The organism is Roseovarius sp. B-10, assembly GCF_056859295.1.
The window spans coordinates 55,251-107,651 of sequence record NZ_JBSXOE010000017.1 but is presented as its reverse complement, the minus strand read 5'-3'; the positions used below and the strand labels follow the sequence as shown (position 1 = coordinate 107,651).

The window sequence follows — 52,401 nt, the reverse complement described above, 5'->3', positions numbered from 1 at the left end:
ATCCAGGGCACAAAGCGCCGGGTGGTCGAACAACTCCTGCGGAGCAAACAAGGCGGGCTGGGTCGAAAAACTCTGTCTCATGACAAAACATACCCCACCAAACCATCTCAGGGAATCCCAAGAGTTTCGCTGAGGTCTCTCAAAAGATTTCCGACCGCTTTCTTTTCAAGAAAGCAACCAGGCGTCATCCCCGGGCTTGACCCGAGGCTCTCCTCTTACCACGAGATCTTCGGGCCAAGCCGGAGGATGACAGCCGCGCCGCCGTCAGCCCGCGCCCTGATCTGCGCTCGTGCCGCTCATGTAATTGGCCATGAAGGCCGGCTCGCCCATCTTGCGCAACAGGTCGAGTTGCAGGTCGAGCCATTCCCAGTGGCCCTCCTCGTCCTGCACGATCCGCTCGAACTGTGCCCGCGTGCCGATATCGTCACTCTCGAACGCCTGCCGCGCGGCCTTGGTATAGAACTCGATGGCCCCGGCTTCCTCTGTCTTGTCGGCCTCGAACAACGCCTTGAGGCTCTCGGCCTTGTTGGGGGTCTTGGCGGCCTCCAGCTTGGGCACGCCGCCGAGGAACATGATCCGGTCGATGAACGCCCCGGCATGGCCCAGCTCTTCGTGCATCTCCTCGCGCATCTTCACGGCCAGCTTGTCGATGCCCCAATCCTCCAGCGTGTGGGCGTGCAGCAGATATTGATGCACCGCCGTCAATTCCATCGACAGCGCGGTCTGCAGGTTTTCGATACTTGTCGTCCGATCGGTCAAGAGGCTCTCCTTCGGCCTGTTTTCATATCCTCCGGTGACCTATTCACGAAACCGCGTTTTGCAACACCGCGCACCGGCGCGATACCGACAGGATACCGACAGGATACCGACGCGATACCGACACCGGTTTTCCGGTCCCCTCAATAGAAACTCTGCGGGTCGATATCCACCGCCAACCGCATCTGCGCGGGCAGCTTCACGGGCGCGAGCCAGCGCGCGATGGCCTCTTGAAGCGGCGCACCCTTGGGCGCCTTGACCAATAGCCGCACCCGGTGCCGCCCCCGGATGCGGGCAATGGGCGCAGGCGCGGGGCCGAACACCTCCGCCCCTGCCGCCCTGAGCGGCGCGGCATTGCGCGCGAGGCCCTGGCCTAGATCGAACGCCGCACGCGCATCCGGCGAGGACAGGATAATCCCCGCCATGCGCCCGTAGGGTGGAACGCCCGCCTGCCGCCGCGCTCCCGCCTCGGCGCGCCAGAATCCCTCCTCGTCACCGCCGAGGATCGCGCGGATCACCGGATGCTCCGGCTGGTGCGTCTGCAACAGGGCAACGCCTTCCCGCTCGGCGCGTCCCGCCCGCCCCGCCACCTGCCGCATGAGCTGAAAGGTGCGCTCGGCGGCGCGCAGGTCGCTGCCCTGAAGCCCAAGGTCGGCGTCGATCACCCCCACCAGCGTCAGCAACGGAAAGTTGTGCCCTTTTGCCACGAGTTGCGTGCCGATGACGATATCCGCCGCCCCCGCAGCGATCTCGGCGATCTGCTCCTTCAAGGCCCGGGCCGATCCGAAGAGGTCCGACGACAGCACCGCGATCCGCGCCTCGGGAAACAGCGCCGCCGCCTCCTCGGCCAGCCGCTCCACCCCCGGCCCCACGGCGGCGAGCCGCCCCTCGGCGCCGCAGGACGGGCAGGCCGCGGGGATGGGCGCGCTCTCGCCGCACTGGTGACAGACCAGCCGGTTCTGGAACCGGTGCTCGACCATGCGCGCGTCGCAGTGCTCGCAGCCGATCTGGTGCCCGCAGGCCCGGCACACGGTGACCGGCGCATAGCCGCGCCTGTTGAGAAACAGCATCGCCTGCTCCCCCGCTGCCAACCTTGCAGTCACCGCCGCGCGCAAGGTGGGTGACACCCATCGGCTCGCGGGTAACGCCTCGGCGCGCATGTCGATGGCGCGCATCTGTGGCAGCGCCGCCACCCCGAACCGCGCCGCGAGGTCCAGCCGGTCGTATTTCCCGGCCTCGGCATTGGCCCAGCTTTCCAGGGACGGCGTGGCCGAGGCCAGCACCACCCGCGCGTCCCCCATTGACGCCCGCAGCACGGCCATGTCGCGCGCGTGGTAGAGCACGCCATCCTCCTGCTTGTACGAGGGGTCGTGCTCTTCATCCACGACGATCAGCCCCAGGTCGCGGAACGGCAGAAACAGCGCCGAGCGCGCCCCCACCACAAGCTGCACGCCGCCCTCCCCGGCCATCTTCCAGATACGCCGCCGCTCGGCCTGCCCCGCGCCCGAATGCCACTCGGCGGGCTTGGCCCCGAACCGCGCCTCCACCCGGTCGATGAATTCCGTGGTCAGCGCGATCTCCGGCAGCAGCACCAGCGCCTGCCGCCCCTGCCGCAGGGTTTCGGCCACCGCGTCCAGGTAAACCTCGGTCTTGCCCGACCCGGTGACCCCGCGCAAAAGCGTGGTGCCATACCGGCCCGCGCGCACACCGTCGCACAGCGCCGCGGCGGCCGCCGCTTGATCCTTGTTCAACGCATGGCCGGGGCGGTCGGGATCGAGCCGTGGATAGGGCGCGTCGCGCGGGGCCTCCGCCTCGATCAGCGCGCCTTGCGCCACCAGCCCCTTTACCACGCCGCCCGAGACCCCCGCCAGATCGCACAGGTCGCCCAGACCGAATCCCATGCCGCCATGCTCGCGCAGCACTGCCAGCACGCGGGCGCGCGCATCGGTCATCCGGGCGGGCGTGGCATCGCCGGGGCGATAGACCTTTTGCGCGCCGGGCGGGTCCATCAGCCGCGGCGCGCGCGTGGCCAGCCGCAGCATCGCCGGCAAGGGTGTCAGCGTGTAGGCCGCCGCGCGCTCCAGGAACCCGCGCATCGCCGCATCCATCGGCGCGAGGTCGAGCACCCGGCTCACCGCCTTGGCCTTGGCCAGGTCAAAACCGCCCGCGCCCGACCCCCAGACCACGCCCAGCACGCGCCGCGGCCCCAGCGGCACCTCGACGAAATCGCCCGCGTCGCAGCCTCCCTCGGGCGCGCGATAGTCGAGCGTGCCGCCCAATGGCTGCGCGGTCAGCACCGCCACCAACGCCCCTCTCTCGAAATCGCAGCTCTGGCTCACGCGCGACAGGCTCCTCCGGGCCGGGTTTGCGGGGTTTCGGCCTCCCCGTCTATGCGGTAAAGCCGGGGGTGAAACAACCCAAGCCGCCAGAGAGGGCCGCCCCATGAAATTCTTCGTCGATACCGCAGACACCGCCCAGATCGCCGAGCTCAACGATCTCGGCATGGTCGATGGCGTCACCACCAACCCCTCGCTGATCCTCAAATCGGGGCGCGACATCCTCGAAGTGACCAAGGAGATCGCCGACATGGTCGATGGCCCGGTCAGCGCCGAGGTCGTGGCGCTCGAGGCCGACGCCATGATCGCCGAGGGCCGAAAGCTCGCCGCCATCGCCCCGAACATCGCCGTCAAGGTGCCGCTTACCTGGGACGGACTCCGCGCGTGCAAGGTGCTCTCGGGCGAGGGCAACATGGTCAACGTGACGCTGTGCTTTTCCGCCAACCAGGCGCTGTTGGCGGCCAAGGCGGGGGCGACCTTCATCTCGCCCTTCATCGGGCGGCTCGACGACATCAACCTCGACGGGATGCAGATCATCTCTGACATCCGCCAGATCTATGACAATTACGGGTTCGAGACGCAGATCCTCGCGGCCTCGATCCGCACGGTGAACCACGCCTTTCAGTCGGCAATGATCGGCGCCGACGTGATGACCGCCCCCCCCGCCGTCATCAAGGCGATGGCCGCCCATCCCCTCACCGACAAGGGCCTTGCCGCCTTCATGGCCGACTGGGAAAAGACCGGGCAAAAGATCCTCTGAACCGCCCCCGTCATCCTCGGGTGGGGTCCGAGGATGACACACACGCACAACCGAATACCGCATTTTCTTGCGGCATTCCGCGGCGGCTTCTGCTAGTCTGCCGCAAAACAAGCGAATGAGGCAGCGATGAGCAGCAAGCCCCGCATCGACGATACCCTGCGCGAGCGGATTATCTCCGAGCCGGACGTGATCCTCGATGACACCGAAATGATGCGCGCCCTCATCGCCGCCAACGAGCGCGAAATGGGCACCAACATCGTCGATATGCGCGGCATCGCCATGGACCGGCTCGAGGCGCGGCTCGACCGGCTCGAGGAAACCCACCGCGCGGTGATCGCCGCCGCCTACGAAAACCTCGCCGGCACCAACCAGGTGCACCGTGCCATCCTGCGGATGCTCGACCCGGTCGAGTTCGAGAGCTTCCTGCGCGACCTTGACGGCGAGGTGGCCCATATCCTGCGCGTGGACGCCATGCGGCTGGTGCTCGAATCGGTACAGAACGACGACGACCCGGCGGTGCGCCGCCTCGGCAACGTGCTGTCGGTGGCCGAGCCGGGCTTCATCCGCGGCTACCTCACCGGCGGGCGCGATGCGCCCACGCGGCAGGTCACGCTGCGCCAGCTCGACGAGGGCGACAGCCGCGTCTATGGCCGCACCGCGCAGCATATCCGCTCCGAGGCGTGCCTGCTTCTGGATTTCGGGGCCGACCGGCTGCCGGGGATGCTGGTGATGGGCGCCGAGGACCCGCACCAGTTCAGCCCGCAGCAGGGCAGCGATCTTCTGGCCTTCTTCGCCGGCGTGTTCGAGAGGGTGATGCGCCGCTGGCTGTCGTGATCTCCGCCGCCGCCCGGGCGGCGCTGGCCGATTGGCTGGCCGCCATCAAGGCGCTCGACGGCGCCGCCGAGCACACGATCGACGCCTACGCGCGTGACCTGCGCGCCTTCCTGACCTTCATGACCGGCCATCACGGGCAGACGCAGGGCCTCGGGGCGCTCGCGCGCATCACCACCGCCGATATGCGCGCCTTCATGGCGCATGAGCGCGCCGCCGGGCTTGGCCCCCGCTCGCTCGCCCGCCGCCTCTCGGCGATCAAGAGCTTTTACCGCTGGCTGTCCGAGCGCGAGGGATTCGAGCCCACCGCGGTGCTCTCGGCGCGCGCGCCCAAATACCTGCGCAAACTGCCCCGCCCGCTGTCGGTGGACGCCGCGCAGGATGTGCTCGACACGCTGGAGACGGACGCGCCAGAGCCGTGGATCGCGGCACGCGACACGGCCGTGGTGACGCTGCTCTACGGCTGCGGATTGCGCATTTCCGAGGCGCTGGGGCTCGATGGAGCCGCGCAGCCCCTCGGCGACACGCTGCGCATCACCGGCAAGGGCGGCAAGGAACGGCTGGTGCCGGTGATCGCGCCCGCGCGCGACGCCGTGGCCGCCTACGCGCGGCTTTGCCCGTTCCCGATCACCTATCGCGGCCCGCTCTTCCTTGGGGTGCGCGGGCGGCGTCTGGGCGCGCGCGCCGTGCAAAGGGCGATGGCGCAGACCCGTGCGCAACTGGGCCTGCCGGCCTCGGCCACACCCCACGCGATGCGCCACAGCTTTGCCACTCACCTGCTCAACGCCGGGGGCGATTTGCGCGCGATCCAGGAATTGCTGGGCCACGCGTCGCTATCGACCACAGAGGCCTATACCGGCGTCGACACCGCGCGCCTGATGGAGGTCTACGCCCGCGCCCACCCGCAGGGAGGCGGCTGACCCACGCCGGCCCTCACGCAAGTGTTAGGTTCAATTACAGCCGAGATATGCCACCCTCCGTCCCGGACGCATTGCAAGTCACGTCAGGAAACGGAGTACCACCCCAATGAAACGCCAGCTTTTTGCCGCAGCCACCCTCGCCATCAGCGTCATGCTGGGGCATTCGGCCGCCGCCAGCAACTGCAAGGCCGATGTCGAGGATCCGTTCGATCTCGACGCGGCGGCGATCAACGAGATCTACACCTGCCTCTCGGACAAGATGGCCGAGGGCTATGCCAAGGACGGCAACGAGGTCGCCACCGCCTACCGCGACTGGACGGTGACCGGCACCCGTCCGGCGGTCCAGGGCGCACACGGCAGCCGCCTGCTGCTGACCTTTGCCAATGACGTGGCCGCCGAGCAATACCTCAAGTTCGCCACCGAAGGCGTGGACATGCCTGCCGGCTCGGTGCTCGCCAAGGAAAGCATCACCATCTCGACCAAGAAGAAGACGGCCCGCCCCGGCCCGCTCTTCATCATGACCAAGGGCGAGGAGGGCGCGGCCCCCGACGCCGGAGACTGGATCTACTCGGCGCTGATGCCCAACGGCAAGCCGATGAAGATCAAGCAGAGCTTCTGCCACGATTGCCACGTCTCGTGGGAGGCGCAGGACATGCTGGCCTACCCGGTCGAAGAGGTCCGCGTCTCGAACTGAGCCATCGCGTATCTGCGCATCCGCGCGCCAGCGCACACTATTTCCGGCCCGGCCCCTGAAATGGGGCCGGGTTTCGCTTTGCAAAACGCCGGTGCTTGGGGCATGAAAAAGCCATGACACCTCATCACCGCGGCCTGCTCGTCCACTTGTTCACCGCCACCGGCGCGGTTTTCGCGATGCTCGCGATGCTCGCCGCGGTCGACCGCGAATGGGAATTGATGTTCCTGTGGCTCGTGGTGGCCTTTGCCGTCGATGGCATCGACGGGCCGCTGGCGCGCAAGTACCATGTGCAGACCACCGCACCGGAATTCGATGGCGTACTGCTCGATCTCATCATCGACTACCTTACCTACGTGTTCATTCCGGCCTTCGCGCTGTTCAAGTCCGATCTGCTGCCGGGCTGGACGGGATGGGTGGCGATCATCGTCATCACCTATGCCAGCGCCATGTATTTCGCCGATAGCCGGATGAAGACGCGGGACAATTCCTTTTCCGGCTTCCCTGGCTGCTGGAACATGCTGGTACTCGTGCTGTTCGCGGTCGAGCCCGCAACCTGGATCATCCTTGCGCTCGTGACGGTGCTGGCGGTGGCGATGTTCCTGCCGCTGAAATTCATCCACCCGGTTCGCACCGAACGCTGGCGCTGGCTGTCGCTGCCGATGGCGCTGGCGTGGACGTTTTTCGCGGGCTGGGCGGCCTGGGTGCATTTCGACCCTGAAAGCTGGGCACATTGGGGGCTGGTGGTCACCAGCGTCTACCTGGTTCTCGTGGGAATCGTGCAACAGATCATTCCGCTGCGCGACGAAATCTGAGGCATAGCGCAGCATCCGTTCGATATTGTAGATCCCCTCTGGCGTCTCCTTCCCCGCCTTGGTGCAGAGCGCGCAACACCACACTGGCCGATCTCGACCAGCTCCTGCCCACGCTCGACCCCGAGGCAGAGATCGTCGCCTATTGCCGGGGGCGCTATTGCATCTACGCCCATCAGACCGTGGCCCTGTTGCGCAACCGCGGCTTCAACGCGCGGCGCATGGACGGCGGCCTGCCGCAATGGCGCGAGGACGGGCGCGCGATCTTGACGGGCGGTCAGTCGCAGACAAAACGCTCCGGCAGGATGCGCGGGGGATCATGGCCAACCCGATCAGCAGATGCCTCAGGTCTGATGGATATACGTCCCCGGTGCGTCAGCGAGGGCGGGATAGCCCTGATGACTGCCTGGCGCGGGTACCGCGCCACTGCTGTGGCGCATCAGCCAACGCCCCCATTCCGGCCACCACGAGCCCGCTACCGGATCATGTGCCGCCAGCCATGTGTCGGGGTCGCGGTAATGCGCCCCGGCAGGCCTGTGGCCGATCCGGTAATGCCGTCTCCTGTGCCCCGGCTCAGACAGGATGCCACCGTTATGGCCGCCCTTGGTGAGCAGGAAATGCAGGTCGCAATCGGTGAATAGCGCGGTCTTGTAGACCGACCGCCACGGCGCGATGTGGTCGGTCTCGGTGCCCACGACAAAGACCGGCACGGAAATGTCCTTGAGCGCGATCACCCGCCCCTCGACTGCAAAGCGCCCCGCCGAGATGCGGTTCTCCAGAAAGATACCGCGAAGGTACTCCGAATGCATCCTTGCGGGCATCCGCGTCGTGTCGTTGACCCAGACGGTGACATCGGTGGGCAGGTCCGGCTCGCCCAGGAAATAGCGGCGCACGGCGCGCGACCAGATCAGGTCCTCCGACCGGATGGCGGCGAAGGCACCCGACATCTGCGGCCGGTCCAGATAGCCCTGCGACCACATCAAGTCCTCCAGAAAGGCCACCTGGCTCTCGTCGAGAAACAGCAGCAACTCGCCCGCCGCGACGAAGTCCACCTGCGCGGCCATCAGCGTGACAGAGGCGAGGCGGTCGTCACAATCGCGCGCCATCGCCGCCGCCGCGATGGCCAGTAGCGTGCCACCGAGGCAATAGCCGTTGGCATGCACCTTTTGGCCCGGCACGATGTCGTTGATCACGTCGAGCGCCTGCATGATCCCCTGCTTGCGGTAATCCTCCAGCGACAGCTCGGCGTGCTCGGCCCCCGGGTTGCGCCAAGAGATGCAGAACACTGTGTGCCCCTGCCCCACCAGCCAGCGAATAAAGGAATTCTCGGGCGAAAGATCGAGGATGTAGTATTTCATGATCCACGCCGGCACGATAAGCACCGGCTCGGCCTGCACCTCCTCGGTGGTGGGCGAATACTGGATCAGCTCCATCAGCTCGTTGCGCCACACCACCTTGCCCGGCGTCGCGGCCAGCACCTTGCCGAGCGCGAATTCCTCGGGCACGGCGCGATGCTCCTGCGCAAGAATGTGGCAGGCGTCATCGGCATAATGCGCGGCCCCCTCGAGCAGGTTGCGCCCGCCGGTGGCCTGCGTCTTCTCGATGATCTCGGGATTGCCAAGCGGGAAGTTCGACGGCGACACGCTGTCAAGAAGCTGCCGCATGGTGAAGCCGGTCCGGTCCGCGTTCTGCTTGCGCAATCCGCGCAGGTTCGAGGTGGCCGCCTCCCACCAGTCCTGCGTGGCGAGAAACCCCTGCTGCCAGAGCGCGAAGGGTGCCCTGTCCCAGCCCTCATGCGTCCAGCGCGTGTCGTAACGCCCCGGCGCAAAGGGCTTGTCCGGTGCCTTCCCGGTCATCTGCGCGGCGGCGTATTGCGCCAGCTTCGTCCCGTTTGCCTGCGCCCGCTCCGCCAGTTCCAGTTGCCGCCCCGGCGCACGGGCAAGGTGCATGGCCCAATCGCTCCAGGCGTCGATCATCGCGTGGGGCGACAGCCCGGCGGTAAACCGCGCGAGGCTGGCCATCGTGGCGCGGTCGAGCGCGGCGTGCGGGTGCGGCTCCACCCGGTCGGGGCGCGCGCCTTCGGCTGGCGCGGGCACCTGCGAAACCTCGGCAGGCGGGGTTAGAGCGTCCTGCGGCGCGTCCTCGCGGGTCTTGCGGCGGGCGGGCGTGCGGGTCATGCGGAACTCTCCTTTGCGGTCAGCGGGAAGGCAACGACAGGCCACACCCGCGCGTCCGAGTATCGCTGTCATGGGCGGGGATGACACTGACTTGTGTCAATTCCCTGCAAGGGCCAGGTCATGTATCGTCGCCGCGCGGACCGGCCCACCGGTCCGCCACCTAATCCGGGGATCACCATGCACGACAGGACAACCGAAAGCGCGCTCGACGCACTCGGCGGGACGCCCGCAGGGCTGAGCGGCGACGAGGCTGCCCGCCGTCTCGCCCGCCACGGCCCGAATCGCCTGCCAGATCCGCCCGGACGCGGTCCGCTGCTGCGCCTGCTCGCGCAGTTCCACAACGTGCTGATCTACGTGCTGATCGGCGCAGCGGCGGTCACGGCGGCGCTGGGACACTGGGTGGATACCGGGGTGATTCTCGCGGTCGTGGTCGTCAATGCGGTGATCGGCTTCGTGCAGGAGGGCCGCGCCGAACAGGCGATGGCCGCGATCCGCGAAATGCTCGCCCCGCGCGCGGCGGTGCTGCGCGACGGCCACCGCATCACCGTCGAGGCAAGCGATCTGGTGCCCGGCGACATCGTGCTCGTGGAGGCGGGCGATCTCGTTCCCGCCGACTTGCGCCTGATCCGCGCCAACGGGCTCAAGGCGGGCGAGGCGATCCTCACCGGCGAATCGATGCCGGTGGACAAGGGCTGCGCGCCGGTCGACACCGACGCCCCGCTCGGCGACCGCGCCTCGATGCTCTTTTCCGGCACGCTCGTCGCGGCGGGCACCGGGCACGGCGTGATCAGCGAGACGGGCGGCGACACGCAGATCGGACGCATCAGCGGCATGCTGGGCAAGGTCGAGGTGCTGACCACCCCGCTCGTGGAGCAGATAGACCGCTTCGCGCGCTGGCTCACCATGTTCATCCTAATCGTCGCGGGCACGCTGCTGGCCTATGGCTATTTCGTTGGCCACTTGGGTTTTGCCGATCTGTTCATGGCGGTGGTGGGCTTGTCTGTCGCGGCCATCCCCGAGGGCCTGCCGGCGGTGCTCACCATCACGCTCGCCGTCGGCGTGCAGGCCATGGCAAGGCGCAACGCCATCGTCCGCCGCCTGCCCGCGATCGAAACGCTTGGGGCGGTTTCGGTGATCTGCACAGACAAAACCGGCACACTCACCCGCAACGAGATGAAGGCCGCGACGCTCGCCACGACCGGGCGCGTTCACACGATGACCGGCGAGGGCTATGCCCCCGTGGGCACTCTCGACATCGACGGCGAGACGCGTGCCACCCTTGAGGAGGCCGCGCGCGTGGCGGGGCTGTGCAACGACGCGGTGCTGCACGGTCCAGAGGGGGGCTGGCGCGTGGAGGGCGATCCGATGGAGGGGGCACTGCGCGCGCTCGCGGGCAAGATCACCGGCGCAGGCGCGGCCCCCTTCCCCGGCTGGACACGGCGCGACGCGATCCCCTTCGACGCCGCCCACCGCTACATGGCCACGCTCGACGAGGACGGCGCGGGGCACACCCATATCCACGTCAAAGGCGCGCCCGAGGCGGTGCTCGCGCTCTGCAGCACCGAGCGCACGGACGATGGCGGCACCGCCCCGCTCGACACCGCGCGCTGGCACGAAACGGTCGAGACGCTCGCCGCCGACGGGCAGCGGGTGATCGCGGTGGCCACTCGCGCAGCCGAGGCGGGGCAGGACGCGCTCCGCCCCGGCGATCTCGACGGGCATCTCACCCTCGTCGCGCTCGTTGGCCTGATCGACCCGCCCCGCCTGGAGGCCATCGCGGCGGTGGCCGAATGCCGCGCCGCGGGCATCCGCGTGAAGATGATCACCGGCGACCACGCCGCCACCGCCCGCGCCATCGCCGCGCAGGTCGGGCTGCAAAATCACGACCGCGTACTCACCGGTGCCGATCTCGAGGCGATGGATGATGCCGCCCTCGCTGACGCGGCGACGCAGACCGACATCTTCGCGCGCACCTCTCCGGCGGACAAGCTGCGGCTGGTGACCGCGCTGCAATCGCGCGGTCTCACCGTGGCGATGACCGGCGACGGGGTCAACGACGCCCCCGCACTCAAGCGCGCGGACGCGGGCATCGCCATGGGGCTCAAGGGCAGCGCAGCGGCCAAGGAGGCGGCCGAACTGGTGCTGGCCGACGACAATTTCGCCTCGATCGCGGCGGCGGTGCGCGAGGGGCGTACCGTCTACGACAACATCAAGAAGGTCATAAGCTGGACCCTGCCCACCAACGCGGGCGAGGCGATGACCATCATCACCGCGCTCTTCGCTGGCATGGCGCTACCAATCACGGCGGTGCAAATCCTGTGGATCAACCTGGTCACCGCCGTCACGCTGGGTCTCGCGCTGGCCTTCGAGCCGTCCGAGCCGGGCACCATGCTCCGCCCGCCACGCCCGCGCGATGAGCCGCTCCTGACCGGCGGGCTGGTCTGGCACATCGTGCTAGTATCAGCGCTGTTCCTCGCGGCGGTGTTCGGGATGTATTTCCACGCCATCGACAAGGGCTACCCTTCGGCGCTGGCCCAAACCATGGCGATGAACACGCTGGTCGTGCTGGAGATTTTCCACCTGTTCTTCGTCCGCAACATCCACGGCACCTCGCTCACATGGGCGGCAGCACGGGGCACGAGAACGGTCTGGATCTGCGTCGTGGCGGTGACGGGCGCGCAATGCGCCATCACCTACCTGCCGCCCCTGCACCGGGTTTTCGGAACGGCGCCGGTGCCGCTAACCGAGGGGTTGCTGATCGTCGGTGTCGGCGTCGTGTTCTTTGTCCTCATCGAGACGGAGAAACAGATGCGCCTCGCCTTTCGCCAGCGCCCGCGTGTTGGCTGAGCCGCCGCCGAGACGCGCGCAGCCCCACTCAGCTCATGCCGAGCGCTTCCTTGTACATCTCCAGCACCGCCTCTTCCTCGGCGATATCGTCCCGATCGCGCTTGCGCAGCGCGATCACCTTGCGCATCACCTTGGTGTCGTAGCCGCGCGCCTTGGCTTCGGCCATCACCTCCTTCTGCTGGTCGGCGATGTCCTTCTTCTCGGCCTCCAGCCGCTCGAAACGCTCGATGAACTGGCGCAACTCGTCTGCGGTGACGCGATGGGCGGCGTCGGACGTCATGTCGTTCATGAATGCTCTCCGGTCTGGCGGTCTCTGGTCAGGCCGCCTGACTATCGCCGCCGCGCGCCCCGCGCAAGCGCGATCACGCCCGCGCCCCTTGCGCAGAGTGCCGCTTTGGCCTAACCGCGGGCGGCAACACGCGAAACCGACGGAGGGCGCACGATGGAAATGCTGGTCTGGGGCGGCGCGGCGGTCTCTCTCGCTGGGCTCGCGGGGCTCGTCTGGTGCATTCTCAAGGTTTGGCGGCTGCGCCGCGCGGGGCTGTCGGACGCCGAGATGCGCACCGCGGTGCAGGCGGTGCTGCCGATCAATCTCGCGGCGCTGTTCCTATCGGTCATCGGGCTGATGCTGGTGGTGGTGGGCATCATGCTCGGCTGATCGCGCTCGCGCCGGAACGCCGGAAATACCCCTGCCCCTCGCGCACCCGCGCCGCGATACCCGGCTGCGGCGTCCACAGCGCCTCCGACAGCGGCGCCAACGCCTTCATGTCGCGCAGCACCGCCAGCAACCCGCGATCATCGGCGGCAAAGAGCGGCCCGCCCCGGTCGCGCGCCATGCCCGGCGCAGCGGTAGCCAGCAGATCGACATCGCCAGGACGCCCCAGCACGCCGTCTGCCAGCATCCGCTCGGCCATGTTGACCAGCGCGGCGTGCAGCGCTTCTGCCGCGCCCACGCCCTGCGGCAACTCCGCGCCCCCATCGGCACGCCCCGGGCGCGGACCTTCGGGCGGATATTCGTAGAATCCGCGCCCGACAGCGCGCCCGTGCGCCCCGCGTGCAATCCGCGCGGCGAGCGGCCCCTCCGGTCCCGGCGGTGACATGTCCAACCTCGGTGCCAGCGCCGCCAGCCGCGCCTGCGCCGCGTCGAGCCCCTCGCGATCCATGGCGAGGCACGGCCCCTCTGCAAGGCCCAGCGCGACCGCGCCATGATCCACCTCGTCCGGCCCGAGACCCGCGCGCAAAAGCGCCAGCGCCGCGAAATCCAGCGCACCCGACAGCAACCGCCCGGCCCCCGGCCCCGCCGCTGGCAGCCGCGCGCGCACCACGCCCAGCCGCGCCCGCGCCAGCAGCCACGCCAGCGCCGCTACCGCCTCCGCCGCGGCACCCGGCCCGACACCGATCTCGGCAAGCGCCGCATCAGGCGAGAAGCGCAGCCACAACCCGTCGTCCCCGAAACCGGCGCCCGTGTCGAGCGTTACCCGCATCGGGCCCGCAGGGGCCGCGCCCGGCTCCGATTCGATCCACAGGTCGGCGCGCTCCGCCGGGTCTTCTCCCACGAGCGCGACGCTCGCCGCCTCCAGCCGCTCGGTCAGCGCCGCGGGAATCGCGCCCGCGACCCCCACCCGCGCGACCGCACGCGGCGGGGCGGCGCGCATTTCGGGCAGCGCACGCGCGCGTCCCTCGGCCAGCCGCAGGTGGCGCAGCGCACGAGCCTCGCGGCTTTGCGCGCGCTCAGTGGCGAGCACCTCCTCGAAATCGAGCCCTTGCGCCAGCGGCAGAAGCTGCGCCGCCTCGATCGCGCGCAGAATGTCCGATGCCGCGCCCTCCCCCTCGCCGAGCCGGGCGCGCACGGTGGCGACGGCGCGCTGATAGCCGCGCGGGTCCGACAGGCCGCGCTGCGGGTCGCGCCGCGTGAGATCGGGGTCTGCTTCGGCCAGCCGCAGGGCCAGCGCCCGTGCCGCGGGCTCGACCTGCGCCGTGTCAGCCTCGACGCGATCGAAAAGCGGGCGCAGGCGCGTCTCATCCGCACGCACCGGACGGCCCGAGAGCATCATCTCCAGCGCCGCCTGCGCGCCCACGAGGCGCGGCAGGCGCTGCGTGGCCCCCGCACAGGGCATTCCGGCCAGCGCGATCTCGGGCAGCGAAAGGCGCGTGCCCTCGTGGGCCACGCGCGCGTCAGCCGCCACGGCCAGCGACAATCCCACCCCCGCAACCTCGCCACACAGCGCCGCGACCACGGGCTTCGGGCACGAGGCCACGGCGCGGCACAGGTCACCGGGTGTGGGCGCGCGCGGTGCGGTCATGTCCTCCGACAGGTCGAGCCCCGAGGAAAACCCCGTCCCCGCGCCCGCGATCACCACGGCGCGGCAGGCTGCGTCCTGCGCGGCTTCGTCCAGCGCCGCGACGAGCGCCGCGCGCATCTCGGGGACAAGCGCGTTGGCTACGGGTCTGTCGAGCCGCAGCACCAGCACCCCACCGTCGCGCACGCGTTGAACGGTCTCGGTCACGTCTGCCCCGCCTGTTGCCGCCTGTTCGCGGCGATTACAGCGGGAAAGCGCCGCGCGTGCAAGCGCGCTGGCACCGCGGCGTGACCGCTCAGATCGGCATGTTGTCGAATTCGGCCTCGATCGCCTCGCTCAGCAGCTTGCTATGCAGTGCCTTGACGCTGTCCGGCACGGCGCGGCCCTCCTCGCGCAGCTGCGCGATGACGCGACGCACTTGCGGCTCGTGACGATAGCGCGTCTCGGGCGCAGCCGCGCCGACCAGGGTCTGGAGACGATCGAGTTCGGCATCAAGGTGAGTCATGGCATTCCTCCCAAAGGCACAACAACCTTAGCGTGTTTTCGTCACGCGATGAATAGGTACCGTGCGCGCGCGACAGAATTGTGAACGGATCACCCCACCTGTGCGGCGCATTGGCGGCACAGAGGCGTCTCAGGCAGGACGTCGAGCCGCTCGGCGGAAATCTGCTCGCCGCAGCTCGTGCAGATGCCGTAGTGCCCTTCGCGAATGCGCGTGAGCGCGGCGCGGATACGGGCGATCTCGGCCTCGCCGCTCTGGCCCAGCCGTTCCAGAACCTCGTCGCCCTCGCGTTCTGTTGCTGCCTCCTCCCAGTCGTCAGGGCGGGGCGCGTCCAACTCGGCCTCGATGGCGTGCAACCGGGTATCGAGCTGGCGCAGCCGCCGCATCAGCGCGGCGCGGTATATCGCGGTATCAAGCATCGTGGTCCTCCCGTCGTCGCCATATGTATGCGCTCAGGAGCATAGCGGCGGGCGCGCACCGATGCCTTGATGCATGTCAACCGGAGACCGGGGCGAGCGCCGTGCCGCCCTGTGCCGCGGTCGCCGCGCCGCCCATGTCATCCCCGGCATCGGCACCACTTGTTCCGTGCCCTGGCATCTCCTGCCCCGCCGTCTCCTGCCCCATCGTATCATAGGCCTCCGGTGCCGTCGCCATCGCGGTTTCCGGGCCCCCGATCTCCGCGTGGCTGGCTCCCCCGGGCTGCGCGCCCGGCACCCGCCCGGCGGCCCCGGCCCCGGCACCGGTTGTGCTCGCCGCAGGGGTCGCACGGGGCGTTTCTTCGCCCTCATCCGCGCCTGTTCCCGCCAACCGCAGGGCGCGCCAGCCATCGCGCCGGCCCAGCCGCCCCTCTGCCGCGACATGGCCTCCTGCGCCCACAAGCCGCACCTTGCCCAGGGTGTCTCTCGCGACCTCGAGCCGCTGACCTACCTCGAACGCCATCGCCGCACGAAGCGGCACGCGAATTCGCGCCAGCACCGCGTCGAGCGCCACCGGCGCCGTCAGCGCCACCGCTGCCACGTTCTCGGGGTCGCGCGCCGCTGCCCCGCGCCCCGCCGGGGCCACGTCGCGCGCGGGCACGGGCGGCGCGGGCGGCAAGAGCAGATCCAGCCGCCCGGTGCGCAGCCCCGGCCCAAGATCGACCGTGAGCCGGAAAAAATCGAACTCCGGCGCCACGAGCAGCAACGCCAGCGCGCGCGCGTCCTCTACCCGGTCGCCGAAATGAAAGCCGCGCGGCGCTTGGTCCGCCCCGCTCTCGCCGATGCCATCGTCGAACCCCGAAAGCAGCGCATCGACGAGCGGCGCGACCATTGCCGCATCGGTTCGTGTGGGCGCGCGCGCGCGCACCTCACCGGGCCGCACGCGCCCAGTGGTCTGCACTTCGACCAGCGCGGCCACCAGCCCCGGGCAAAGCCGCATCGCCGCGCGCGCGCCCGCCGCCCCGTCGAGCAGAAGGTAAAGCCCCTCTGTGCCGAGCGTAGCCTCGACCTCGCCCGCCTCGACCCTGCACTGTTCCACCGTCGCAACGACAAGCGGCAGGTCGAGCAGCGTATCCGCAGCGCGTGCCAGCGCCAACCGCAGTGCGCGCACGGGCGACATCACCCGCGGGTCCGCGCCCTCGCGCGCCGCGCGCGTCTTGCGCCTTATGACCGAAGCCTGTCGCTGCTCTGCCATCCGCCCGGGCCGTCCACCTTCTGTGTCCTTGCCATAGAGCCTAGGTGCGGCGGGTTACGATTCTCCTAATCATGACGCGGCGCTACTGCGCCGCCATCCGCCCCGACAACGGCAGGCTCACACGGAACGCCGGCCCCGTCTGTCCCGGCAGGTAGGAAACGTACCCGCCGAGCCGCGCCATGATTTCGCGGCAGATCGCGAGGCCGAGCCCTGCCCCCCCGGCCTTGGTCTCGCCGATGCGCGAGAATTTCTCGAAAATCATCGCCTGCATCTCGGTCGGAATACCACCACCATTGTCGACGAAATCCACCACGAGCTGGTCCTCGGCGACCGCCGTGCGGATCGAGAGCACCGCCGGATCGGCGTCGCAGTACTTGCGCGCGTTGCTGACAAGATTGATGAAAACCTGCGCCAGCCGGTCGAGATCGGTGCTGAGATCCACACGCTCTGCCTCGCGATCGCGGTGGATGATGAAATGCTCGGTCTCGCCGCCCGCGGCGCGCACCGCCCGGTCGATCAGCGCCTCGAGCGTGCCGGATTGCACGTTGAGATCCACCTGCCCGTTTTCCAGCACGCTGAGATCGAGCAGGTCATCCAGAAGCCGGGTGAGCCGCACCGTCTCGTCATGGATGATCGCGGCGTATTTGTGCTTGTCCTCCGCGCTCAGGTCGTCGGTGTCACGCAGGATTTCCGAGAATGCCCGGATAGAGGTCATCGGCGTGCGCAGCTCGTGGCTGATCTGCGACAGGAAGCCGTCCTTCTGCACCGAAATCTGGGTGAGCTTCTCGTTGGCCTGCCGCAATTGCCGGGCGGTGCGCGCCAGTTCCTGGCTCTTGGCCTCCAACTGGCTGGAATATTCCATGATCTGCGCGGTCTCATCGGCCACGGCCATCAGGTCGCGCACCGAGACCGCGGCGCCGCCGACGATCTGCGCAATCATCGCGTGCGCGGTCGCCGCGCCCACCGACCCGGCGAGCGCGCGCTCCAGCTCCTGCAGGAAATCGGGGCTCGGCTCGGGCAAGTAGCCCGCCACCCCCTGCCGCCCGGCGGCGGCGGAAAACAGCGCCTGCGCCTCACGCGCGCCCATGATGCGCTGCGCCATGATGAGCAGGTCCTCGCTCTGCGCCATGCCGCCCGACCAGCCCCCCGGCGTGCCGGAATGGTCAAAGACGTTGACGAACTGCGCGCCCTGCAACCGCTCCAGTGGCTGCGGAAAGCTCAAGAGCGATCCCAGCAGGAAGGAGCCGACATTGAACAGAAGCGACCACATCAGTGCGTGCAGCACCGGATCCATCCCCTCGGCCCCGAAGAGCGCGTAAGGCTGCAGCCAGCCGATGCCCCACGGCCCCGCTTCGTGGAGAGCCTCGGACATGAAGACCGCGGGGCCGAAGCTCGGCAGGAACAGGCAGTAGAGCCAGATCGTCGCCCCCGTGCACAGCCCGGCGAGCGCGCCCGTGCGCGTCGCCCCGCGCCAGAACAGCCCCCCCATCAGCGCCGGCAGGAACTGCGCCACGCCAACGAAGGCGATCAGCCCCATCGCCGCCAGCGCCGTGCCACCGCCAGAGATTCGGAAATAGACATAGCCCAGGAACAGCACCCCCACGATGCTGATGCGCCGCGCCGTCAGCGCGACGTTGCGCACGTCGCCCGACACCATCGCCGCCCCGCCCGAGTAATGCAGCCAGATCGGCATGACGACATGGTTAGACACCATCGTCGATAGCGCGATTGCGGCCACGATTACCATCGAGGTGGCGCTGGAGAACCCGCCGAGGAACGACAGGATCGCCAGACCGTCCCGCCCATCCATTAGCGGCAGGGTCAGCACGAAGAGGTCCGGATTGGTCCCCGCCGGCATCACGTCCAAACCCACCGCCGCGATCGGCAGGACGAACAGGCTCATCAGCATCAGGTAGCCGGGAAACGCCCAGGCGGCGGTGCGCAGGTGATCCTCGTCCTCGTTCTCGACCACCATCACCTGGAACATGCGCGGCAGGCACAGGAACGCCATCGCCGACAGCATGGTGAGCCCTACCCAGCGCCCGGCCGAGACATCGAACCGCGCAATCTCGGAGGCCTCGATCCGGTCGAGCATGGCGGCGACGCCACCCGCAAGACCCCACACCACGAACACGCCGACCGCCAAGAGCGCGCAGAGCTTCACCACCGCTTCCATCGCGATCGCCATGACCACGCCGTGATGGCGCTCGTTGGCATCGAGGTTGCGGGTGCCGAACAGGATGGTAAAGACCGCCAGCCCCGCCGCCACCCACAGCGCGGTGGACTGCATGTCAGACAGCGGCGCGGTCGGCACGCCCGGCTCGGCAAAGGCCGCAAAGGCCGCGAACGAGAGCGTCACCGATTGCAGTTGCAGCGCGATATAGGGCGTCGTGCCCACCACCGCGAGCACGGTCACCAGCACCGCCAGCAGGTTGGACTTGCCGTAGCGCGACGAAATCAGGTCGGCGATCGAGGTGATGCGCTGGCTGCGCCCCACGCGCACCAGGCGGCGCAGCGTCCACCACCAGCCGATCATCACCAGCGTCGGACCGAGATAGATGGTGACAAATTCCAGCCCGGACCGCGCGGCAAACCCCACCGCGCCATAAAACGTCCAGGCGGTGCAGTAGATCGACAGCGACAGCGTGTAGACGACGGGCGAGCGCAGCCACCGCACCCGCCCCTGCCGCGCGGCGCGATCGGCACCGAATGCCACCCCGAAAAGCAGCACCACGTAGAGCAGGCAGACCAGCACGAGGATGTTGAGAACGGTCATTCCATCCCCCCGCCGTCTCCCTTCGCGCCGCCGCCATCCGCGCCGCCAGCCTCGTCCTCGCCGCCCCGCAGGTGCCGCGATACCAGCCCCGAGATCACGACCAGCACCGCCCAGAGAACGAAGACGTAGATCATCGCCGCCACCGTGCGGGCGCCGCCACCGGCCCCCTGCCACAACAGCGGCACACAGAATAGGACGCCCCCCGCCAGCGGCAGCAGGCGCGCGGCATCGGCCAGCCGGCGGCGTCGATAGCTGCGCCGCGCGAGAAAGACCGACACGCGCTCGGGGCTCATGTCCCCGCCAGCGCGCGCACCGCGTCGAGCACGTCGGCGTTCGAGAACGGCTTGGTCATGTAACGGCTCGCGCCTGCGCGCTCGGCCATTTCGCGGTCGCGGGTCTGGCCGCGGGCCGTCAGCATCAGCACCGGCACGGTGGCAAAATCGGCATCGGCGCGGATTTCCCCCAGGATGTCATAGCCGCTCTTGCCCGGCAGCATCACGTCGAGAATGATGAGATCGGGCGTGCGCCGCCGCACCGCGTCCATCGCGTCATGACCGTTGGCATGGGTCTTCACATCCCAGCCGTCACGCGATAGGATGAAGCTCACCGCCTCGATGATGTTCGGTTCGTCCTCGATCAGCAGGACCGTCTTTCCCATACCATCGGCCTCCCCCTCCGATGAGGCGGTGAAAACCGCCACCGCGCAACTATTCCTAAATTCCCCCGCGCTGTCAAAAGCCCTCTGCCAGGATCGACGGTTCACGTCGCGCAACACAGCTGGCCAGCGGGCAAATCCGGCAGCTCACTCCGATCTCTTCCACGGCTCCGCGCGCTGCGCCCGGGTCGGGCAGCAACAGCATGTGCGCACGCACCGGCGCCGGACGGTCGAACCCGGTCGGGCCCTCGGGCCCGGCCACCGCCAGCGCCTCGACCACCTCGCCGCCGCGCCCGGCCTGCCGCACGCGCCTGCGCAACGGCGCAAGCGGCTGCGCCAACGCGAGATAGAGCGGCCAAAGCGCGCAGGCCCCCGCCAGCCGCGGCATCGAAAACCCCTCGATCGGCTTGCGAAAGATCAGCGTGCCCGAGGCGTCGCAGATCACCAGCCCGACCGGCCCGACCTCGGCCTCGGGCATTGCCGCCATCCGCCGGAACACCTGCGCCAGCCCCGCGCCGGTCGCCTCGGACAGCCGCGCAGGGTTTGGCCCCAGCGTGCGCACCCGCGTGAGGAACGTCGCCATCGGCAGGGCGCGCGCGTCCTCGAGATAGCGCGCCAGCACCGCCCCCAGCAGGGTCTGCGCCGGCCCCGACAGTCCGCGCTCGGCCTCTGCGCGCACCAGCCGGGCCACCGCCCGGGGCCCCGCCACTTCGCGCTCCAGCTCGGCAAAATGAAAGCCGCGCGCCGCCAGCACCGCGTGCATCTCGTCCTGCGGCGACTGCACCTCCGCGTCGCGGTTGGGCGCGCCCTCGAGGTATTTCACCAGCGCCTGCGCACCCTCGGTAAGACGCGCGCTGTCCTCGTTGATGTTGCGGTGAAACCGCGCGGTCCATTCCGGCTCCAGTTCCTCGGTCTCCACCAGGATCGACGAAGTCGAGCGGATCGCAGTCACCGCAGAAATCACCTCGTGAAGCGAATCCGCGAGGAACGGATCATGCGCAAGCCGGTCGGTCAGCGTCTCGATGGTGCGCTCCATTTCCTCGTTGCGTCGGTAGAGCTCGGTCACGAGACCCGCCCAGCCGGGAAAACGCTCGGCGAATTCCTCGGCCCGGTCGCCCTCGGGGCCGGCATCGTCGGCAGCTCCCGCCGCCTCGCGCAGTCCCGCGACCAGCGTCGCCGCCGCCCCTTCGCTCAGCAGCGACGGCTCGACATCGAGCGCGCCGGCGAGCCGCAGGAGCGTCTTGCCGCCGATTCTGCGGCGGTTATGCTCGATCAGGTTGAGGTACGAGGGTGAAATGCCGACCCGTTTGGCGAGGTCAGTCTGCCGTATACCGGCAAGCACCCGTCTCTCACGGATGCGTGTTCCGATCATGAACTTTTCGGGCATGGACTATTTCCCCGCCTTGGGCTGAACTTGCTGCACCTGCGTGATAATTAATTTACAACATAACGAATGCGTGTGTCTATTTTTTTACAAAATAAATGTTTCCACAAAGGCGCTTGTTGCGAAATTTTCTGACGAGCCCCCATAATCGACCTGTGCAGGTTTGTCCTGCACCCGGGTCGTGCGGAGGAGCATGCCCCGACCGAATCATAATGGGAGGATTCCATGTCCAAATCGAACTTTACCCGCCGTGGCGTGCTCAAGACGAGCGCCATCGCGGGTGCTGGCGTTGCGCTGCCGACGATATTCACCGCGTCGAGCGCCGCAGCCTACACCAACGAACCCACGGGCAGCACGGTCACGCTCGGCTTCAACGTGCCGCAGACCGGACCCTACGCCGACGAGGGCAATGACGAGCTTCTCGCACAGCGGCTCGCGGTCGAGCACCTCAACGGCGAGGGCGACGGCGGCTGCCTCAACACGTTCACGTCCAAAGCCCTCAAGGGCAATGGCATCCTCGGCAAGAAGGTCGAGTACGTCACCGGCGACACGCAGACCAAGTCGGACGCCGCGCGCGCAAGTGCGAAGTCGATGATCGAAAAGGACGGCGCCATCATGATCAACGGCGGCTCGTCCTCGGGCGTCGCCGTGGCCGTTCAGGGCCTGTGCCAGGAGGCGGGCATCGTCTTCATGGCCGGTCTGACGCACTCGAACGACACCACCGGCAAGGACCGCAAGGCAAACGGCTTCCGCCACTTCTTCAACGCCTACATGTCGGCTGCCGCTCTTGCGCCAGTGCTGGCCAAGGAATTCGGCGAGGACCGTCGCGCCTATCACCTGACCGCCGACTACACCTGGGGCTGGACCCAGGAGGAATCGATCAAGGCGGCGACCGAGGCGATGGGCTGGGAGACCGTGAACGCGGTCAAGACGCCGCTCGCGGCGACCGATTTCTCGTCCTACATCGCGCCGGTCCTGAACTCGGGCGCCGACGTGCTGGTGCTCAACCACTACGGCGGCAACATGGTCAACTCGCTGACCAACGCGGTGCAGTTCGGACTGCTCGACAAGATGGCCAACGGCAAGGACTTCAAGATCGTCGTGCCGCTCTATTCCGAACTGATGGCCGCCGGTGCCGGCGAGAACATCAAGGGCGTGCTGGGCTCGATGAACTATAACTGGCAGCTCGACAACGAGGGCTCCAAGGCGTTCGTCAAGTCCTTCGGTGAGAAGTACGGCAAACCGCCGTCGAACTCGGCACAGACCTGCTACGCGCAGGTGCTGCTCTATGCCGATGCCTGCGAACGCGCCGGCACGTTCAACCCCTGCGGCGTCGGCGAGGCCCTCGAAGGCTTCGAATTCGACGGGCTGGGCAACGGCCCGACGCTCTATCGCGCAGCCGATCACCAGTGCTTCAAGGACGTGCTCGTCGTGCGTGGCGCACAGAACCCGACCAACCAGTACGACACGCTGGAAATCGTCGAGGTCACGCCGACCGATCAGGTCATGTATGCACCCGATCACCCGATGTTCGGCGGCAAGGAAGCGTCCCTGGGCGAGTGCAACCCGGGCGCCTGAGCCTTCTCGAAAAAGACATCCGGTCGCGCCACCGCGCGCGACCGGACCCGCGCCGCGACCCGACAGCGATCTGCGGCGCGCTTTCAACCCATAGGTGGGACCGATGGACGTCATTCTTCTGCAAATCCTCAACGGGCTCGACAAGGGGTCTGCCTATGCGCTGATCGCGCTGGGCCTGACCCTGATCTTCGGCACTCTCGGCGTGGTCAACTTCGCGCATGGTGCGCTCTTCATGATCGGCGCGTTCTGCGCGGTCACGTTGCAAAAGTTCCTGTCGCTCAGCCACACGGTCATAGACGAGAGCCAGACCGATTTCCTCGGCAACCCGCTGAAAGTCGAGAAGCCCTATATCATGGATTGGTTCGGCCCCGAGATCGGCGGCGGGATCATCGAATGGTCGGTGCCGCTTTCGGTCCTTTTCGCAATCCCCGTCATGGTTGCCGTCGGCTTCGCGATGGAACGCGGTCTTATCAAGCACTTCTACAACCGCCCCCATGCCGACCAGATTCTCGTGACCTTCGGCTTGGCGATCGTGCTTCAGGAAATCATCAAGTATTTCTTTGGTGCCAATCCGATCCCCACCCCGGCCCCCACGGCGCTGTCGGGCAGTATCGACCTGGGCGTGATGATCGGCTTCGAGGTCAACGAAATCGTCTACCCGCTCTGGCGCATGGTCTATTTCGCCTTCGCGGCGGTGATCATCGGCGCGGTGTTCGCCTTCCTGCAATTCACCACCTTCGGCATGGTGGTGCGCGCTGGCATGGCCGACCGCGAGACGGTCGGCCTCCTCGGTATCAACATCGACCGCCGGTTCACGATCATGTTCGGCATCGCCGCGGCGGTCGCAGGGCTGGCGGGGGTGATGTACACCCCGATCAACCCGCCCAACTATCACATGGGCATGGATTTCCTCGTGCTCAGCTTCGTGGTTGTGGTCGTGGGCGGCATGGGCAGCCTGCCCGGAGCCGTACTCGCCGGCTTCCTGCTGGGCATCCTCGAAAGCTTTGCCTCGACAACCTGGGCCACCACCACCATCCCGGGCATCAACCAGGTTATCATATACCTTGTCGCCATCGTCGTCCTGCTGACCCGCCCGCGCGGTCTGATGGGACGCAAAGGCGTGATGGAGGAGTGACCCCATGTTTGGACTGAACAAGAAAGACGGGCTTCTCTTCCTCGTCGTCATCGCGATCACGCTGCTGGCACCGTTCCTGCTCAACCCCTTCCCCGAAGGCAGCGGCATGGCACAGTTCAACGCGGGCTACCCGGACCTGCTCCAGCGGTTCGCGATCTACGGCATCTTCGCCATCGGCTTCAACATCCTCTTCGGCCTCACCGGCTATCTCAGCTTCGGGCACGCGGCCTTTCTCGGCGTGGGCTCCTACGCCGCGGTCTGGATGTTCAAGCTCTTCACCTACAACGTGGTGCCGGCCATCGCTTTCGCGGTGATCATCGCGGCGATTTTCTCGGTGCTGATCGGCTACATCTCGCTGCGCCGGTCTGGAATCTACTTCGCGATCCTGACGCTGGCCTTCGCGCAGATGTCCTTTGCCCTGGCCTATTCGGTGCTGTCGAACCCCAAGTTCAACCTCACCAACGGCGAAACCGGGCTGCAGGTCTACAGCAATGACCTCCAGATGTTCCACCGCACGGGGCTGCCCGACATGCCGCATATCTTCGGTCTGTCGGTACGCGCCAGTTACGAGCTGGAGCTGGGCGGGTGGTCCTTCACCTTCAACGTCGGATACTACCTCTGCGCCCTCATCATGCTGATCGCCTTCTACTTCGCGATCCGGCTGTTCCGCTCGCCCTTCGGGATGATGCTGCGCGCGATCAAGTCCAACAACACCCGCATGACCTATACCGGCCTCAACGCCAAACCCTACGCGCTCGCGGCCTTCGTGATCTCGGGCATGTATGCCGGGCTCGCAGGCGGCCTGCTGGCGGCCATGGACCCGCTCGCGGGGGCAGAGCGCATGTTCTGGACGGCCTCCGGCGAGGTGGTTCTGATGACGATTCTCGGCGGTGCGGGCACGCTGATCGGCCCGGTTCTGGGCGCGGGCCTGATCAAGTACATGGAAAACATCGTCTCCAAGATCAACGACAACGTCCTGCACCAGTGGTTCGCCTTCCTGCCCGACGGGATGGAGGATGCGGTTGTCGCCCTCATCCACCCGTTCGTGGGCAAGGGCTGGCACCTCACTCTGGGCATGATCTTCGTGCTGGTGGTGATCTTCCTGCCGGGCGGCCTGGTCGAAGGTGGGCAACGCATCGCACGTCTCTTCCGCGGCAAGAAGGCCCGCGAGGCCGAGAAATCCTCTCAATCCAACCCCGCGGAATAAGGAGCGCACGACATGGGCATTCTCGAAGTCAAGAACGTCAACAAGCGCTTCGGCGGGTTGCAGGCGCTGGGCGACGTCAACCTCAGCATCATGGAGAACAGCGTCCACGCCATCATCGGTCCCAACGGCGCGGGCAAGTCCACCCTGCTCAACGTCCTGATCGGCAAGCTCATCCCCGATACCGGCTCGGTCATGTTCCAGGGCCAGTCGGTGCTCGGGCGCAAGCCCTACGAGATCAACCAGATGGGCATCTCCCGGGTCTTCCAGACGCCAGAGATCTTCGGTGATCTCTCGGTGCTGGAGAACATGATGATCCCGATCTTCGCGCGTCGCGACGGCGTGTTTCGCATGCACGCCTACGAGAACTCCTCGAACGAGCGCGAGATAGTTGACCAGGCCGAGACCATGCTCGAAAACCTCGGCCTCGCCGAGCAGCGCCACGATCACTCGGCCTCGATGTCGCGCGGCAACAAGCGGCGTCTGGAAATCGGCATGTGCCTCGCGCAGGAGCCCAAGCTGCTGCTGCTCGACGAGCCGACGGCGGGCATGGCGCGCGCCGACACCAACAACACCATCGACCTGCTCAAGCAGATCAGTGACGAGCGCGACATCACCATCGCGATCATCGAGCACGACATGCACGTGGTGTTCTCGCTCGCCGAGCGGATCACCGTGCTGGCGCAGGGCTCGCCACTGGTCGAGGACACCCCCGAAAACATCAAGGGCCATCCCAAGGTGCGCGAAGCGTATCTTGGCGAGAGCGCCTGACGAGGAGCGCGCACAATGAACGTCAAACCCGACTTTTCCAAGGGCGTGAGCCACGCCGAGACCGCCCCCGCCTTTCTCTCCGTGTGGAACATGGAGAGCTATTACGGCGAGAGCTATATCGTGCAGAACATTAGCTTCAACGTCCACGAGGGCGAAATCCTTGCGCTTCTGGGCCGCAACGGCGCGGGCAAGACCACCACGCTGCGCTCGATCGCGCGGATGGACAGCCCGCAGTTGGCGCATGGCGAGATCTGGCTCGATCACCAGCCGCTTCACAAGATGAGAAGCCACGAGGCGGCGGCCGCGGGCATCGGCCTCGTACCCGAGGACCGGCGCATCATTCCCGGCCTCACCGTCGAGGAAAACCTGCAACTCGCGCAGATCGCTCCGCCCGTGGGCTGGTCGATCGACCGGCTTTACGAACTGTTCCCGCGCCTGCGCGAACGCCGCGACCAGGAAGGCACGACACTTTCGGGCGGCGAACAGCAGATGCTCGCCGTGGCCCGGGCGCTGGCCCGCGACATCAAGGTGCTGTTGCTCGACGAGCCCTACGAGGGCCTCGCCCCGGTGATCGTCGATGAAATCGAAAAGACCCTGCGCGTCATCAAGGAACAGGGCATCACCACGATCATCGTCGAACAGAACGCCGTGCGCGCGCTGGAACTCGCGGATCGCGCGGTGATCCTCGATACCGGCGGCATCGTGTTTGACGGCACCGCCGCCGAAGTGCTTGAAGACGAAGAGCTTCGCAGCGAGTATCTGGCCATCTGAGGCCAGCGCTTCCGCCCAGCCGTCTTTCTCCCTGTTGACAGCGGGGCGGCTGTCGTCTTCGATCCAACCGCATCAGCGAGGAGGAGCCATCATGTCCGATCAAACCTATGCCCCAAGCGCGGATTTCGCCGCCAATGCCCATATCGACGCCGCGAAATACAAGGAAATGTACGCCGCCTCGGTGGGCGACCCGGAGGCGTTCTGGCGCGAGCACGGGCAGCGGATCGACTGGATCAGGCCCTATAGCCGCGTCAAGGACGTGAACTACGAGTTCGGCAACGTCTCGATCAAGTGGTTCGAGGACGGCACGCTCAACGTCGCCGCCAACTGCATCGACCGGCATCTGGCGGAGCGCGCCGACCAGACCGCCATCATCTGGGAACCCGACGAGCCCACTGACGATGCCCGGCACATCACCTATCGCGAGCTTTACGACAACACCTGCCGCATGGCCAATGTTCTCAAGGGCATGGGCGTGGGTCGCGGCGACCGCGTCGTGCTCTACCTGCCGATGATTCCCGAGGCCGCCTATGCCATGCTCGCCTGTGCGCGCATCGGCGCCATCCACTCGGTGGTCTTCGCCGGCTTCTCGCCCGATGCCCTCTCGGCGCGGATCAACGGCTGTCAGGCCAAGGTCGTCATCACCGCCGACGAGGCCCCGCGCGGCGGGCGCAAGACGGCGCTCAAATCCAACACCGACGCGGCGCTCCTGCATTGCTCGGACAAGGTGAAATGCCTCGTCGTCAAGCATACCGGCGGTCAGACCACCTGGATTGACGGGCGTGACCACGACTACAACGCACTGGCCGCCGAGGCCGCCGCCGACTGCCCGCCCGAGGAAATGAATGCCGAGGATCCGCTCTTCATCCTCTACACCTCCGGCTCGACGGGGCAGCCCAAGGGCGTGGTGCACACCTCCGGCGGCTATCTCGTCTATGCCGCGATGACGCACGAGCTGGTGTTCGACTACCACGAGGGCGACGTGTTCTGGTGCACCGCCGATGTCGGCTGGGTCACCGGCCATAGCTATATCGTCTACGGGCCGCTCGCCAACGGCGCGATCACCCTGATGTTCGAGGGCGTGCCGACCTACCCGGACGCCTCGCGCTTCTGGCAGGTCTGCGACAAGCACAAGGTCAACCAGTTCTACACCGCCCCCACCGCGATCCGCGCCCTGATGGGGCAAGGCACCGAATATGTCAGCAAATGCGATCTGTCGTCGCTCAAGGTGCTGGGCACCGTGGGCGAGCCGATCAACCCCGAGGCGTGGAACTGGTATAACGACAACGTGGGCCACGGCCGCTGCCCCATCGTCGATACCTGGTGGCAGACCGAAACCGGCGGTCACCTGCTGACCCCCCTGCCCGGCGCCATCGCCACCAAGCCCGGCAGCGCCACGCTGCCGTTCTTCGGGATCGAGCCGGCCGTGCTGGAGCCCGAGTCGGGCAAGGAAATCACCGACACCGAAGCCTCCGGCGTGCTCGCGCTCAAGGATAGCTGGCCCGGGCAGATGCGCACCGTCTGGGGTGATCACGAACGCTTCGAGGCGACGTATTTCCAGCAATACAAGGGCTATTACTTCTCCGGCGACGGCTGCCGCCGCGATGCCGACGGCTATTACTGGATCACCGGCCGCGTCGATGATGTGATCAACGTCTCGGGCCACCGCATGGGCACCGCCGAGGTGGAATCCGCCCTCGTCGCGCACCCGCAGGTCGCCGAGGCGGCGGTCGTGGGCTATCCGCACAATATCAAGGGTCAGGGCATCTACGCCTACGTCACCCTGATGAACGGGGTCGAGCCCACCGAGGATCTGCGAAAAGAACTCGAAAAATGGGTCCGCACCGAGATCGGCCCCATCGCCAAGCCCGACCTGATCCAGTGGGCCCCCGGCCTGCCCAAGACCCGGTCGGGCAAGATCATGCGCCGCATCCTGCGCAAGATCGCCGAGAACGATTACGGCTCGCTCGGCGATACCTCGACGCTGGCCGATCCGTCCGTGGTGGATGACCTTATCGAAAACCGCATGAACCGCGGCTGAAACCACACGCCCCCGGGCCCGGCCCGGGGGCACCCCCTTCTCACGCGCCGTCATCGTCGGGCTCGACCCGGGGACCTCTCCCGCCAAGAGCGCGCCCGCCCGAACCGGACGATGACACCGCGTATCCGCCAGCTTGAGAACATAAAGCGAACGCTTTATCCTCGCCCCATGACCGCCCTCGCCCGCATCCCGCGTCCCGCCCCCGCCATAACCGGCCCGCTCGCCCTCGCCCCCGGTCGGCTGCACGAGGGTTGCGGCCCCGCGCGGCACACATGGGCGATGCTGGTGGCGGGCGCGCTTGCAGGCCCGGTACTGTGGATCGCCCCCGCTTGGGCCACCGACCGCCCCGAGCCCTGCGGCTTCGCCCGCTTCGCCGAGCCCGGTCGGTTTCTCTTCGTCACCCCAGACCACCGCCCCGACCTGCTGTGGTGCATGGAAGAGGCGCTGCGCAGCGGCGCGACGCCGCTCGTGGTGGCGGACTTGCCGGGCCTCCCCGGCCTCACCCCCGTCCGCCGCCTGCACCTCGCCGCCGAGGAGGGCGGCAGCCGCGCAGCCCAGCCGCCCCTCGGGCTGATCCTGACACCGGGCGAGGGCGGCGCGCCGGGGGTCCAGAGCCGCTGGCACATGGCCCCCGCCCATCTGCCCCATGCCGACCGCTGGCACCTCGCCCGCCGCCGCGACCGCAGCGCCCCACCCGCCGACTGGCACCTCTCGGGCCACCCCAGCGCCTGGGCGTTCAACAAGATGTGATGGCCCCGCGGCCCCGCCCGCCCTATCAAGGGGCATGATCCGCCTCGCCCTCGCCCTCGCGCTCATCGCTACGCAGGCCCTCGCCGCGCCCGAGGCCTACCGCCTCAACACCGCGCGCTCGGTCGTGGCCTTCACCTACGATCTCGCCGGGAACGCGGGGCGCGGCACCATGCCCATCGCCTCCGCCGACATGGCGCTCGACCTCGCGAACCCGCCGCAAAGCCGCGTCACCGTCACCCTCGACGCAGGGCGCGCGCGGGCCGGGTTCTTCCTCGCCACGCAGGCGATGAAGGGGCCGCAAGGCCTTGACACCGCGCGCCACCCCTTGATTACCTTTCGCTCCACGCGCATCTCCGGCACGCTGAGCGCGGCACGGGTCGAGGGCCTACTCACCGTCCGCGACACCACCCGCCCGGTGATGCTTCAGGCCGGTCTCTATCGCCAGCGCGGGACCGACCCAGCGGACCTCACCCGTCTCACCGTCCTGCTTACCGGCCAGATCGACCGCCACGCCTTCGGCGTCACCGGCTTTTCGGACCTCGTCGGCCCGACGATCAGCCTGCGCATCGTGGCGCGGATCGAGCGGTAGGGGTGAGGCACATAAGGTGTTTGATTCCGTGGCTTTACGAGGCAATCCGGCGCGAACCGGGGCTGCTGTTCGCGGGTATGAACCGGTCGGGGACACGGGTGGAGAACCTCGACCGGCATTTTACCGAGGCGGCGAGGGACGGGTGAAAACCGGGGGCTGTGGCGCGTCGGTATCCTGTCGGTATCGCGTCGGTGGCGGCGCACGGGGGGCGAGGGCCGCGTTAACGGGTCCCGCGCGAGGGTGATCCCCCACAACCCCGGAGACCCCGCATGGCCCGCATCACCAAGACCCAACGCCTCGCCCGCGACACGCTGTTGCGCGACCTCATCCACCTGAACCGGGACGACTGGATCGACGCCACGCTGCCGGACGTGGTGCCCGACGCCTGGCACACGCTGGAGGTCGATCTGGATGTCGAGGAGCCGCGCGAGAAGGTGACGCTCTACCTCGACCGGTCGGTGGCGCGGTTCTATCGCGGGATGGGGCGGGGCTACCACGCGCGGATCAACCGGCTCTTGCGGACATGGGCGCAGATGAAGATCGCGGGGGAGGTGCAGCTGGATGCCTATCTCGCGAAGCGGGTGGGGGGAGATGAGGGGGAGGATTCGGGGGAGGAGGCGGATTGAAACCCGCCCTACGCCGCGCCGTTCGACCGTCATCCTCGGGCCTGACCCGAGGATCTGGTGGGGAGAGGTCCTCGGGTCAAGCCCGAGGATGACGGCGCGGCGCGCGATTGCCGACGCGCGCGGGGGCGATCCGGCGGGGGTGCGGGGCGCTTTATTTCGCCGTGTCCGCATGACCTTGGAGCGGCGCACCAAGCCTCGCCAAATCGCCGCCGCGTGGGGGCGCGTCGGCGATCGCGCGGCGGCGCTGCGCGCCTTGTTCCGCGCGGGAAAAATCCGCACCAGTCCTAGTGAAAACTTTAATCCTTTATGTCTTCCGAGTGTTCTCGGTCTTCGGATAAGCGCTTACAAATTACGTCCACTATCCTATCACACTCCGCCTCCACGTCATTCTCTCTTGAAAAGGAGACGCTTCCATACTCATGAGATTCATGATAATAGCTATCCTTAGCCGAATAAAACCTAACTGGCATAACAGCATTGTCACCAAAGCGGCCCTTGAATTGATCACTTTCGAAGCGTGTCCATATTCTGTTTGGGTAATTCTCACTAAGCAGCGGCACAACATAGGCGGCTTCTGTGCGATAAATTGGAGCTAAATAATCTTCGATCTTTTCAGCTAAAATTTTGTGCTGTTCGTCCGCATCGTAAAAAACACTCACCTCTCTTTCTTTCAGTTTCTCAGCAAGGCAATATGCAACATCTCTATCGGCTCCAGCAAAAGATAGGGCAATATCGAAATTCCCTTGAAAGAAATTTGTTGTATAGCCAACCTCTCTAGCAAAATTTCGCCAATTAACGGTCTTAAGATAAAATATGAGTCTCGGATCTTCAGTTGAAAAAACAAAACTTTCTGGCTGATAATGAAAATAGTCAGCTAGTATGTCAGACTTATCTCGGAGAATGCTTTCTAGATGCCCTTTATCAACAACTTGTCCAACACTTCCTCGATGCTCTTTGTTGACTTTTATCATCTCTCGCAAATCTATTGACCAATCATTGCCATCACGCAGCCATTTGAGAATATGCAGGTAAGGAGCACGACCCTCTCTGCGCAACTTTGAACCTCTTGCAAATTCAATACAAGGCTTCCCAAAAAGCCTCCTGAGGTCGGACATAACAACATCCACAACCTCTTCAAGAGAGGACGAAAGTTCAGTGGGAGAACTCTGCGACTCCGTAATATTATCCAAGAGGCATATTTGATGGCAGAGCATTTGTGCAATTTGAAAACTACCTTGACTATGCTCTGCAATCGCTTCTTTCTCTGGGATTGAAATATTAAGCGCGCCCTCACCTTTCGAAATCAACTCGACAATTTTATTTCTTGGGTTCGATTCCAGTTTGAATACGTCTATGCGCAGGCCAGCATCACTTCCGTATGAAACAAGATGATCTCCAGCCTTATTAATTCCAATGAGGATAATCTTACTTTCATCACTTTCATCATCAGCAAGAACTTTCATATAGTCTGCGAGGTGTGATTTAATTCCATCATCAAGTCGATGAAAATCATCAATAATAACAATCCCAATTCCACCTATAAGCGGCAATTCTCTTATGTAATCTATGTCCTCTTGTCGCCTCGCACTGAGAAACGCGACCTTTTTTCCATATCGAAGGTCGTCAATGATGCGTTTTACGCACGTTGTTTTTCCAATGCCCGAGGGGCCTTCTAAAACACAGCAGCGCCCGGGAGTTCTAATTGAAACCTTCAAATCCGCATATCGCTGAGGTTCTACAAAAGTGACCCCCGGGACTCCAGCTTGCTTAAATACCTCTTCGAGATTCATCTTCTCACCTCGCAAACTTCTTGTACTTCACCCGTTTCGGCTCCAGCGCGTCCGGGCCCAGACGCCGCTTCTTGTCTTCCTCGTAGGCCGAGAAGTCGCCCTCGAACCATTCCACATGGGCCTCGCCCTCGAAGGCGAGCATGTGGGTGCAGATGCGGTCAAGGAAAAAGCGGTCGTGGGAGATGACCACGGCGCAGCCGGCGAAATCCGTCAGGGCATCCTCTAGCGCGCGGAGCGTTTCCACGTCGAGGTCGTTGGTGGGCTCGTCGAGGAGGAGCACGTTGCCGCCCTCTTTCAGCAGCCGCGCCATGTGCACGCGGTTACGCTCGCCCCCCGAGAGCAGCGAGACCTTTTTCTGCTGGTCGCCGCCCTTGAAGTTGAACGCGCCGCAATAGGCGCGGGAGTTGATCTGGGCGTCGCCCAGCACGATCACCTCGGCGCCGCCGGAGATCGATTCCCACACCGTTTCGTTGGGCTTGAGGTCATCGCGGGACTGATCGACATAGGCGAGCTTGACGGTATCGCCATACTCGATGGTGCCCGCATCCGGCGTCTCTTGCCCGGTGAGCATGCGAAAGAGCGTGGATTTGCCCGCGCCGTTGGGGCCAATCACGCCGACGATGCCGCCGGGGGGAAGGGAAAAGCTGAGGTCCTCGATCAGGAGCTTGTCGCCCATCGCCTTTTTCAGGCCGTTGACCTCGATCACCTTGTCGCCGAGGCGCGGGCCGTTGGGGATGACGATCTGCGCGCGGCCCACGCGCTCGCGCTCGGACTGGCCGGCCAGTTCGTTATAGGCGTTGATCCGGGCCTTCTGCTTGGCCTGCCGCGCCTTTTGCCCCTGCCGCATCCATTCCAGCTCTCGCTCCAGCGTCTTTTGCTTGGACTTGTCCTCGCGCGCCTCTTGCGCGAGGCGCTTGGCCTTCTGCTCCAGCCAGGCGGAATAGTTGCCCTCGTAGGGGATGCCGCGGCCGCGGTCCAGTTCGAGGATCCAGCCGGTGATGTCGTCGAGGAAATAGCGGTCGTGGGTGACGATCAGGATCGTGCCCTTGTAGTCGATCAGGTGCTGTTGCAGCCAGGCGATGGTCTCGGCATCGAGGTGGTTGGTGGGCTCGTCCAGCAGCAGCATGTCGGGCGCCTCCAACAGCAGCTTGCACAGCGCCACGCGGCGCCGCTCGCCGCCCGAAAGGGTGGCGACATCGGCCTCGTCGGGGGGGCAGCGCAGCGCCTCCATCGCGACGTCGATGCGGGAATCGAGATCCCACAGGTTCTCGCCGTCGATCTCGTCCTGCAATTGCGCCATCTCGTCGGCGGTCTCGTCGGAGTAGTTCATCGCCAGTTCGTTGAAGCGGTCGAGCTTGGCCTGTTTTTGGGCCACGCCGAGCATCACGTTGCCGCGCACGGTGAGGCTTTCGTCGAGCTGCGGCTCCTGCGGGAGATAGCCGACGCGCGCGCCGGAGGCGGCCCATGCCTCGCCCGAGAAATCGGTGTCGAGCCCGGCCATGATGCGCAGGAGCGTGGACTTGCCCGAGCCGTTGACGCCGACGACGCCGATCTTGACGCCGGGAAGGAAGTTGAGGTGGATGTTCTCGAAGCATTTCTTGCCGCCCGGATAGGTCTTGGAGACCCCCTGCATGTGGTAGACGTATTGATAGGCTGCCATGATCCGCGCTCCGCTGAGAAATCCGTGATGCACCGGCGGTGATAGCTGGCGCGGGCTGCAGGGGCAATGGTCAGCGTGCGCGGCCCGGCGCGGGGACGGGGTGGGCCGCTGCGGTGGCGGTGTCGGCGGGGCCGGGGGCGGCGGCGCGCGTGCGCAGCCAGCCGATCAGCGCGTCGAGCGGCATCGGGCGGGCGAGGCCGTAGCCCTGGATCACCGGACAGTTGGCGCGGCGCAGCATGGCGCGCTGCGCCTCGGTCTCGACCCCCTCGGCCACCACCGACATGCGCAACAGGCCGCAGAGGCGGATGATGGCGCGCACGATGACGCGGTTGCGCGGATCCTGCTCGAGCCGGGCGATCATCGAGCGGTCGAGCTTGATCGCGTCCACCTCGAAGCTGGCCATGTGCGACAGCCCGGCATAGCCGGTGCCGAAATCGTCGAGCGCCACGCGCACGCCGAGCCGCTTGAGCCGGGCGACCGCGCTCATCACGTCGGCGCCGGAGCCGTCGAGGATGGTGGTTTCCAGCACCTCGATGCAGATGCGCCCCGGGTTCAGCCCGCGCGATTGCAGCGCCCAGTCGAGCAGGCCGGGATAGTTGACGTCGGCGAGGATCGCGGCGGAGACATTGATCGACATGGTGAGGTCGGGATACCCCGCCTCGTCCAGCGCCCGGAGCGCGTCGAGCGCCATCGTCATCGAGCGGTAGTCGATATCCGCGAGCAGCCCGAGCCCGTCGGCGGCGTCGAGGAACGCCGCCGGGGCGAGCAGGCCGCGCTGCGGGTGGTTCCAGCGGATGAGCGCCTCGCAGCCGCAAATGCGATCGTCGGCGAGGGATAGTTGCGGTTGCAGGTGGATCGTGAACTGGTCGCGGCTCACCGCCTCGCGCAGGTCGCGGGCGAGGGTCTGGCGCGCGCGCTGCGCGCGGCCGAGATTGGCGGTGTAGTGGATCATGCGCCCGCGACCGCGCGCCTTGGCGTCGTAGAGTGCCGCGTCGGCGCACTGGATCATTTCCTCGCCGGTTGTCGCCCCGTCGCCGGCGGCACACGCGCCGATCGAGGCACCGATGCGAATGGTCTGATCGCGCCACATGAGCGGCTGGCCGAGCGCGCGCAGCACGTCGCCCGCGCGGGCGTCAAGCGCCACCGCCCCATCGGGCAGGGCGCAGACGAGCAGGAACTCATCGCCGCCGGTGCGGCAGGCGAGGTCGCGCGGCCCCGCCACCCGCGCCAGCGCGTGGGCGACATGCGCCAGCGTGCGGTCGCCCGCACCGTGGCCGAGCGTGTCGTTGATGTCCTTGAACTTGTCGATGTCGATCACCAGAACGCCGAGCCGTCCGCGCGCGATCTCGGCACGGATGTCCGGGGCGTCGAGATACTCGGCCAGCCGCTTGCGGTTGGCGAGCCCGGTCAGATCGTCGTGGTGGGCGGCGTGGCGCAGATCGACCTGCACCTGCCGCAACGCCATTTCGGTGTTGACCTGATCGGTCACGTCGCGGCAGGTGATGACGACCCTGCGATCGCGCGGATCGGGCCCCGACGCGATCAGCGCGAAACCCTGCTGGTTCCAGAAGGTGGTGCCGTCGCGCCGGATGTGGCGACCGAGCTGGTAGCGGCGGAAGAGCGCGCTGTCGGGGTCGTAGCGGAAGCGCGCGATGTCCTCTGCCGGGGGGCGCGCCTCGGGGGGCAGGACGAATTCCTGCGGCTTGCGCCCATGCATTTCCGCCAGCGTCCAGCCGTAAAGCCGTTCGCAGGCCGGGTTGACCCATTCGATGCGCGCGTCCATGTCCTGCACGACGATGCCGTCATGCGCGCCCGCGACGATGCGGTGAAAGAGCGCCGCGCCGGCATCCGCGCAAGTCAGCGCCGGTGCGGTGCCGTGATCCGTGTCCCGATGCGTCATTCAGGCACCCCATGCCCCCTTGATCTATTGCGAACCCTAGACGCCTGCGGTTAACAGCCCGTGGCCATCCGCCCCCGCCGCGCCGGAAAATTCCGAAAATTCGATCCGTCACGGGTGCGCGGGTTACGGGCGCGCGGGCCACGGACGCGCGGATCATTGGCGCGATCAGGGCTTTTCCGGCGGGGCGGCGGCGGGCATAAGGTAGGCTGTCCCGAAGGGGGAAGGAGCACCGCGTGCGCCGTTTTCTTGCGATCCTTGCACTGGCCGTGCCGAGCGCCTGTAGGCGCGCGCGCGCGCAGGCTGAGCACGCCGCCGGGCGCGGCCCCGGACGACCCGGCGCGCAACCTCGCACCCGACGAGGGCAATTTCTGGCGACTGGTGCAGGAGCGCCCGGACCGCGAGCCTGGCCCGGAGGCCGGGCGGTGAGCGTGCTTTCGTACTTTACGCCGGCGCCGTATCTGGCGATGAGGGGGGCATGATCCAGCCGCTGCCGCCTTCGCGTCCCGGACAGGTGATCGGGCTGTTGGGAGGGTCGTTCGACCCGCCCCATGCGGGGCATGTGCATATCAGTCGCGAGGCGCTGAAGCGTTTCGGGCTGGACCGGGTGTGGTGGCTGGTCAGCCCCGGCAACCCGCTCAAGCGCCACGGCCCCGCCCCCCTGCCCGGGCGGATGGCGGCGGCGCGGGCGCTGGTCGATCACCCGCGCATCGAGGTGACCGATGTCGAGGCGCGCCTGGGCACGCGCCACACCTCTGCCACGCTGGCGGCGCTGGCGGCGATCTGCCCGGGGCGGCGGTTTGTCTGGCTGATGGGGGCCGACAACCTGGCGCAGTTCCACCGCTGGCAGGACTGGCGCACGATCATGGAGCGGGTGCCGGTGGGGGTGCTGGCGCGACCCGGGCAGCGCATCTCGGCGCGGCTGTCGCCGGCGGCGCGGATCTACGCGCAGGCGCACATCAAGGGACGGGCGAGCCATCTGCTGGGGCGGGCCGAGGCGCCGGCGTGGTGCTTTGTCAACGTGCCGATGACCGATATCTCTTCGAGCGCGCTGCGCGCGGGGAAAGCGGAAAAGTGAGCGGATGCGACGGCAAAGGCGATTGCGCGACCGGGGCTGTTCTGCTTACCGTCACGCCATGAGTCACGAGATATCCAGACGCCTGTTCGTCACCTCGGCACTGGCCGCGCTGGCCGCGCCCGTCATGGCCGAGCCCCCGGCCATGTCGCTGCGCCCGTTGCTGCGGCCGCCGGGCCTCGGCGCCGGCCGGGGGGCAGCGGCGGTCGAGGCGCTCGTCGCCGAGGCGCGGCTGCAGGGCGATGTGGGATACGCGGTGACGGACACCGAGACCGGCGCGGTGCTCGAGGCGCGCGCCGCGGACACCGCCCTGCCGCCCGCGAGCGTGACCAAGGCGGTGACCGCGCTCTACGCGCTCGACACGCTGGGGGCCGGGCATCGTTTCAAGACCCGGCTGGTCGCCACCGGGCCGGTGGAGGGCGGCGTGCTCCGGGGCGATCTGGTGCTGGCGGGTGGGGGTGATCCGACGCTGGACACCGATGCGCTGGCCGACATGGCCGCAGCCCTCAAGCGCGCGGGCGTGCGCGAGGTCAGCGGCGCGTTCCGCGTCTGGGGAGGGGCGGTGCCCTACCGGCGCGCCATCGAGCCGCGACAGCCCCCCCATGCGGGCTATAACCCGGCGCTGTCGGGGCTGAACCTCAACTATAACCGGGTGCATTTCGAGTGGACGCGCGCGGGCGGCGACTATGCCATCACGATGGATGCGCGTTCGGGGCGGTACCGGCCCGACGTGACGGTGGCGCGGATGCGCATCGCCGATCGCCGGTCGCCGGTCTACACCTACCACGACGCGGGCGGGCGCGACGACTGGACCGTGGCGCGCGGTGCGCTGGGCGGTGGCGGTGCGCGGTGGCTGCCGGTGCGCAAGCCCGAGCTTTATGCGGGCGAGGTGTTCGCCACCTTCGCGCGGTCGCAGGGGATCGTGCTGAAGGCCCCGCAGGTGGTCGAAGGTGCGGCGCCGCAGGGCGCCACGCTCGTCACCCACGAGAGCGACCCGCTGGCCGATATCCTGCGCGGGATGCTGCGCTATTCCACCAACATCACCGCCGAAATGGTGGGCATGGCGGCGAGCGCGCGACGGCGGGGGCGGGCGCTCGACCTCGCGGCCTCGGCGCGGGAGATGACGGGCTGGGCGCAGGCCACGCTGGGGATGAAGACGACGGATTTACGCGACCATTCGGGGCTCAATGACCTCTCGCGGCTGTCGGCGCTGGACATGGCGCGGGCGCTGGCGGCGGCGGGGCGCGCCGACGCGCTGCGCCCGCTGTTGCGCGAGTTCACGATGCGCGACGCGCGCGGGCGCCCCCTGCGCAACCACCCGGTGGAGGTGCAGGCGAAGACCGGCACGCTTTACTTCGTCAGCGCGCTGGCGGGATATTTCACCCCGCCGGGCGGGCGCGAGATGACCTTTGCGGTGCTGACGGCGAGCGACAGCCTGCGCGGGCGCATCGACCCGTTCCGCGACACGCGCCCGCCGGGCGCGCGCGGCTGGAACCGGCGCGCCAAGCGGCTGCAACAGGCGCTGATCGAACGGTGGAGCGAGATTTACGGAGGCTGAACGATGCAGGCGGGCACCAGCCGATGGTGCGGGAGCGTGGCGCTTGCGGGCAGGCCGGCCGATGCCGTAGAACCCTGCGCATGATCCCCCGCGCCCTAGCCCCCGCCGCCGCCCTGATCCTCGCCGCCACGAGCGCGGGCGGGCATCCGCATGTGTTCGTCGATGTGGCGCTGCGCTTTGAGAGCGACGCGCAGGGCCGCCTCACCGGTGTGGAAGTGACGTGGAGTTACGACGATTTCTTCTCGCTCCTGATCCTCTCCGACATGGGGCTCGACCCCGATGGCGACGGGCAGTTGACCGACGCCGAACTGGCGCGGCTCAAGGGGTTCGACTTGGAGGAATGGCCCGAGGGGTTCGAGGGCGATCTCTATATCCACGCGGGCGACGAGAAGATCGCGCTCGGCCATCCGGTGCCCGAGGCCGTTCGCATGGAGGCGGGCCGTATCGTCGCCACCCACAGGCGCGGCTTTGGCCCGGTCGCGCCCGACGGGCTGCGTGTGGAACCCTATGACCCAACCTATTTCGTGGATTACACCCTCGCCGGCCCGGTGGTGCTGCCCAACGCTTGCGCCTATGCCATCACCGAGCCCGATCTCGACGAGAGCCAGCAGGCGTTCCGCAACATGGTGGCCGAGCTGAGCGCCGAAGAGCAGTATGACGGCGTCGAAGTGGGCAACCTGTTCTCGGACATCATGGTGATCTCGTGCCGCGCGCCCTCCTGAGCCTCGCCGCGCTGGCGGTGGGCGCGGGGGCGGTCTGGCTCTGGGGGTTTGGCGGGGCGGCGGCGCTGGGCGAGTGGGCGCGCGCCGGTCAGGCCGAAACGCAGCAGGCGATGGCGCGGCTGCTGCGGGCCTTGCGCGCGGGCGAGCCGGGAGCGATGGCGGGGCTGATGGGGCTGTGTTTTGCCTACGGGTTCTTTCACGCGGCGGGGCCGGGGCATGGCAAGGTTCTGCTGGGCGGCTACGGCATGGCCGCGCGGGTCGGCGCATGGCGACTGTCGGCGCTGGCGCTGGCATCGAGCCTCGCGCAGGCGGCGAGCGCGGTGGTGATGGTCTATGCCGGGGTGCTGGTTTTCGACCTGACACGCCAGCGGATGACGGGCTTGGCCGAGGAGTGGATGGCCCCGGCAAGCTATGGCGCCATCGCGCTGGTCGGGGCATGGCTGGCGCTGCGCGGGGTGCGGCGCTGGTGGCGGGGATGGCGGGAGCACGCCCACGCCCACGATCTTGCCTGCGCCGAGTGCGGGCACCGGCACGGCCCGACGGTGGACGACGTCGCGCGGGTGCGCGGCTGGCGCGACGCGGTGCTGCTGGTCGGCGCGGTGGCGATCCGGCCCTGTACCGGCGCGCTGTTCCTGCTGATCCTCACCTGGCGGATGGGGATCGGGACGGCGGGCGTCCTCGGCACCCTGGTGATGGGGCTGGGGACCGCGAGCGTGACGGTGGCGGTGGCGCTTGCCTCGGTCACTCTGCGCGAGGGCGCGCTGGCGCGGCTCGCCTCGGCGGAGGGGCGCGGGCTTGGCCGCGCGCTGACGGCGCTGGAGATCGGGGCCGGGCTGGTCATCGCGGCACTGTCGCTGCAGCTGATGCGCGCCACGCTCTGAGGGCGTGGGGAACGGCCTGGAGCGGACATCGCCATCTGGTCCCAGCGCGGATTCAAGGCCGAAGGCCGCCGCGCCATCGCATGTCCGCCCCCCGGACAGGCGATTTGGCTAAGCTAGCGCGCCGATTAAATGTTTTTCGGGAAAGCAGAAATAAAGTGCCCTGAAAAACCGTTGGATCGCCTGCCCGCGGACATGCGATGGTGCGGCTCACTGCAACGGCAGGAACAGGCCAACAGCAGACCAATTTTCCGGCTTTTCCGAACGGCGCCCGGGCCTGCCCGTGCCTTGGAACCAGTTATCCCGCGCCAAGCGAGACAACAGTTCAGCGGCGGCTCAGGCGCTCGTTGCGCAACCCCCGCACGCGGATTTCGCGCACGCTTTCCAGCGTCTTGTCGGAAACGAAGACCGCCGCCTGCACCTCGCGCGGGCGGAGCTCGGTGGCGGTGGACAGGGGCGGGTGCACCGCGCGCAGCTCGTAGCCGAGAATGCCGTCCACCGGCTCTGCGTCGGGGGTGCCGGGAATGAGGCGGACATCGTAGATATCCTGCTGCGCGGCGAGCCCGCGTACCCGAACGATCGCCCCGCCGGTGGCGCGTTCGACCACAAGCGCGCTGATCTCGGCCACGGGCGTGCCGGCGTAGGGGACGTCCTTTCCACGCTTGCGGAGGCTGTCAAAGAGGCCGCTCTCTTCCTTTTCCGGGATGAGCGGGTTGGTGCCGGGTTCGGCCGTGGCGGCCTCGCGGCGACGCGACCGGCTGCGCCCGAACCAGTTGCGCGGGTTGATCCGCGACTCGCGAAAGCCGCCACAGCCCGCCAGCAAGCCAGCCGCCGCCAAACCAAGGAAAACCCGCCGTTCCATGCCCGATACCCCTGTCAAAATCCGCCCCACGCCTACCCTATCGCGCCGGGCTTGAAAAGGTGCAAGCGGGGGCTGGACCTCTGCCACGCGCGCGCCTACCTCTAGGTTGAGAACAGGAGACACACATGGCCACCGAGGCATTCGAAGAGATCGTGAGCGATTTCGACTTCCTGGAGGACTGGGAAGACCGGTATCGCTATGTCATCGATTACGGGCGCCGGATGGAGCCGCTCGACGATGCGCTCAAGGTGCCCGCGACCAAGGTCGATGGCTGCGCGAGCCAGGTCTGGCTGCACCCGCAGATCGAGGAGAGGCAATTCCGTTTTGACGGCGACAGCGACGCGATGATCGTGCGTGGCCTCATCGCGGTGCTGCGCGCGCTCTATAACGGACTGCCGGTCGACGAGGTGGCGCGGGTCGATGCACAAGCCGAGTTGGCGCGGCTGGGGCTCGACGAGCACCTCTCGGCGCAGCGCTCCAACGGGCTACGTGCGATGATCGGGCGTATCCGCGGCGTCGCCACCGAAGCGGCCTGATCACCGGGCGCGTCTTGCTTTTCGTCACGGGAAGTTCAATTTTGGGACGAGGACAAATTCGCTAGTGTCGCCACGAACGGAGGGGACCATGACCGCGACCGACCTGACCGCAGAGATGCGCGCCTTTCTCAAGCCCTACACGAAGAAGAGCGATATGCGCGGCGCGCTGTCGCTGCTGGCCACGCTCGCCACCTATGGCGCGGCGCTGGTGGCCGGGGCGTGGGCGTGGGGCGCGGGGATGTGGCTGGCGACCGTCGCGGCGGTGATCGTGCTCGCCTTTGCCTCGGTGCGGCTCTACGTGTTGCAGCACGATTGCGGGCACCGTTCGCTTTTTGCCACGCGGGGCGTCAACGATCTCGCCGGTTATCTGCTGTCGGTATTTTCCTTCACGCCCTACCGGGTGATGCAATACAATCACGACATGCACCACGCCTATCTCGGCAATCTCGACCACCGCGAGACCACCGAGATCCACACCATGACCCTGCGCGAGTGGACCGAGGCCGACCGCTGGACCCGGCTGCGCTACCGGCTTTACCGCAACCCGGCGCTGATGCTGCCGGCGGGCGCGTTTCTCACCTATTTCATCGCCTATCGCTGGCCGCGCAACACCTCTGACGTGGGGGCTGCGGGGGTGATCGTGCATAACCTGTTGATCGCCGGGCTGCTGCTGGCGATCTGGGCGGGGCTGGGCATCGCGGGGGTGGCGGTGTGGTTCGCCGCCTCGATGCTGGGGGGCATGATCGGCGTATTCCTTGTGTATCTCCAGCACAATTTCGAGGAGACCTACTGGGACCGTAAGCCCGATCTCGATTTCCGCAAGGCCACGCTGGTCGGCTCAAGCTCGCTCGATCTGGGCTGGTGGTGGGATCTGGGCACCGGAAACATCGCCTATCACGACCTGCACCACTACAACCCCGCGATCCCCTCTTACAACCTGCGCCGCTGCCAGCGCGACCTGCCCGCGCACCTGCAAAGCCACGCACCGATCCGCTGGCGCGAGGCGCTGCGCAGCTTCACGCTCAAGCTGTGGGACGAGGAGCAGGGGCGGCTGGTGCCGTTCCCAAGGGCGCGCGCCACGTCGGCAGAGACGATGGCGGCGGGATAACGCCGCATTCACACGCGGCGCGACCTTGCATATCCGTTCACGGCCGCGGGCGTCACCTCTTGTCGGTGCCGCCCTGCTCCAGCCACGCGTCGAGCGCGGCGGGCGCAGGGTCGAGCCGGTCGGGGTCGGTGCCCAGAAACTCGGCCAAGCGCGGCGCGTTGAGGGCATTGACGCCCATGATGACCGGCACGCCCGCCGCCACCGCCTCGGCGATGAGCGCGCGAAAGCCGCGGCCGTCGGCCTCGTGCTTACCGAACTTGTTGACGATAACCAGATCCGCCCCGGCGGCCAGACGCGCCTCGGCCGCCGTCACCGCCTGTTCCAGCGCCTCGGGGTCGAGCCGGCAGCCGCGCGCGCCCGTGCCGAGGCTTTGCGAGATGCGGATCACCGGCCCGTCGGGCAGCACGCGCACATCCATGTCGCAGGGTCGGTCAGGCCCGCAATCGGTGTTGACCTGAACGGTGCCGCAGAGCCGCAGCCCCCGCGCCGCCGCGCGGGTCGCGAAATCATGGAGCAGCCGGTCGGTGTGGCCGGCCCCCTCGGTCATGATGCAGGCGATTCGCATCGGCCCCCTCCTCACTCGGTCAGGCGGCTGATGACCACCGTCACCTCGGGGCGTTTGCCGATCTCGGTCTGCGCGCTTTGCCGGGCGACACGGCGCAGCCCCTGCTCGAGCTTGTCGTCATCGGCCAGCGTCTTGTCGCCCGCGCGTCCCATGAACTGCGCGAGGTCCTCCTCCAGCACATCGACGAGCGGCGCGCGCGAACGCCCGGTTTCGGGCAGGCCCATGATCTCGACCCAGGGATCGCCCAGCGGCGCGTCGTCCTCGTCGATGATGACGTTGATCATGACGTGGCCGTTGAGCGCCATGCGAATGCGGTCACGCACGATCCCGTCCATCGCCCCGATCTTGACCGTGCCATCGAGATAGGTGCGCCCGGTCTCGACATATTCGGCAACCTTGGGGGCATTACCACCAAGTTCGATCATCATGCCGTTAACTGCCACCACCCCCTTGATCCGGTTGGATTTGGCGAGCTTCACATGCTCGCGCAGGTGGCGATGCTCGCCATGCATGGGGATCAGGATTTGCGGCTTGAGGATCTTGTGCATCGCGTCGAGATCGGGCCGGTTGGCATGACCCGAGACGTGATAGCGGTCGTCGCCCTCGATCACATCCACGCCCTGCTCGGAGAACTGGTTGATGATGCGAATCACGCCGCGCTCGTTGCCGGGGATGGTCTTGGAGGAGAACAGGAACGTGTCGCCCTCCTTCATGGTGATGCCGTTATACTTGCCGTTGGCGAGCTGCGCGCTGGCGGCGCGGCGCTCGCCCTGGCTGCCGGTGACGATCAGCATCACGCTCTCGCGGGGGAGCTTGCTCGCCTCCTCTGGCGGGATGGTGGCGGGAAAGCCGGTGAGTACGCCGGTCTCCTTGCCCGCCTCGACCATGCGGTTCATCGCGCGGCCCATAAGGCAGACCGAGCGCCCGGCGCGGATGCCCGCCTCGGCGAGCGTCTTTACCCGCGCCACATTGCTGGCGAAGGTGGTGGCCACGACCATGCCCTTGCTGCCCTCGACAAGCTCTGTGATCGGGTCGCCCACGCTGCTCTCCGAGCGCCCGGCATGATCGCTCAGGACGTTGGTCGAGTCGCAGATCAGCGCCTTGATCCCATCCGCGCCGATGTCTTCCCACATCGCGCGGTCGAAGGGTTCGCCCACCACCGGGTCGAGGTCGATCTTGAAATCGCCGGTATGCACCAGCCGCCCCTCGGGCGTGTCGATCACCAGCCCCGAGCTTTCGGGAATGGAATGCGAGATCGGCGCGAAACCGACGGTAAACGGCCCCGCCGTCACCGTCTCGGGCCAGGGCGAGACCACGCGCACCGCCTTGTCGGGGTGGCCATACTCGGCCATCTTGGCGCGCACGATGTTGGCGGTGAAGACGCGGGCATGGATGGGCGCGCCGAGCCGCTCGTAGTAATGCGCCACGGCGCCGACGTGATCCTCGTGGGCATGGGTGATGAACACCGCCTCCAGCCGGTCGCGCCGCTCGGCCAGCCAGGTGATGTCCGGCAGGATCAGGTCGACACCGGGCGTGGTATCCATGTCCGGGAAGGTCAGGCCCAGATCGACGAGAATCAGGCGCTCCTTGCCCGGTTTGCCGTAGCCGTAGACATAGGCGTTCATACCAATCTCGCCCGCCCCCCCGAGGGGCAGGTAAATAAGTCTTTCGCTGCTCATGGGCCGTCAGCCCTCCTTGTTGTAGCTGTGTATCACGGTCAGCCCGTGCATCGTCAAATCATCCTCGACGCCGTCGAACGCGGCATCACCTTGCTGGAAAAGCGGGGCCAGCCCCCCGGTTCCGATCACCTTCATGGCGCGGCCGCGCTCGGCCTTTATGCGCTCGCATATCCCGTTTATGAGGCCGACATAACCCCAGAAGATACCAGATTGCATGCAGTCGACGGTGTTGGTCCCGATCACCCGGTCGGGCTTGGTCACGTCGATATGCGGCAGCGCCGCCGCCGCCTCGTGCAGCGCCTGCAGCGACAGGTTTACCCCCGGCGCGATCACGCCGCCGATATAGGCGCCGTCGCGCGCCACCACGTCGAAGGTGGTGGCGGTGCCGAAATCCACGATGATGAGGTCGCCGCCGTAGAGGTCATGGCCCGCCACCGTGTTGACCAGCCGATCGGGGCCCACCTGCGTGCCGGGATCGACGCGCACGTCCACCGGCAGGCGGCACTCGGGCTTGCCCACGACCAGCGGGCGACAGCCGAAATAGCGGTCGGAAAAGACCCGCAGGTTGAACACCACCCGCGGCACGGTCGACGAGATGATGACATCGGTGATGTCCGCACGAATGCCGTGATGCCCGAGCAGGGTGGAGAACCAGACGAAGTACTGATCGGCGGTGCGCTGATGCTCGGTGGCGGTGCGCAGCGTGCACAGGAACCGTGTGCCGTCCCAGATGGAAAACACCGTGTTGGTATTGCCGCAATCTATCGCCAGAAGCATCCCGATCCCTCTGTTCAGAAAAACACCTCGGCCGCGGCGATGCTGGTGCGGCCCTTTGCGGTGACGAGCACGAGGTTTCCGGCCTCGTCCACAGTCTCGAACCGCCCCTCATGGGTGTCGCGCGTCGTGCGCGCCACGATGGTTTCGCCCAGTTTTGCCGCCCGCGCAAGCCAGGCCGTTCGAATGGGGGCAAATCCGTAGGTAACGAATTGTGCCTCGTGGCGCGCATAGGCAGGCGCGAGCAGGTCGAGAAACGCCTCCGGGTCGATCGCCACCCCCGTCTCGGACAAGAGCGACACGGGCCGCGCCGCGCCGGGCTCGACCTCTGCCATACCGGGTGCGGCCACGAGGTTCACGCCGATGCCGATGGCGAAATGGCTGAGCCCTCCCCCTGCCCCCGCGCTCTCCAGCAGGATACCCGCCAGCTTGCCGCCGTTCAGCAGCACGTCATTGGGCCATTTGAGCGCCAGTCCGTCCACCCGCCCGGTCGCCGCCGCCAGCGCGTCGTAAAGCGCGAGCGCCGCCACGAAGGAGCGCAGCGCCACGCGGTCGGGGCTCTCGGACGGGCGCATCGCCAGCGTCGCCGCGAAATTGCCCGGCGGGTTCGCCCACGCCCTGCCCCGCCGCCCGCGTGCCGCCGTCTGTTCCAGCGCGAGGATCCATTCCGGCCCGGCAAGCGTGGCGGCGCGGCGCGCGGCCTCGGCATTGGTGCTGTCCACCCGTGCCAGCACGCGCCGTCCATAGCCCTCGGGCCAGCCCGCCCCCGGCTTCATCTTGCCCGAAATATCCCCGCCGGAGGCGTCGCTTTGCCTAGTGCACAAGGGTCGCCGCCGCCGCCTGCGCCATCGTCTCGATGCCGAACATGTTGACGATGCCGAAAACCATCACCGCCGCCGAGGCCATGAGGAATCCCCATTGCACCGGCGAGCGCCCGGTCTCGAGCGCCTCGCCCTCCTCGCCGAAATACATGTAGAACACGATGCGCAGGTAGTAGAAGGCGCCGATGACGCTGGCGACCACGCCCGCAACCGCGAGCCAGGCAAGCCCGCCCTCGTAGGCCGCGCGCAGCACGTAGAGCTTGCCGAAGAAGCCCAGCAGCGGTGGCACGCCCGCGAGGCTGAACAGGAGGATCAGCATCGCCAGCGCCCGGCCCGGCTCGGCCCGCGAGTACATGTTGAGGCTGCGGATATCGGTCACCGGCTGGCCGCCGCGCTCCATGCTGAGGATGAAGGCAAAGGTGCCGACATTCATCGCCACGTAGATGGCCACGTAGACCAGCATCGCCTGTACGCCGAACGCCGTGCCCGAGGCCAGCCCCATCAGCGCATAGCCCATATGCGCGATCGAGGAATAGGCCATCAGCCGCTTGATGTCGGTCTGCCCGATGGCCGCCACCGCGCCAAGGAACATCGACAGGAGGCTGAGCGCCGCCAGCACCTGTTGCCAGTCGCCCACCACGCCGCCGAACGCGTCGTGCACCACGCGGGCGAAGAGACCCAGTGCCGCCACCTTGGGAGCGGTGGCAAAGAAGGCGGTGATCGGCGTCGGTGCGCCCTCGTAGACGTCGGGCGTCCACATGTGGAACGGCACCGCCGAGACCTTGAACGCCAGCCCCGAGATCACCAGCACCAGCCCGATGAGCAGACCCACGGGCGCCTGCCCGTCCGCCGCGGCGAGGATGCCGGAAAACAGCGTCGTTCCGGCAAAGCCGTAAGTCAGGGACGCGCCGAACAGCAACAGCCCCGACGACAGCGCGCCCAGCACGAAATACTTGAGCCCCGCCTCGGTGGACTTGATGCTGTCGCGCCGCATCGACGCCACCACGTAGAGCGCCAGCGATTGCAGCTCCAGCCCCATGTAGAGCGCCATCAGGTCGCCCGCGCTCACCATCACCATCATGCCCACGACCGACAGCGCGATCAGCAGCGGATACTCGAACCGCAGGATACCGCGGCGTGCCATGTAATCCTGTCCCAGTACCAGCACCGCCGCCGCCGCCAGCAGGATCGTCACCTTGGCGAAACGGGCGAAACCGTCGTCGTTGATCATGCCGCCAAAGGCCGTGCGCGTGCCTGCGCCGCCCATCCCGATCCAGATGGCAAGCAGCGCCATCAGCCCCGCCGTCGCCCAGACGAGCGGCACCGAGACCCGGTCGCGCCCGGTATAGACCGCCCCCAGGAGTGCCGCCATCGCATAGACCGCGAGCACGATTTCCGGGAGGATGACGTTGATATCAGCCTGCATGGTTCAGGGCCTCCGGTTCAGTGTGCGACCTGCGCCACCGCGGTCGCGGCATGCGCGACCGACTGGGCCAGTTCGACATTGGAAATCAGCGCCTCGACGGAGGGGCCGGTGATATCGGTGACGAGGCGGGGATAGACGCCAAGCAGCAGCGTCATTGCCACCAGGGGGGCAAAGATCGCGCGCTCGCGCGTCCCCATGTCGGAGATGGTGCGCAGGCTTTCCTTGATGAGGTCGCCGAACACCACCCGGCGATAGAGCCAGAGCGCGTAGGCCGCCGACAGGATCACCCCCGAGGTGGCCACGGCCGCCACCCATGTGTTGACCTGGAAGATGCCGACCAGCGTCAGGAATTCGCCGATGAACCCGCTGGTGCCCGGCAGGCCCACATTGGCCATGGTAAAGAACATGAAGATCAGCGCATAGGCCGGCATCCGGTTCACCAGACCGCCATAGGCGTCGATCTCGCGGGTGTGCATCCGGTCATAGATCACGCCCACGCACAGAAACAGCGCGCCGGAGATGAACCCGTGCGAGATCATCTGGAATATCGCGCCGTCCAGCCCCTGCTGATTGACCGCGAAGATGCCCATCGTGACATAGCCCATGTGCGCGACCGACGAATAGGCGATGAGCTTCTTCATGTCCTCCTGCGCCAGCGCCACCAGCGAGGTATAGACGATGGCGATGGCCGACAGCCACAGGATGAGCGGCGTCAGCACCTCGGCCCCCACCGGGAACATCGGCAGGCTGAACCGCAGGAAGCCGTAGCCGCCCATCTTCAGCAGGATCGCCGCCAGCACCACCGACCCGGCGGTGGGCGCCTGAACGTGCGCATCGGGCAGCCATGTGTGCACCGGCCACATCGGCATCTTGACAGCGAACGAGGCGAAGAAGGCGATGAACATCAGCGTCTGCATGCCGCCGACGACGTGGAGACCCAGAAGCGAGAAGCCCTCGGAGGCGAATTCGTGGCGCATCAGCGTGGGAATGTCGGTGGTGCCTGCATCGGTGAACATCGCCACCATCGCGACCAGCATCAGAACCGAGCCGAGGAAGGTGTAGAGGAAGAACTTGAACGAGGCGTAGATGCGTTGCTTGCCGCCCCAGATGCCGATGATCAGGAACATCGGGATGAGCCCCGCCTCGAAGAACAGGTAGAACAGCACCAGGTCGAGCGCCATGAACACGCCGAGCATGAGCGTTTCGAGGATCAGGAAGGCGATCATGTATTCCTTGACGCGGGCCGTCACGTTCCACGACGCGGCGATGGTCAGCGGCATGATGAAGGTGGTAAGCATCACGAACAGGACGCTGATGCCGTCCACGCCCATCTTGTAGGTCAGCCCCAGCAGCCATTCGCGCTCTTCCACGAACTGAAACCCGGTATCCGACGGGTCGAAGTCGAACAGGATGAACAGCGACACGACGAAGGTCAGCGTGGTCGCGATCATCGCCACCCACTTGGCGTTGCGTTGCGCCGCCGCGTCCTCGCCGCGCAGGAACACGGCGAGGATCGCCGCCGCCACCGCGGGAATGAAGGTCACAATGGAAAGCAGGTTGTCCATCAGTTGGCCCCCCCGAACATGGTCATCCAGGTGACAAGGACCGCGATCCCGATCACCATCGCGAAGGCATAGGTAAAGATGTAGCCCGATTGCGCCCGCCCGGCGGCCCGCGTCAGCCGCGGAATGAGCCCCATCGCCACGCCGTTGATCGAGCCGTCGATCACGTCACCGTCGCCGCGCTTCCACAGCAGTTGCCCAAGCGCCTTGGCGGGGCGGACCAAGAGAAAATCGAAGATCTCGTCGAAATACCACTTGTTGAGCAGAAAGAGGTAAAGCGGGCGGTTCGTCTCGGCCACGCGCTTGGGCATAGAGGGATCCCAGACATAGAACCAGAGCGCCGTGACGAGACCGATCAGCATGGCGATGAACGGGCTGACCTTGACCCATGCCGGTGCGTGGTGCGCGTCGTCCAGGACATGGTTGTCCTCTGCCATGAAGATCGCGCCCTCGGGGGCCGTGGCGGGGGCCGCGTGGTCCTTGGCGGCCTCTTCCGTCGCCGCCGCCTCGCCATGATCAGCACTCGCCTCGGCATGGGCCTCGATCCCGAAGAAGCGGTTCACCTGCTCGTGGCTGCCAAAGAAGCTGCCATACCAGATCATCCCCGCGAACACCGCGCCCAGCGCCAGCACGCCCAGAGGGGCGACCATGACCATGGGCGACTCGTGCGCGTGCTCATGCGTGTGCCGGTCGCCGCGCGCGACGCCGAAGAAGGTGAGGAACATCAGCCGCCAGCTATAGAACGAGGTGAACAGCGCCGCGATCACCAGCATCCAGAAGGCATAGCCTCCTTCGGTGCCCGCCCAGGCGCTCTCGATCACCGCGTCCTTGCTGAGGAAGCCGGCAAAGCCGATATGGGTGAGCGGGATGCCCACGCCGGTGATGGCCAGCGTGCCGATCATCATCGCCCAGAACGTGTAGGGCAGTTTCTTGCGCAGGCCGCCATAGTGGCGCATGTCCTGCTCGTGATGCATGCCGTGGATGACGCTGCCTGCGCCCAGAAACAGCATCGCCTTGAAGAAGGCGTGGGTGAAGAGGTGGAACATCGCCACCGAGTAGACGCCGACGCCCGCGGCCACGAACATGTAGCCAAGCTGGCTACAGGTGGAATAGGCGATCACGCGCTTGATGTCGTTCTGCACGAGGCCCACGGTGGCGGCGAAGAACGCCGTCGATGCCCCGATGAACACCACGAAATTCGTGGCTTGCGGAGCGTACTCCATCAGCGGCGACATGCGGCAGACGAGGAACACCCCCGCCGTCACCATCGTCGCCGCGTGGATCAGCGCCGACACCGGCGTCGGGCCTTCCATCGCGTCGGGCAGCCAGGTGTGCAGGAAAAGCTGCGCCGATTTGCCCATCGCCCCGACAAACAGCAGGAAGGCGATCAGGTTGGCGGCGTTCCACTCTGTCCACAGGAAGGTGAGCTGCGTCTCGGCCAGCATGGGGGCTGCGGCGAAGATGTCGCCAAAGCGCACCGAGTCGGTCAGGAAATAGAGCGCCATGATCCCCAGCGCGAAGCCGAAATCGCCGACGCGGTTGACCACGAAAGCCTTGATCGCGGCGGCATTGGCGGACGGCTTGCGGAAATAGAAGCCGATCAGCAGGTAAGAGGCGACGCCCACGCCCTCCCAGCCGAAGAACATCTGCACGAGGTTGTCGGAGGTCACCAGCATCAGCATCGCGAAGGTGAAGAACGACAGGTAGGCGAAGAAACGCGGGCGATAGCTCTCGCCCTCGCGGAAATTCGCGTCATGGGCCATGTAGCCCACCGAGTAGAGATGCACGAGCGCCGAGACGGTGGTGACCACGATCAGCATGATCGTGGTGAGCCGATCCACCCGGATCGACCAGTCGGCATAGAGCGTTCCCGACTGCACCCAGTCGAGGACATGCACCGCCTGCGCCTCGGATGCGCCTTGCAGGAACACAACCCAGCTCAGGACCATGGCGAGGAACAACAGGCCGGTGGTCAGCCATTGCGCGCCCTTGTCGCCGATGATCCGCCAGCCGAAGCCCGCGATGATCGCCCCGATGAGCGGCGCGAAGAGGATTATCTTGTAGATCATCGGGATCAGCCTTTCATCACGTTGACGTCTTCGACGGCGATGGTCCCGCGGTTGCGGAAGAAGCACACGAGGATCGCGAGGCCGATGGCCGCCTCGGCGGCGGCGACGGTCAGCACGAAGAGGGTGAAGACCTGCCCTACCAGATCGCCCAGGTGGGCGGAGAAGGCGACGAGGTTGACGTTGACCGACAGTAGCATCAGCTCGATCGACATCAGCAGCACGATCACGTTCTTGCGGTTGAGAAAGAGGCCGAAGATGCCGATGACGAAGAGCGCGGCGGCCACCGTCAGGTAATGTTCAAGTCCGATCATGTCTGTCCCCCCGGGCCATTGCCCGATTGTCGTCTTTGGTCCCGCAAGGCATGTGCGCCCCGCATGGTATCTATCCGCTCACGCGGCGGTCAGAGGCCCTGCCCCGGTCGCACGTCCTTCAACTCCATCGCCTTGGCGGGGTCGCGGTACATCTGCGTCAGCACGTCCTGCCGCTTGACCCCTTCGCGGTGGCGCAGCGTCAGCACGATCGCGCCGATCATCGCC

The 52,401-nt window shown here is 66.9% G+C and carries 49 protein-coding genes and 1 pseudogene (1 of these 50 cut by a window edge); 25 read left to right on the top strand and 25 right to left on the bottom strand.

Annotation, left to right across the window (positions count from 1 at the left end):
• Positions 1-264: 264 nt before the first annotated feature.
• The gene (locus AC13D8_RS02415; protein WP_482967463.1) at positions 265-759 is read right to left on the bottom strand and encodes a bacterioferritin; all 495 of its coding nucleotides are present in this window, start codon (positions 757-759) and stop codon (positions 265-267) included.
• A gap of 140 nt (positions 760-899) precedes the next feature.
• Positions 900-3,095: a primosomal protein N' gene (locus AC13D8_RS02410; protein ID WP_482967462.1), complete on the bottom strand. Its 2,196-nt coding sequence runs from the start codon at positions 3,093-3,095 to the stop codon at positions 900-902.
• A 103-nt stretch (positions 3,096-3,198) separates the two neighbouring features.
• Between AC13D8_RS02410 and fsa the strand changes: the two genes are divergently transcribed.
• The 6 genes and pseudogenes from fsa to AC13D8_RS02380 form a co-directional block, all read left to right on the top strand.
• Positions 3,199-3,852 (top strand): fructose-6-phosphate aldolase, encoded by a 654-nt coding sequence (gene fsa, locus AC13D8_RS02405; protein WP_129432934.1) that lies wholly within the window; start codon positions 3,199-3,201, stop codon positions 3,850-3,852.
• Between the two features lie 126 nt (positions 3,853-3,978).
• Positions 3,979-4,686, top strand: coding sequence for a DUF484 family protein (locus tag AC13D8_RS02400; RefSeq protein ID WP_482967461.1), 708 nt, complete (start codon positions 3,979-3,981; stop codon positions 4,684-4,686).
• On the top strand, positions 4,683-5,603 hold the full coding sequence (locus AC13D8_RS02395; protein WP_482967460.1) for a tyrosine recombinase XerC: 921 nt from the start codon (positions 4,683-4,685) through the stop codon (positions 5,601-5,603). The genes AC13D8_RS02400 and AC13D8_RS02395 overlap by 4 nt, the downstream gene beginning before the upstream one ends.
• 106 nt (positions 5,604-5,709) lie before the next feature.
• Positions 5,710-6,297, top strand: coding sequence for a cytochrome P460 family protein (locus AC13D8_RS02390; RefSeq protein ID WP_129432937.1), 588 nt, complete (start codon positions 5,710-5,712; stop codon positions 6,295-6,297).
• A 113-nt stretch (positions 6,298-6,410) separates the two neighbouring features.
• A complete protein-coding gene (locus AC13D8_RS02385) occupies positions 6,411-7,109 on the top strand; it encodes a CDP-alcohol phosphatidyltransferase family protein (RefSeq protein WP_482967459.1) in 699 nt (232 codons plus the stop codon).
• Positions 7,028-7,345: pseudogene (locus AC13D8_RS02380) on the top strand (rhodanese-like domain-containing protein); the annotation flags it as partial. The gene AC13D8_RS02385 and the pseudogene AC13D8_RS02380, both read left to right, overlap by 82 nt.
• A gap of 105 nt (positions 7,346-7,450) precedes the next feature.
• Here AC13D8_RS02380 and AC13D8_RS02375 read toward each other — a convergent pair.
• Entirely contained in the window at positions 7,451-9,283 is a 1,833-nt protein-coding gene (locus AC13D8_RS02375) for a PHA/PHB synthase family protein (protein WP_482967458.1), read from the bottom strand.
• 177 nt (positions 9,284-9,460) lie between these two features.
• Here AC13D8_RS02375 and AC13D8_RS02370 point away from each other — a divergent pair, with 177 nt between their 5' ends.
• Positions 9,461-12,130 carry an HAD-IC family P-type ATPase gene (locus tag AC13D8_RS02370; RefSeq protein ID WP_482967457.1) on the top strand — a complete coding sequence of 890 codons (2,670 nt, stop codon included), beginning with the start codon at positions 9,461-9,463 and terminating at the stop codon, positions 12,128-12,130.
• A gap of 28 nt (positions 12,131-12,158) precedes the next feature.
• Here AC13D8_RS02370 and AC13D8_RS02365 read toward each other — a convergent pair whose 3' ends face one another.
• A complete protein-coding gene (locus AC13D8_RS02365; protein ID WP_104018820.1) occupies positions 12,159-12,419 on the bottom strand; it encodes a DUF2312 domain-containing protein in 261 nt (86 codons plus the stop codon).
• Positions 12,420-12,572: 153 nt separating this feature from the next.
• Between AC13D8_RS02365 and AC13D8_RS02360 the strand changes: the two genes are divergently transcribed.
• Entirely contained in the window at positions 12,573-12,788 is a 216-nt protein-coding gene (locus AC13D8_RS02360) for a hypothetical protein (protein WP_129432941.1), read from the top strand.
• Here the strand turns inward: AC13D8_RS02360 and AC13D8_RS02355 are convergent.
• The 8 genes from AC13D8_RS02355 to AC13D8_RS02320 form a co-directional block, all read right to left on the bottom strand.
• Positions 12,775-14,637: an enoyl-CoA hydratase-related protein gene (locus tag AC13D8_RS02355; RefSeq protein WP_482967456.1), complete on the bottom strand. Its 1,863-nt coding sequence runs from the start codon at positions 14,635-14,637 to the stop codon at positions 12,775-12,777. The genes AC13D8_RS02360 and AC13D8_RS02355 overlap by 14 nt on opposite strands.
• Before the next feature lie 88 nt (positions 14,638-14,725).
• Positions 14,726-14,935 (bottom strand): hypothetical protein, encoded by a 210-nt coding sequence (locus AC13D8_RS02350; RefSeq protein ID WP_482967455.1) that lies wholly within the window; start codon positions 14,933-14,935, stop codon positions 14,726-14,728.
• A gap of 89 nt (positions 14,936-15,024) precedes the next feature.
• A complete protein-coding gene (locus AC13D8_RS02345; protein ID WP_482967454.1) occupies positions 15,025-15,351 on the bottom strand; it encodes a TraR/DksA family transcriptional regulator in 327 nt (108 codons plus the stop codon).
• A gap of 76 nt (positions 15,352-15,427) precedes the next feature.
• Positions 15,428-16,603, bottom strand: coding sequence for a FliM/FliN family flagellar motor C-terminal domain-containing protein (locus tag AC13D8_RS02340; RefSeq protein ID WP_482967453.1), 1,176 nt, complete (start codon positions 16,601-16,603; stop codon positions 15,428-15,430).
• 82 nt (positions 16,604-16,685) lie between these two features.
• Entirely contained in the window at positions 16,686-19,379 is a 2,694-nt protein-coding gene (locus tag AC13D8_RS02335; protein WP_482967452.1) for an ATP-binding protein, read from the bottom strand.
• Entirely contained in the window at positions 19,376-19,672 is a 297-nt protein-coding gene (locus AC13D8_RS02330) for a hypothetical protein (protein WP_482967451.1), read from the bottom strand. Before AC13D8_RS02330 ends, AC13D8_RS02335 begins: the two co-directional genes overlap by 4 nt.
• Positions 19,669-20,037 carry a response regulator transcription factor gene (locus AC13D8_RS02325; RefSeq protein ID WP_129432947.1) on the bottom strand — a complete coding sequence of 123 codons (369 nt, stop codon included), beginning with the start codon at positions 20,035-20,037 and terminating at the stop codon, positions 19,669-19,671. Before AC13D8_RS02325 ends, AC13D8_RS02330 begins: the two co-directional genes overlap by 4 nt.
• A 73-nt stretch (positions 20,038-20,110) precedes the next feature.
• Complete coding sequence (locus tag AC13D8_RS02320) at positions 20,111-21,421, bottom strand: helix-turn-helix domain-containing protein (protein WP_482967450.1); 1,311 nt, start codon at positions 21,419-21,421, stop codon at positions 20,111-20,113.
• 222 nt (positions 21,422-21,643) lie between these two features.
• On the opposite strand from AC13D8_RS02320, the gene AC13D8_RS02315 reads away from it, so the two are divergent.
• From AC13D8_RS02315 to AC13D8_RS02270, 10 genes are all read left to right on the top strand, one after another.
• The gene (locus tag AC13D8_RS02315; protein ID WP_482967449.1) at positions 21,644-22,996 is read left to right on the top strand and encodes a substrate-binding protein; all 1,353 of its coding nucleotides are present in this window, start codon (positions 21,644-21,646) and stop codon (positions 22,994-22,996) included.
• A 103-nt stretch (positions 22,997-23,099) separates the two neighbouring features.
• Positions 23,100-24,131 (top strand): branched-chain amino acid ABC transporter permease, encoded by a 1,032-nt coding sequence (locus AC13D8_RS02310; protein ID WP_482967448.1) that lies wholly within the window; start codon positions 23,100-23,102, stop codon positions 24,129-24,131.
• Between the two features lie 4 nt (positions 24,132-24,135).
• Positions 24,136-25,338 carry a branched-chain amino acid ABC transporter permease gene (locus AC13D8_RS02305; protein WP_104018809.1) on the top strand — a complete coding sequence of 401 codons (1,203 nt, stop codon included), beginning with the start codon at positions 24,136-24,138 and terminating at the stop codon, positions 25,336-25,338.
• A 12-nt stretch (positions 25,339-25,350) separates the two neighbouring features.
• The gene (locus tag AC13D8_RS02300) at positions 25,351-26,106 is read left to right on the top strand and encodes an ABC transporter ATP-binding protein (protein WP_129432952.1); all 756 of its coding nucleotides are present in this window, start codon (positions 25,351-25,353) and stop codon (positions 26,104-26,106) included.
• 15 nt (positions 26,107-26,121) lie between these two features.
• Positions 26,122-26,877 carry an ABC transporter ATP-binding protein gene (locus AC13D8_RS02295; protein WP_104018807.1) on the top strand — a complete coding sequence of 252 codons (756 nt, stop codon included), beginning with the start codon at positions 26,122-26,124 and terminating at the stop codon, positions 26,875-26,877.
• A gap of 91 nt (positions 26,878-26,968) precedes the next feature.
• Positions 26,969-28,918, top strand: coding sequence for an acetate--CoA ligase (gene acs / locus AC13D8_RS02290; protein WP_482967447.1), 1,950 nt, complete (start codon positions 26,969-26,971; stop codon positions 28,916-28,918).
• Positions 28,919-29,086: 168 nt separating this feature from the next.
• A complete protein-coding gene (locus AC13D8_RS02285; RefSeq protein ID WP_482967446.1) occupies positions 29,087-29,668 on the top strand; it encodes an ImuA family protein in 582 nt (193 codons plus the stop codon).
• A gap of 34 nt (positions 29,669-29,702) precedes the next feature.
• Positions 29,703-30,257, top strand: coding sequence for a YceI family protein (locus AC13D8_RS02280; RefSeq protein WP_482967445.1), 555 nt, complete (start codon positions 29,703-29,705; stop codon positions 30,255-30,257).
• Between the two features lie 20 nt (positions 30,258-30,277).
• Positions 30,278-30,403 carry a hypothetical protein gene (locus tag AC13D8_RS02275; protein WP_482967465.1) on the top strand — a complete coding sequence of 42 codons (126 nt, stop codon included), beginning with the start codon at positions 30,278-30,280 and terminating at the stop codon, positions 30,401-30,403.
• A gap of 123 nt (positions 30,404-30,526) precedes the next feature.
• Complete coding sequence (locus AC13D8_RS02270) at positions 30,527-30,883, top strand: BrnA antitoxin family protein (protein ID WP_482967444.1); 357 nt, start codon at positions 30,527-30,529, stop codon at positions 30,881-30,883.
• Positions 30,884-31,179: 296 nt separating this feature from the next.
• On the opposite strand, the gene AC13D8_RS02265 is transcribed toward AC13D8_RS02270, so the two are convergent.
• The 3 genes from AC13D8_RS02265 to AC13D8_RS02255 form a co-directional block, all read right to left on the bottom strand.
• Positions 31,180-32,673 carry a TIR domain-containing protein gene (locus AC13D8_RS02265; RefSeq protein ID WP_482967443.1) on the bottom strand — a complete coding sequence of 498 codons (1,494 nt, stop codon included), beginning with the start codon at positions 32,671-32,673 and terminating at the stop codon, positions 31,180-31,182.
• A gap of 4 nt (positions 32,674-32,677) precedes the next feature.
• Complete coding sequence (gene ettA, locus AC13D8_RS02260) at positions 32,678-34,333, bottom strand: energy-dependent translational throttle protein EttA (RefSeq protein ID WP_482967442.1); 1,656 nt, start codon at positions 34,331-34,333, stop codon at positions 32,678-32,680.
• Between the two features lie 70 nt (positions 34,334-34,403).
• Positions 34,404-36,233, bottom strand: coding sequence for a putative bifunctional diguanylate cyclase/phosphodiesterase (locus AC13D8_RS02255; protein WP_482967441.1), 1,830 nt, complete (start codon positions 36,231-36,233; stop codon positions 34,404-34,406).
• A 255-nt stretch (positions 36,234-36,488) separates the two neighbouring features.
• Between AC13D8_RS02255 and AC13D8_RS02250 the strand changes: the two genes are divergently transcribed.
• The 5 genes from AC13D8_RS02250 (at position 36,489) to AC13D8_RS02230 (ending at position 40,466) form a co-directional block, all read left to right on the top strand.
• Complete coding sequence (locus AC13D8_RS02250; protein WP_482967440.1) at positions 36,489-36,659, top strand: hypothetical protein; 171 nt, start codon at positions 36,489-36,491, stop codon at positions 36,657-36,659.
• Positions 36,660-36,708: 49 nt separating this feature from the next.
• Positions 36,709-37,308, top strand: a complete 600-nt coding sequence (locus tag AC13D8_RS02245; protein ID WP_482967439.1) for a nicotinate-nucleotide adenylyltransferase — start codon at positions 36,709-36,711, stop codon at positions 37,306-37,308.
• A 58-nt stretch (positions 37,309-37,366) separates the two neighbouring features.
• Entirely contained in the window at positions 37,367-38,863 is a 1,497-nt protein-coding gene (gene dacB, locus AC13D8_RS02240; protein ID WP_482967438.1) for a D-alanyl-D-alanine carboxypeptidase/D-alanyl-D-alanine endopeptidase, read from the top strand.
• A gap of 80 nt (positions 38,864-38,943) precedes the next feature.
• Positions 38,944-39,585, top strand: a complete 642-nt coding sequence (locus AC13D8_RS02235) for a DUF1007 family protein (RefSeq protein WP_482967437.1) — start codon at positions 38,944-38,946, stop codon at positions 39,583-39,585.
• Positions 39,567-40,466, top strand: a complete 900-nt coding sequence (locus tag AC13D8_RS02230; RefSeq protein WP_482967436.1) for a nickel/cobalt transporter — start codon at positions 39,567-39,569, stop codon at positions 40,464-40,466. The genes AC13D8_RS02235 and AC13D8_RS02230 overlap by 19 nt, the downstream gene beginning before the upstream one ends.
• A 322-nt stretch (positions 40,467-40,788) precedes the next feature.
• On the opposite strand, the gene AC13D8_RS02225 is transcribed toward AC13D8_RS02230, so the two are convergent.
• Positions 40,789-41,325, bottom strand: coding sequence for a hypothetical protein (locus tag AC13D8_RS02225; protein WP_482967435.1), 537 nt, complete (start codon positions 41,323-41,325; stop codon positions 40,789-40,791).
• A gap of 125 nt (positions 41,326-41,450) precedes the next feature.
• Between AC13D8_RS02225 and AC13D8_RS02220 the strand changes: the two genes are divergently transcribed.
• Positions 41,451-41,861, top strand: coding sequence for a SufE family protein (locus AC13D8_RS02220; RefSeq protein WP_104018794.1), 411 nt, complete (start codon positions 41,451-41,453; stop codon positions 41,859-41,861).
• Positions 41,862-41,949: 88 nt separating this feature from the next.
• Positions 41,950-42,969: a fatty acid desaturase gene (locus AC13D8_RS02215; protein ID WP_482967434.1), complete on the top strand. Its 1,020-nt coding sequence runs from the start codon at positions 41,950-41,952 to the stop codon at positions 42,967-42,969.
• Between the two features lie 52 nt (positions 42,970-43,021).
• On the opposite strand, the gene AC13D8_RS02210 is transcribed toward AC13D8_RS02215, so the two are convergent.
• The 9 genes from AC13D8_RS02210 to AC13D8_RS02170 form a co-directional block, all read right to left on the bottom strand.
• Positions 43,022-43,534, bottom strand: coding sequence for a DUF2478 domain-containing protein (locus tag AC13D8_RS02210; protein ID WP_482967433.1), 513 nt, complete (start codon positions 43,532-43,534; stop codon positions 43,022-43,024).
• A gap of 11 nt (positions 43,535-43,545) precedes the next feature.
• Positions 43,546-45,213 (bottom strand): ribonuclease J, encoded by a 1,668-nt coding sequence (locus tag AC13D8_RS02205; RefSeq protein ID WP_482967432.1) that lies wholly within the window; start codon positions 45,211-45,213, stop codon positions 43,546-43,548.
• A 6-nt stretch (positions 45,214-45,219) separates the two neighbouring features.
• On the bottom strand, positions 45,220-45,990 hold the full coding sequence (locus AC13D8_RS02200; RefSeq protein ID WP_482967431.1) for a type III pantothenate kinase: 771 nt from the start codon (positions 45,988-45,990) through the stop codon (positions 45,220-45,222).
• Positions 45,991-46,004: 14 nt separating this feature from the next.
• Complete coding sequence (locus AC13D8_RS02195; RefSeq protein ID WP_482967430.1) at positions 46,005-46,763, bottom strand: biotin--[acetyl-CoA-carboxylase] ligase; 759 nt, start codon at positions 46,761-46,763, stop codon at positions 46,005-46,007.
• 37 nt (positions 46,764-46,800) lie between these two features.
• Positions 46,801-48,234, bottom strand: a complete 1,434-nt coding sequence (nuoN, locus tag AC13D8_RS02190) for an NADH-quinone oxidoreductase subunit NuoN (RefSeq protein WP_482967429.1) — start codon at positions 48,232-48,234, stop codon at positions 46,801-46,803.
• Positions 48,235-48,251: 17 nt separating this feature from the next.
• Complete coding sequence (locus AC13D8_RS02185) at positions 48,252-49,799, bottom strand: NADH-quinone oxidoreductase subunit M (protein ID WP_482967428.1); 1,548 nt, start codon at positions 49,797-49,799, stop codon at positions 48,252-48,254.
• Positions 49,799-51,862 carry an NADH-quinone oxidoreductase subunit L gene (gene nuoL, locus AC13D8_RS02180; protein ID WP_482967464.1) on the bottom strand — a complete coding sequence of 688 codons (2,064 nt, stop codon included), beginning with the start codon at positions 51,860-51,862 and terminating at the stop codon, positions 49,799-49,801. Before nuoL ends, AC13D8_RS02185 begins: the two co-directional genes overlap by 1 nt.
• A gap of 8 nt (positions 51,863-51,870) precedes the next feature.
• Positions 51,871-52,176, bottom strand: a complete 306-nt coding sequence (nuoK, locus tag AC13D8_RS02175) for an NADH-quinone oxidoreductase subunit NuoK (protein ID WP_129433354.1) — start codon at positions 52,174-52,176, stop codon at positions 51,871-51,873.
• 89 nt (positions 52,177-52,265) lie between these two features.
• Positions 52,266-52,401, bottom strand: the 3' end of a protein-coding gene (locus tag AC13D8_RS02170) for an NADH-quinone oxidoreductase subunit J (RefSeq protein ID WP_482967427.1). The gene runs 473 nt beyond the window's last position; only the last 136 of its 609 coding nucleotides appear in the window; the start codon falls outside the window, past its right edge — the gene reads right to left on this strand; its stop codon occupies positions 52,266-52,268.

Bases quoted from the DNA above. Each gene is read 5' to 3' on its own strand.
- AC13D8_RS02360 (WP_129432941.1), top strand. From the start codon at position 12,573: ATGGAAATGCTGGTCTGGGGCGGCGCGGCGGTCTCTCTCGCTGGGCTC.
- AC13D8_RS02330 (WP_482967451.1), bottom strand. From the start codon at position 19,672: ATGAGCCCCGAGCGCGTGTCGGTCTTTCTCGCGCGGCGCAGCTATCGA.
- nuoK (WP_129433354.1), bottom strand. From the start codon at position 52,176: ATGATCGGACTTGAACATTACCTGACGGTGGCCGCCGCGCTCTTCGTC.
- acs (WP_482967447.1), top strand. From the start codon at position 26,969: ATGTCCGATCAAACCTATGCCCCAAGCGCGGATTTCGCCGCCAATGCC.
- AC13D8_RS02280 (WP_482967445.1), top strand. From the start codon at position 29,703: ATGATCCGCCTCGCCCTCGCCCTCGCGCTCATCGCTACGCAGGCCCTC.
- ettA (WP_482967442.1), bottom strand. From the start codon at position 34,333: ATGGCAGCCTATCAATACGTCTACCACATGCAGGGGGTCTCCAAGACC.
- AC13D8_RS02385 (WP_482967459.1), top strand. From the start codon at position 6,411: ATGACACCTCATCACCGCGGCCTGCTCGTCCACTTGTTCACCGCCACC.
- AC13D8_RS02340 (WP_482967453.1), bottom strand. From the start codon at position 16,603: ATGGCAGAGCAGCGACAGGCTTCGGTCATAAGGCGCAAGACGCGCGCG.
- AC13D8_RS02315 (WP_482967449.1), top strand. From the start codon at position 21,644: ATGTCCAAATCGAACTTTACCCGCCGTGGCGTGCTCAAGACGAGCGCC.
- AC13D8_RS02335 (WP_482967452.1), bottom strand. From the start codon at position 19,379: ATGACCGTTCTCAACATCCTCGTGCTGGTCTGCCTGCTCTACGTGGTG.
- AC13D8_RS02220 (WP_104018794.1), top strand. From the start codon at position 41,451: ATGGCCACCGAGGCATTCGAAGAGATCGTGAGCGATTTCGACTTCCTG.
- fsa (WP_129432934.1), top strand. From the start codon at position 3,199: ATGAAATTCTTCGTCGATACCGCAGACACCGCCCAGATCGCCGAGCTC.
- AC13D8_RS02205 (WP_482967432.1), bottom strand. From the start codon at position 45,213: ATGAGCAGCGAAAGACTTATTTACCTGCCCCTCGGGGGGGCGGGCGAG.
- nuoN (WP_482967429.1), bottom strand. From the start codon at position 48,234: ATGCAGGCTGATATCAACGTCATCCTCCCGGAAATCGTGCTCGCGGTC.
- AC13D8_RS02295 (WP_104018807.1), top strand. From the start codon at position 26,122: ATGAACGTCAAACCCGACTTTTCCAAGGGCGTGAGCCACGCCGAGACC.
- AC13D8_RS02195 (WP_482967430.1), bottom strand. From the start codon at position 46,763: ATGAAGCCGGGGGCGGGCTGGCCCGAGGGCTATGGACGGCGCGTGCTG.
- AC13D8_RS02200 (WP_482967431.1), bottom strand. From the start codon at position 45,990: ATGCTTCTGGCGATAGATTGCGGCAATACCAACACGGTGTTTTCCATC.
- AC13D8_RS02325 (WP_129432947.1), bottom strand. From the start codon at position 20,037: ATGGGAAAGACGGTCCTGCTGATCGAGGACGAACCGAACATCATCGAG.
- AC13D8_RS02225 (WP_482967435.1), bottom strand. From the start codon at position 41,325: ATGGAACGGCGGGTTTTCCTTGGTTTGGCGGCGGCTGGCTTGCTGGCG.
- dacB (WP_482967438.1), top strand. From the start codon at position 37,367: ATGAGTCACGAGATATCCAGACGCCTGTTCGTCACCTCGGCACTGGCC.
- AC13D8_RS02215 (WP_482967434.1), top strand. From the start codon at position 41,950: ATGACCGCGACCGACCTGACCGCAGAGATGCGCGCCTTTCTCAAGCCC.
- AC13D8_RS02400 (WP_482967461.1), top strand. From the start codon at position 3,979: ATGAGCAGCAAGCCCCGCATCGACGATACCCTGCGCGAGCGGATTATC.
- AC13D8_RS02375 (WP_482967458.1), bottom strand. From the start codon at position 9,283: ATGACCCGCACGCCCGCCCGCCGCAAGACCCGCGAGGACGCGCCGCAG.
- AC13D8_RS02185 (WP_482967428.1), bottom strand. From the start codon at position 49,799: ATGGACAACCTGCTTTCCATTGTGACCTTCATTCCCGCGGTGGCGGCG.
- AC13D8_RS02245 (WP_482967439.1), top strand. From the start codon at position 36,709: ATGATCCAGCCGCTGCCGCCTTCGCGTCCCGGACAGGTGATCGGGCTG.
- AC13D8_RS02300 (WP_129432952.1), top strand. From the start codon at position 25,351: ATGGGCATTCTCGAAGTCAAGAACGTCAACAAGCGCTTCGGCGGGTTG.
- AC13D8_RS02305 (WP_104018809.1), top strand. From the start codon at position 24,136: ATGTTTGGACTGAACAAGAAAGACGGGCTTCTCTTCCTCGTCGTCATC.
- AC13D8_RS02210 (WP_482967433.1), bottom strand. From the start codon at position 43,534: ATGCGAATCGCCTGCATCATGACCGAGGGGGCCGGCCACACCGACCGG.
- AC13D8_RS02370 (WP_482967457.1), top strand. From the start codon at position 9,461: ATGCACGACAGGACAACCGAAAGCGCGCTCGACGCACTCGGCGGGACG.
- AC13D8_RS02345 (WP_482967454.1), bottom strand. From the start codon at position 15,351: ATGCTTGATACCGCGATATACCGCGCCGCGCTGATGCGGCGGCTGCGC.
- AC13D8_RS02285 (WP_482967446.1), top strand. From the start codon at position 29,087: ATGACCGCCCTCGCCCGCATCCCGCGTCCCGCCCCCGCCATAACCGGC.
- AC13D8_RS02365 (WP_104018820.1), bottom strand. From the start codon at position 12,419: ATGAACGACATGACGTCCGACGCCGCCCATCGCGTCACCGCAGACGAG.
- AC13D8_RS02390 (WP_129432937.1), top strand. From the start codon at position 5,710: ATGAAACGCCAGCTTTTTGCCGCAGCCACCCTCGCCATCAGCGTCATG.
- AC13D8_RS02320 (WP_482967450.1), bottom strand. From the start codon at position 21,421: ATGCCCGAAAAGTTCATGATCGGAACACGCATCCGTGAGAGACGGGTG.
- AC13D8_RS02255 (WP_482967441.1), bottom strand. From the start codon at position 36,233: ATGACGCATCGGGACACGGATCACGGCACCGCACCGGCGCTGACTTGC.
- AC13D8_RS02350 (WP_482967455.1), bottom strand. From the start codon at position 14,935: ATGACTCACCTTGATGCCGAACTCGATCGTCTCCAGACCCTGGTCGGC.
- AC13D8_RS02235 (WP_482967437.1), top strand. From the start codon at position 38,944: ATGATCCCCCGCGCCCTAGCCCCCGCCGCCGCCCTGATCCTCGCCGCC.
- AC13D8_RS02265 (WP_482967443.1), bottom strand. From the start codon at position 32,673: ATGAATCTCGAAGAGGTATTTAAGCAAGCTGGAGTCCCGGGGGTCACT.
- AC13D8_RS02310 (WP_482967448.1), top strand. From the start codon at position 23,100: ATGGACGTCATTCTTCTGCAAATCCTCAACGGGCTCGACAAGGGGTCT.
- AC13D8_RS02270 (WP_482967444.1), top strand. From the start codon at position 30,527: ATGGCCCGCATCACCAAGACCCAACGCCTCGCCCGCGACACGCTGTTG.